61 protein-coding genes and 1 tRNA gene (2 of these 62 only partly in view) are annotated in these 57,671 nt (G+C 38.6%); 31 read left to right on the top strand and 31 right to left on the bottom strand.

The genetic code is table 11. The features are described from left to right. The 21 genes from I595_RS03295 to I595_RS03200 form a co-directional block, all read left to right on the top strand. Positions 1-1,262 carry the 3' portion of a helix-turn-helix domain-containing protein gene (locus I595_RS03295; RefSeq protein WP_054557945.1) on the top strand. 535 nt of this gene lie to the left of the window's left edge, so only the last 1,262 of its 1,797 coding nucleotides appear in the window; its start codon lies beyond the left edge, outside the window; it ends in the stop codon at positions 1,260-1,262. A gap of 174 nt (positions 1,263-1,436) precedes the next feature. Then, on the top strand, positions 1,437-1,922 hold the full coding sequence (locus I595_RS03290) for an RNA polymerase sigma factor (protein ID WP_054557944.1): 486 nt from the start codon (positions 1,437-1,439) through the stop codon (positions 1,920-1,922). A 7-nt stretch (positions 1,923-1,929) separates the two neighbouring features. After that, positions 1,930-2,526, top strand: coding sequence for a hypothetical protein (locus tag I595_RS03285; protein ID WP_054557943.1), 597 nt, complete (start codon positions 1,930-1,932; stop codon positions 2,524-2,526). 109 nt (positions 2,527-2,635) lie between these two features. Further along, positions 2,636-4,036 carry an alpha/beta hydrolase family protein gene (locus I595_RS03280; RefSeq protein WP_054557942.1) on the top strand — a complete coding sequence of 467 codons (1,401 nt, stop codon included), beginning with the start codon at positions 2,636-2,638 and terminating at the stop codon, positions 4,034-4,036. A 75-nt stretch (positions 4,037-4,111) separates the two neighbouring features. After that, positions 4,112-5,017, top strand: a complete 906-nt coding sequence (locus I595_RS03275) for a type 1 glutamine amidotransferase domain-containing protein (protein WP_054557941.1) — start codon at positions 4,112-4,114, stop codon at positions 5,015-5,017. A 73-nt stretch (positions 5,018-5,090) separates the two neighbouring features. Further along, entirely contained in the window at positions 5,091-6,650 is a 1,560-nt protein-coding gene (locus I595_RS03270; protein WP_083467470.1) for an amidohydrolase family protein, read from the top strand. A 62-nt stretch (positions 6,651-6,712) separates the two neighbouring features. Next, on the top strand, positions 6,713-7,237 hold the full coding sequence (locus I595_RS03265; RefSeq protein ID WP_054557939.1) for a GNAT family N-acetyltransferase: 525 nt from the start codon (positions 6,713-6,715) through the stop codon (positions 7,235-7,237). A gap of 383 nt (positions 7,238-7,620) precedes the next feature. Beyond that, a complete protein-coding gene (locus I595_RS03260; RefSeq protein ID WP_164674148.1) occupies positions 7,621-7,782 on the top strand; it encodes a glycine zipper domain-containing protein in 162 nt (53 codons plus the stop codon). A gap of 96 nt (positions 7,783-7,878) precedes the next feature. Then, positions 7,879-8,499, top strand: a complete 621-nt coding sequence (locus tag I595_RS03255) for a hypothetical protein (RefSeq protein ID WP_241240862.1) — start codon at positions 7,879-7,881, stop codon at positions 8,497-8,499. 65 nt (positions 8,500-8,564) lie between these two features. Beyond that, positions 8,565-9,242 (top strand): hypothetical protein, encoded by a 678-nt coding sequence (locus I595_RS03250; protein ID WP_054557936.1) that lies wholly within the window; start codon positions 8,565-8,567, stop codon positions 9,240-9,242. 62 nt (positions 9,243-9,304) lie between these two features. After that, positions 9,305-10,366: a tryptophan--tRNA ligase gene (trpS, locus tag I595_RS03245; RefSeq protein ID WP_054557935.1), complete on the top strand. Its 1,062-nt coding sequence runs from the start codon at positions 9,305-9,307 to the stop codon at positions 10,364-10,366. 226 nt (positions 10,367-10,592) lie between these two features. Continuing rightward, positions 10,593-11,162 (top strand): hypothetical protein, encoded by a 570-nt coding sequence (locus I595_RS03240; RefSeq protein WP_054557934.1) that lies wholly within the window; start codon positions 10,593-10,595, stop codon positions 11,160-11,162. Positions 11,163-11,190: 28 nt separating this feature from the next. Further along, positions 11,191-12,096 carry a TolB-like translocation protein gene (locus tag I595_RS03235; RefSeq protein ID WP_054557933.1) on the top strand — a complete coding sequence of 302 codons (906 nt, stop codon included), beginning with the start codon at positions 11,191-11,193 and terminating at the stop codon, positions 12,094-12,096. Positions 12,097-12,181: 85 nt separating this feature from the next. After that, complete coding sequence (locus I595_RS03230) at positions 12,182-13,114, top strand: NAD(P)-dependent alcohol dehydrogenase (protein WP_054557932.1); 933 nt, start codon at positions 12,182-12,184, stop codon at positions 13,112-13,114. A gap of 170 nt (positions 13,115-13,284) precedes the next feature. Next, positions 13,285-14,718, top strand: a complete 1,434-nt coding sequence (locus I595_RS03225; protein WP_054558033.1) for an amidohydrolase family protein — start codon at positions 13,285-13,287, stop codon at positions 14,716-14,718. 302 nt (positions 14,719-15,020) lie between these two features. Continuing rightward, positions 15,021-15,881: an alpha/beta fold hydrolase gene (locus tag I595_RS03220; protein ID WP_054557931.1), complete on the top strand. Its 861-nt coding sequence runs from the start codon at positions 15,021-15,023 to the stop codon at positions 15,879-15,881. A gap of 1 nt (position 15,882) precedes the next feature. After that, on the top strand, positions 15,883-16,833 hold the full coding sequence (locus I595_RS03215; protein ID WP_054557930.1) for an alpha/beta fold hydrolase: 951 nt from the start codon (positions 15,883-15,885) through the stop codon (positions 16,831-16,833). Positions 16,834-16,945: 112 nt separating this feature from the next. Next, positions 16,946-17,170, top strand: coding sequence for a hypothetical protein (locus I595_RS17615; protein WP_241240861.1), 225 nt, complete (start codon positions 16,946-16,948; stop codon positions 17,168-17,170). A gap of 129 nt (positions 17,171-17,299) precedes the next feature. Next, positions 17,300-18,070, top strand: a complete 771-nt coding sequence (locus I595_RS03210) for a type 1 glutamine amidotransferase domain-containing protein (protein ID WP_241240860.1) — start codon at positions 17,300-17,302, stop codon at positions 18,068-18,070. 1 nt (position 18,071) lies between these two features. Further along, entirely contained in the window at positions 18,072-18,983 is a 912-nt protein-coding gene (locus tag I595_RS03205; RefSeq protein WP_054557929.1) for a leucine-rich repeat domain-containing protein, read from the top strand. 201 nt (positions 18,984-19,184) lie between these two features. Continuing rightward, the gene (locus I595_RS03200; protein ID WP_054557928.1) at positions 19,185-19,541 is read left to right on the top strand and encodes a cupin domain-containing protein; all 357 of its coding nucleotides are present in this window, start codon (positions 19,185-19,187) and stop codon (positions 19,539-19,541) included. 508 nt (positions 19,542-20,049) lie between these two features. Here I595_RS03200 and I595_RS03195 read toward each other — a convergent pair. Beyond that, positions 20,050-20,123 (bottom strand) — tRNA-Met (locus I595_RS03195). A 133-nt stretch (positions 20,124-20,256) separates the two neighbouring features. On the opposite strand from I595_RS03195, the gene I595_RS03190 reads away from it, so the two are divergent. Beyond that, positions 20,257-20,640, top strand: a complete 384-nt coding sequence (locus I595_RS03190; RefSeq protein ID WP_054557927.1) for an START-like domain-containing protein — start codon at positions 20,257-20,259, stop codon at positions 20,638-20,640. A 54-nt stretch (positions 20,641-20,694) separates the two neighbouring features. Continuing rightward, a complete protein-coding gene (locus tag I595_RS03185) occupies positions 20,695-21,540 on the top strand; it encodes an aminotransferase class IV (protein WP_054557926.1) in 846 nt (281 codons plus the stop codon). A gap of 12 nt (positions 21,541-21,552) precedes the next feature. On the opposite strand, the gene I595_RS03180 is transcribed toward I595_RS03185, so the two are convergent. The 5 genes from I595_RS03180 to I595_RS03160 form a co-directional block, all read right to left on the bottom strand. Continuing rightward, the gene (locus I595_RS03180; RefSeq protein WP_054557925.1) at positions 21,553-22,101 is read right to left on the bottom strand and encodes a YqgE/AlgH family protein; all 549 of its coding nucleotides are present in this window, start codon (positions 22,099-22,101) and stop codon (positions 21,553-21,555) included. 127 nt (positions 22,102-22,228) lie between these two features. After that, positions 22,229-22,501: an HU family DNA-binding protein gene (locus I595_RS03175; protein WP_054557924.1), complete on the bottom strand. Its 273-nt coding sequence runs from the start codon at positions 22,499-22,501 to the stop codon at positions 22,229-22,231. Between the two features lie 159 nt (positions 22,502-22,660). After that, the gene (fmt, locus tag I595_RS03170) at positions 22,661-23,641 is read right to left on the bottom strand and encodes a methionyl-tRNA formyltransferase (protein ID WP_054557923.1); all 981 of its coding nucleotides are present in this window, start codon (positions 23,639-23,641) and stop codon (positions 22,661-22,663) included. Next, complete coding sequence (locus I595_RS03165) at positions 23,619-25,523, bottom strand: RecQ family ATP-dependent DNA helicase (RefSeq protein WP_054557922.1); 1,905 nt, start codon at positions 25,521-25,523, stop codon at positions 23,619-23,621. The genes fmt and I595_RS03165 overlap by 23 nt, the downstream gene beginning before the upstream one ends. Beyond that, complete coding sequence (locus tag I595_RS03160) at positions 25,520-26,089, bottom strand: AAA family ATPase (RefSeq protein ID WP_054557921.1); 570 nt, start codon at positions 26,087-26,089, stop codon at positions 25,520-25,522. Before I595_RS03160 ends, I595_RS03165 begins: the two co-directional genes overlap by 4 nt. A gap of 89 nt (positions 26,090-26,178) precedes the next feature. Between I595_RS03160 and I595_RS03155 the strand changes: the two genes are divergently transcribed. The 3 genes from I595_RS03155 to murA all read left to right on the top strand — a co-directional run bounded on the left by I595_RS03155 (position 26,179) and on the right by murA (position 28,617). Further along, positions 26,179-26,466: a DUF493 family protein gene (locus I595_RS03155; protein WP_054557920.1), complete on the top strand. Its 288-nt coding sequence runs from the start codon at positions 26,179-26,181 to the stop codon at positions 26,464-26,466. 166 nt (positions 26,467-26,632) lie between these two features. Continuing rightward, positions 26,633-27,292, top strand: coding sequence for a DUF4290 domain-containing protein (locus tag I595_RS03150; protein WP_054557919.1), 660 nt, complete (start codon positions 26,633-26,635; stop codon positions 27,290-27,292). Positions 27,293-27,309: 17 nt separating this feature from the next. Then, positions 27,310-28,617 carry a UDP-N-acetylglucosamine 1-carboxyvinyltransferase gene (gene murA / locus I595_RS03145; RefSeq protein ID WP_054557918.1) on the top strand — a complete coding sequence of 436 codons (1,308 nt, stop codon included), beginning with the start codon at positions 27,310-27,312 and terminating at the stop codon, positions 28,615-28,617. Here murA and I595_RS03140 read toward each other — a convergent pair. From I595_RS03140 to I595_RS03125, 4 genes are all read right to left on the bottom strand, one after another. Next, positions 28,598-29,026, bottom strand: coding sequence for a hypothetical protein (locus tag I595_RS03140; protein ID WP_054557917.1), 429 nt, complete (start codon positions 29,024-29,026; stop codon positions 28,598-28,600). The genes murA and I595_RS03140 overlap by 20 nt on opposite strands. Positions 29,027-29,031: 5 nt before the next feature. Further along, positions 29,032-29,457, bottom strand: a complete 426-nt coding sequence (locus I595_RS03135; RefSeq protein WP_054557916.1) for a BLUF domain-containing protein — start codon at positions 29,455-29,457, stop codon at positions 29,032-29,034. Between the two features lie 298 nt (positions 29,458-29,755). Then, positions 29,756-30,136: a DoxX family protein gene (locus I595_RS03130; protein ID WP_054557915.1), complete on the bottom strand. Its 381-nt coding sequence runs from the start codon at positions 30,134-30,136 to the stop codon at positions 29,756-29,758. Then, entirely contained in the window at positions 30,124-30,504 is a 381-nt protein-coding gene (locus tag I595_RS03125) for a hypothetical protein (RefSeq protein ID WP_054557914.1), read from the bottom strand. Before I595_RS03125 ends, I595_RS03130 begins: the two co-directional genes overlap by 13 nt. A 326-nt stretch (positions 30,505-30,830) precedes the next feature. On the opposite strand from I595_RS03125, the gene I595_RS03115 reads away from it, so the two are divergent. Beyond that, entirely contained in the window at positions 30,831-31,391 is a 561-nt protein-coding gene (locus I595_RS03115) for a hypothetical protein (RefSeq protein ID WP_157449632.1), read from the top strand. A gap of 392 nt (positions 31,392-31,783) precedes the next feature. Here I595_RS03115 and I595_RS03110 read toward each other — a convergent pair whose 3' ends face one another. The 8 genes from I595_RS03110 to I595_RS03075 form a co-directional block, all read right to left on the bottom strand. Then, entirely contained in the window at positions 31,784-32,911 is a 1,128-nt protein-coding gene (locus tag I595_RS03110) for a serine hydrolase domain-containing protein (protein ID WP_054557911.1), read from the bottom strand. A gap of 12 nt (positions 32,912-32,923) precedes the next feature. After that, positions 32,924-33,925, bottom strand: a complete 1,002-nt coding sequence (locus I595_RS03105) for a pirin family protein (protein WP_054557910.1) — start codon at positions 33,923-33,925, stop codon at positions 32,924-32,926. Positions 33,926-33,929: 4 nt separating this feature from the next. Continuing rightward, entirely contained in the window at positions 33,930-34,178 is a 249-nt protein-coding gene (locus tag I595_RS03100) for a Lacal_2735 family protein (RefSeq protein WP_083467469.1), read from the bottom strand. 6 nt (positions 34,179-34,184) lie between these two features. Further along, positions 34,185-35,612: an amidohydrolase gene (locus I595_RS03095; protein WP_054557909.1), complete on the bottom strand. Its 1,428-nt coding sequence runs from the start codon at positions 35,610-35,612 to the stop codon at positions 34,185-34,187. 89 nt (positions 35,613-35,701) lie between these two features. Next, positions 35,702-37,174, bottom strand: a complete 1,473-nt coding sequence (locus I595_RS03090) for a cryptochrome/deoxyribodipyrimidine photo-lyase family protein (RefSeq protein ID WP_054557908.1) — start codon at positions 37,172-37,174, stop codon at positions 35,702-35,704. Further along, positions 37,174-38,478 carry a cryptochrome/photolyase family protein gene (locus tag I595_RS03085; protein ID WP_054557907.1) on the bottom strand — a complete coding sequence of 435 codons (1,305 nt, stop codon included), beginning with the start codon at positions 38,476-38,478 and terminating at the stop codon, positions 37,174-37,176. The genes I595_RS03090 and I595_RS03085 overlap by 1 nt, the downstream gene beginning before the upstream one ends. 3 nt (positions 38,479-38,481) lie before the next feature. Continuing rightward, on the bottom strand, positions 38,482-39,174 hold the full coding sequence (locus tag I595_RS03080) for an SDR family NAD(P)-dependent oxidoreductase (RefSeq protein ID WP_054557906.1): 693 nt from the start codon (positions 39,172-39,174) through the stop codon (positions 38,482-38,484). Continuing rightward, entirely contained in the window at positions 39,174-39,674 is a 501-nt protein-coding gene (locus I595_RS03075; RefSeq protein WP_054557905.1) for an SRPBCC family protein, read from the bottom strand. The genes I595_RS03080 and I595_RS03075 overlap by 1 nt, the downstream gene beginning before the upstream one ends. A 176-nt stretch (positions 39,675-39,850) precedes the next feature. Between I595_RS03075 and I595_RS03070 the strand changes: the two genes are divergently transcribed. After that, a complete protein-coding gene (locus I595_RS03070; protein ID WP_157449631.1) occupies positions 39,851-40,996 on the top strand; it encodes a T9SS C-terminal target domain-containing protein in 1,146 nt (381 codons plus the stop codon). 94 nt (positions 40,997-41,090) lie between these two features. Continuing rightward, positions 41,091-41,936 (top strand): DUF2911 domain-containing protein, encoded by an 846-nt coding sequence (locus I595_RS03065; protein WP_054557903.1) that lies wholly within the window; start codon positions 41,091-41,093, stop codon positions 41,934-41,936. Positions 41,937-41,943: 7 nt separating this feature from the next. Here the strand turns inward: I595_RS03065 and I595_RS03060 are convergent, their stop codons facing one another. The 9 genes from I595_RS03060 to I595_RS03025 form a co-directional block, all read right to left on the bottom strand. After that, positions 41,944-42,414, bottom strand: coding sequence for a hypothetical protein (locus tag I595_RS03060; RefSeq protein WP_054557902.1), 471 nt, complete (start codon positions 42,412-42,414; stop codon positions 41,944-41,946). 243 nt (positions 42,415-42,657) lie between these two features. Further along, positions 42,658-44,391 carry a sodium:solute symporter family protein gene (locus I595_RS03055; protein WP_054557901.1) on the bottom strand — a complete coding sequence of 578 codons (1,734 nt, stop codon included), beginning with the start codon at positions 44,389-44,391 and terminating at the stop codon, positions 42,658-42,660. A 2-nt stretch (positions 44,392-44,393) separates the two neighbouring features. Next, the gene (locus tag I595_RS17700) at positions 44,394-44,522 is read right to left on the bottom strand and encodes a hypothetical protein (protein WP_262485526.1); all 129 of its coding nucleotides are present in this window, start codon (positions 44,520-44,522) and stop codon (positions 44,394-44,396) included. After that, positions 44,500-47,034, bottom strand: coding sequence for a PIG-L family deacetylase (locus tag I595_RS03050; protein WP_054557900.1), 2,535 nt, complete (start codon positions 47,032-47,034; stop codon positions 44,500-44,502). Before I595_RS03050 ends, I595_RS17700 begins: the two co-directional genes overlap by 23 nt. Before the next feature lie 99 nt (positions 47,035-47,133). Continuing rightward, positions 47,134-47,685 (bottom strand): mechanosensitive ion channel domain-containing protein, encoded by a 552-nt coding sequence (locus I595_RS03045; RefSeq protein WP_054557899.1) that lies wholly within the window; start codon positions 47,683-47,685, stop codon positions 47,134-47,136. After that, positions 47,682-48,626, bottom strand: coding sequence for a hypothetical protein (locus I595_RS03040; RefSeq protein WP_054557898.1), 945 nt, complete (start codon positions 48,624-48,626; stop codon positions 47,682-47,684). The genes I595_RS03045 and I595_RS03040 overlap by 4 nt, the downstream gene beginning before the upstream one ends. A gap of 25 nt (positions 48,627-48,651) precedes the next feature. Further along, entirely contained in the window at positions 48,652-49,257 is a 606-nt protein-coding gene (locus tag I595_RS03035; RefSeq protein ID WP_054557897.1) for a Maf family nucleotide pyrophosphatase, read from the bottom strand. Continuing rightward, positions 49,250-49,777, bottom strand: coding sequence for a KdsC family phosphatase (locus tag I595_RS03030; protein ID WP_054557896.1), 528 nt, complete (start codon positions 49,775-49,777; stop codon positions 49,250-49,252). The genes I595_RS03035 and I595_RS03030 overlap by 8 nt, the downstream gene beginning before the upstream one ends. Next, positions 49,761-50,522: a Rossmann-like and DUF2520 domain-containing protein gene (locus I595_RS03025; RefSeq protein ID WP_054557895.1), complete on the bottom strand. Its 762-nt coding sequence runs from the start codon at positions 50,520-50,522 to the stop codon at positions 49,761-49,763. The genes I595_RS03030 and I595_RS03025 overlap by 17 nt, the downstream gene beginning before the upstream one ends. A 131-nt stretch (positions 50,523-50,653) precedes the next feature. On the opposite strand from I595_RS03025, the gene I595_RS03020 reads away from it, so the two are divergent. Together I595_RS03020 and pgl are read left to right on the top strand one after the other, a co-directional pair. Continuing rightward, positions 50,654-53,818: a cytochrome c biogenesis protein gene (locus I595_RS03020; protein ID WP_054557894.1), complete on the top strand. Its 3,165-nt coding sequence runs from the start codon at positions 50,654-50,656 to the stop codon at positions 53,816-53,818. A 95-nt stretch (positions 53,819-53,913) separates the two neighbouring features. Then, entirely contained in the window at positions 53,914-54,624 is a 711-nt protein-coding gene (pgl, locus tag I595_RS03015; protein WP_054557893.1) for a 6-phosphogluconolactonase, read from the top strand. Here the strand turns inward: pgl and I595_RS03010 are convergent. The 4 genes from I595_RS03010 to I595_RS02995 all read right to left on the bottom strand — a co-directional run. Beyond that, positions 54,619-55,113 (bottom strand): acyl-CoA thioesterase, encoded by a 495-nt coding sequence (locus I595_RS03010; protein ID WP_054558031.1) that lies wholly within the window; start codon positions 55,111-55,113, stop codon positions 54,619-54,621. The genes pgl and I595_RS03010 overlap by 6 nt on opposite strands. A 49-nt stretch (positions 55,114-55,162) precedes the next feature. Continuing rightward, positions 55,163-55,531 carry a hypothetical protein gene (locus I595_RS03005; protein WP_054557892.1) on the bottom strand — a complete coding sequence of 123 codons (369 nt, stop codon included), beginning with the start codon at positions 55,529-55,531 and terminating at the stop codon, positions 55,163-55,165. A gap of 5 nt (positions 55,532-55,536) precedes the next feature. After that, entirely contained in the window at positions 55,537-56,883 is a 1,347-nt protein-coding gene (locus I595_RS03000; protein WP_054558030.1) for a DNA recombination protein RmuC, read from the bottom strand. Between the two features lie 102 nt (positions 56,884-56,985). Continuing rightward, positions 56,986-57,671 carry the 3' portion of an ABC transporter ATP-binding protein gene (locus tag I595_RS02995; protein WP_054557891.1) on the bottom strand. The gene runs 91 nt beyond the window's last position, so 686 of the gene's 777 nt are visible here — the last part of the coding sequence; its start codon lies off the right edge, out of view; it ends in the stop codon at positions 56,986-56,988.

The following is a 57,671-nucleotide window of genomic DNA, read 5'->3' as shown; positions in this document are numbered from 1 at the left end:
AAGTAATACATAAATCACCCAATTTTTCAAATCCCTATTTAGATATAAATCTAGCCTATGTTAATATGGGAACTATGGGGCTTTTGCCCGCATTTGAAGCATACGAGAAGGCCCAACCTTATTTGTTAAAGGCATTAGAGCTAGACCCAAACTCATCAAGGTCACAATTGAATTTGGCTTGGATAGAATGCTGGCAAAACTGGAATCTTAAGAAAGCTTACGAACATGCCAATAAGGCTTTGGAGATGCAACAAGCAGACGATATTTACTTAACCATTTCTAATTTTTTGACCGTAGAAGGAAAATTAGATGCGGCAAGTAATTATCTTGACAAAGCCTTACAGTTAGATCCTTATGCCGCTATAAATCATCATTACAAGGGTTTTTTATACTACTTGAAGGAAGATTATAAAACTGCGATACCTTATCTAAAAAAGGCATTAGATTTAGACCCTAAGTTACCCTTTCCACCAATTTATATAGGGATTTGTTTATTGATGTCAGGCAAACCAAATGAAGCTTTGACATATTTCGGTTCACTTGAAGGAGTTTCTGTGAAAGACCTCACCAAATTAGGAGGTGAAACCATGTGCTATGCAAAACTCAATGAAACGGAAAAGTGTAATGATGGATTAAAAGAATTAGAGACGTATTTAAATACTGATCTTGTAGATAAGGCATTTACGTTTTTGATATTAGTAAATGCCTTGTTAGGTAATAACGAAAAGGTAATTGATTTAATAACTCAAGCATACAATAATCGTTTGCCCGTAATTTTATTACTTAATCCATCACCAATTCTTAAACCTGTTAAAAATCACAAAAGGTTTAAAGACATCATGCTAAAAGCCATTCCAGATAATTTAAATTATAAACAGAAAAAGAAGTATAAACAGGCTTTACTAGATTCCAACGAAATCAAAAAGTACTGCAAGGAACTAGAGCAAATAATGATAGACTACAAACTGTATTTAAATCCAGACCTATCCTTAAAAGATTTAGCTTCTTACTTGGAACTTCCTGCCAATTATGTCTCGCAATTATTAAACTTGGGGTTTCAAAAAAACTTCTCTGAGTATATCAATACCTTTAGGGTTAACGAATTTAAAGAGCGCGTTCTTCTAGAAGAAAACAAAGGATTAACCATAATGGCTGTGGCATACGATAGTGGTTTTAATTCTAAAACCGTATTTAATACGTTTTTTAAAAAAATAGAAGGCACAACACCAAACACTTACCTAAAAAGTGTCCAAAAAAAGTAGTCTTATATTTCTTACTTTACTTTTATAAGCTCTCTATCGATATAATTTTAGTTAGTTTTTTAAAATAGTATATATTTGAAAAACAATGCCTTACGGATATTTTATAAAATTAAAACCACATTTTTTGTGATTTTTTAGACACTTCATAAACTAATAGAGTGTAATAATCTTTAAATGCATTCAAAAAAGAAATTCATTCAGGATATAAAAGAAAACGAAGGTATTATTTATAAAACTTCTAGAATTTATTCAAATAATACTGAAGATCAAAAGGACCTATACCAAGAAATTGTGTATCAACTCTGGAAATCTTACGATTCTTTTAAAGAGCATTCTAAAATAAGTACTTGGATGTATCGTATTGCACTAAATACCGCAATCAACAATTTGAAAAAAGAAAAAAGAAAAGGAACTCGAATATCCATTGACGATTTTCTTTTAAATAAAATAGACCATGTTGACACGGTTATGGAAGAACGGGTAACACTGTTATATGCGCATATAAAAAAACTCAGCATTGTAGAAAGAGGAATTATACTACTTTATTTGGAAGGTAAAAACTATGATGAAATTGCTACAATAACTGGTTTTACAAATACCAATATTGGTACACGTTTAGGTAGGATTAAAAGCAAATTAAAATCTCAAATTAAGAAATAATAGAATAATGGAACTAGAAGAAATGAAATCCCAATGGGTAGATATGAGTCACAAAGTTGACCAACAAAAAATATTGACAGATCAATTGATTATAGATTTAACCAAGGAACGTTTTAATACTAAAATGCGGGCTATATCTGTCCCAGAATCAATATCAGCACTCATGTGTTTTGCTGCTGTACTGTTTATTATTAGCAATTTTAATTCATTAGATGTATGGTACTTAAAGCTTTCAGGTGTATTTGCAATTATTGCTTGTTTGGTACTACCTGTGCTGTCTTTAAAATCAATTCAAAAAATGAAGTCTGTGCATATATCTAAAAGCACTTTTAAAGAAACTGTAGAAGCATATGCAAAAGGTAAATCAAAGTTTATGCAAATTCAAAAAATAAGTTTTTACACCAGCTTTTTAGTACTGGTAGCTTTGGTTATTGTATTTGGTAAAATCATAAAAGATATCGATGTATTTACAATGACAGAAAAGCTAAATTGGTTAGTCCCTTCTGGTATTGGGGTCTTGTTTATATTCTCACAATGGGTACTAAAAAAATACAAGAAGGCAACAGAGTCAGCAAATACCATATTGCAGGAACTAGAAGACTAGCCCTATCATAATCTAATAATCATAACTAGGTAACGTATTTATTTTAATTCTGAATGTTATTCGGATAGGAAAAATACGTTCAAATTCTAACACATTTAAACTTCATAAAATGAAAAAAATACACATCACATGCGCTATACTTATGTACTCGGTTTTGAGTTTTTCTCAAGACATTACAGGCATATGGAACGGAACAGCAAAATTAGGAGAAGACAAAGAAATCAGTTTTATTTTTAATATTAAAAACATTGAAAATGAATATGTTACGGAGTTTTCAATACCCAAGCAACGTGTTACTGCTCTAAAACCTCAAAAAACGACTTTTGAAAATGGTGTATTACTTATAGATGGTGCAAACTTAGGTGTAAAGTACGAAGGTAAATTCAATCAAACATTAAAACAGTTTGAAGGCACATTTACCGAAGGTGTGAATCAACTTCCTTTAAACTTGAAAAAAGGAAAGCTAAAATTGGAAGCTAAAAATAATAGACCTCAAGAACCTGTTAAACCGTATCCCTATAATGAAGAAGAAGTAGTTTTTGAGAATAAGGAAGCTAATGTATCACTTGTTGGAACATTAACCATACCTAAAAAATCTGGAAAATCTCCAGCTGTTATTTTAATAAGTGGTAGTGGTCCACAAGATAGAGACGAAACATTTGCAAATCACAAACCTTTTTGGATAATTGCAGATCATTTAACTCGCCAAGGTATTGCAGTTTTGCGTTTTGATGATCGTGGTGTAGGAAAATCGACAGGTAATTTTAGTAATGCTACTACAAAAGATTTTTCAACAGATGTAGTAAGTGCTGTAAAGTATCTAAAATCAAGAGCAGATATTGATGCTAATGATATCGGATTAATAGGTCATAGCGAAGGTGGTATTATTGCTCCTTTAGCAGCAAATCAAACAAAAGGCGTGTCTTTTATGGTTTTATTGGCTTCTACAGGAATTCCTGGGAGTGAAATATCATTAATGCAGTCTATATCAATGAGGCCTTTTCCTGTACCAAATGAAGCAGAATATGAACGAGCCATTAGAAAAGCAATTAAAATTGCGTCTTCAGACAACGAATTATCAATAATTAAAAAAGAATTGACAAATCATTACAACAAAACGATTGCTCCTATATTAGAACCATTAGTTGGTAATGATGCCAAAGTGAATGAAATTATTGAAGGTTTAATCGAAACAAGAACTACACCTTGGGTTCGCTATTTTTATAATTACAATCCTGCTACTGAAATCGAAAAATTAAAAATTCCTGTATTGTCCTTAAATGGTAGTAAAGATACCCAAGTAAAAGCCAAAATAAATCAAAATGGAATACGTCAAGCTTTGATTAAAGGAGGTAATCAAGATTATAAAATCATAGAATTAGAAAACTTAAACCACTTTTTTCAAGAGTGTGAAACTGGAAAGATGGACGAATATCAAAAGATAGAGCAAACGTTTTCCCCAATAGCATTAAAAGAAATTTCGAGTTGGATATTAGAGCATGTAAATTAATTCGTTCGGATTCATAAAACAGAATGGTTTAAGAATGGCTTAAACTTAGTTTTGTCTAATAATAAATTTTAAATCATGAGAAAATATATAACTGTAGTTCTGTTATTGTTTACAATGATAACTTTTGCACAGTCTGCTTCCAAAAATCAAAAGAATGTGCTCATAATTGTAAGTAGTTACGGTAAAGATAATGGTAAAACACGACCAGGATTTGAGTTTGAAGAGTTTGTAGATGCCTACAATATTTTTACTTCAAATAATAGTAAGGTTACCGTGGCTAGTCCTAAAGGTGGTAGTGTTGTGGCAGATAAATTTGACGCAACCAAAGAAAAAAATAATGCTTTTTTTACAAATAAGAATACAGCTTCCATACTTTCACAAACAGTAGCCACTTCACAGGTAGACGCAGATGACTATGATGCTATCTATATTATTGGTGGTAAGGGTGCAATGTTCGATGTTCCATATGACCCTTCATTACAAGATATAATACTAAATCTATACAATCGAAAAGGTACAGTTTTGGCTTCTGTTTGTCATGGTACTTCTGCCTTTATTAATGTGAAACACCAAAACAATTATATTTTAGATAATGAAAGGATTACAGGATTTTCTAATGAGGAAGAAAAAATTTTTAAGAGTAAATGGATAGATGAATTCCCATTTTTATTGGAAGATGCCGTAAAGTCTAGAGGTGCAAAATATCAAAAAAGTAGTTTTATGCTAGAAAACGTGGTCATTTCTGGCAAGTTTATAACAGGGCAGAATCCAGCTTCCACAAAAGTTTCGGCGGAAGCTGTGGTGAATGCTTTAGGAGTGAAGCCTGTGCAAAGAGCTAAGGATAGTAAAGAGAAGTTAGAAAAAGGGATGCGTTTAATCACTTTTGGTAAACCTTATTTTTTCAATGAAAACTTTCAGTTATTAGTAGCAAAAACACAGCTGAATCTTCAAAACACAGAACAAGCAAAAAAAAACACTTGAAGAGCTAATTGAAAAAAATCTTTTAAAAGAGGAAGCTACAACGTTACTTAATGGGATTACTAAAAGCTAAATAATGAAGAAAAAAGTTTTATTTTTTTTAAAAGTTAGTTGCGCATTAATTTCTATAGTAGTTATAGTTATGGCAACAGCTTATATATGGCCAACGAATACATTACAACCACCAAAATCTTTCGAAGAAACTATCATTAAAAATGTAAGTATTGTCGATGTTAAAACAGGTAAAATAGCTAAGCATCAGTTTGTTTTAATTGAGCACTCTCGTATTACAAAAATTGATAGTACAAATATCATAGTTTCCGATGATGCTTTAATAATCGATGGCACCGATAAATTCCTAATTCCAGGTTTATGGGATATGCATACCCATTCCGATCAACATTCAGAATGGTTGCATCATCCACTGTACATCGCAAATGGCATTACTGGGGTAAGAGATATGTCTGGTCAATTGAATGAAAAGGATAGTTATTGGGTGGGTAGTAAGGAACGTTTGCAATGGAATAAAGATTTAGAACTTAACACCAGGGTTACACCTAGATACGTATTACAAAGCAGTTACCAAATGGATGGTGTAAAAGCCATTCCTGAAGATGCACCAGACTTTTTTAAACTGCAAAATCCATCCCAAGTAGATTCATTGCTACAATTCTATAAAAATGAAAAGGTGGATTTTATTAAGGTGTACCAACAGCTACCAAAGGACACCTATAAAACATTAGCATTAAAAGCACCAGAATATGGGTTGCATCTAGCAGGTCATAAACCCATGTTTCTAAGTTTGGAAGATGCGGTTAACCTAGGACAAAGAAGTTTTGAACACGGACGAATATTCATGTACGAATGTTTCCCGGAAACGGATAGTTTAAAGCATTCAACGAATTGGAAAGCCTATTTTTCTAAATCAAAAGCAAAGATTGTACACCAGTTTGACAGTGTTCAAGCAAAAGCATTGATGCGTTTAATGCAGCAAAAAAAAGCTTATTGGACACCTACCTTACAGACCTTGAAGTTTGAGGCCAATGCGCATAAAAATGAGTTTACCAACAATGAAAATCTAAAATATGTAACCAACATTAGAAAGCGGTTATGGTGGAAATATGATACAGACCATAACAAAGAAAAAAATCTAGAAAGAAAAGGTGAAAATGTAAGTGAACAATTTTTTGAAGCTTCGAAAAATCAACTATCCATGGCACATAGAATGGGGGTGCCCATTATGGCAGGAACAGATGTTATGGACTCTTATGTGTTTGCCGGATTTAGTTTGCACGATGAATTATACGAATTGACTTCTGCTGGGTTGACCAACCTTGAAGCTTTACAAAGTGCAACTATGGTTCCAGCCACCTACTCAAATGCAATCGAGGATTATGGAACCATTGAAATAGGCAAAAAAGCAGACTTGGTTTTACTGGATAAAAATCCCTTACAGGATATAAATAATACAAAAAGCATCAATGGAGTACTGTTAAACGGTGTGTATTATGATGAAGAAAAACTCAGAGAACTAAAGGCGTTTACAGAAACGGCTGCTGGTAGTTTTCATATGAATGTAAAAACTTTTGTAAGCTTACTGAACAGTCCTTTAATACGCGTGCAGTTTGCCGATTAATACATGTGAAAACAGGAAATGAATCATTTATCGGAAACAAATAATTAATGTCCTTTTAGTTTATGATACAACTCAATTTAAATAATATTGATGATGACTACTTCGCTTCAGCTTGGGGGCTTTATGAAGAAGCCTTTCCAGTTTATGAGAGAAGAACATTGGAGGCACAATCATGTTTACTGGAAAACCCTATTTACAAGTTTGATGTATTCATTGAAAAGAATGTGTTCATCGGTTTCGTTATGTGGTGGGATTTTGAAGATTTTCAATACATAGATCACTTTGCCGTAACAAAATCTCTAAGAAGTAAAGGTTATGGAGCCAAAATATTGGAAGATTTTATAAAGGGAAATTCTAATCCCACTTTATTAGAGGTTGAATTACCAGATAGCTCAATCAATAATAGAAGAATTCGATTTTATGAGCGACTTGGGTTTAAGTTAAACTTACACGAATATAAGGTCCCATCAAGTATTGATGATCGTAAAATTGATTTATTGGTTATGACGTACCCTAACTCGATATCTAATGAAAGCTTCCAAAAGTTTGTTTCCAATAATCACCCTAAAATTTTTAAATCCTTTTAGGGGCTTGAAATTAGTTTTGATTTTTAAACTAGAACTTTTCTTTAAAGTTGACAATTAATTTTACCTCATAAATTATTAACAATAATAGACCGCTTGTTGTTTTCTTTGGTAATATTTAAAAATGCGTCATAATTTATAGTCTTGCCTCATAATTTATAGTACTGCGCTAAACTTATTAACTCTTGCTTCATAACTGTTTACTGTTGCTTCAAGGTTCATCGCATCTTTGTACCATCAAATCGGAACAGTTATTCTAAAAATTCAAAATCAATTAATTAGAATGCTGTTTGCTGATTAAAAGATTTGGTTCTGGTTTTTAAAGTAGAACTTTTTGGTTGCAAAGTCTATTTAATTTTATCAAAAATCTAATAATTATAACAAAAATGAAAATTGAAAAAAGTGGAAAGGGTCTAAAATTAGGAATAGGGATTATACTAGGTGCTATAGTTGGTTACTTGACCTCAAATATGCAATTGTGGTTTGTTTTAGGGATTGCCATAGGTTCAGCATTAGAATATGGTGCCAAAAAAAATCATAAAAAATAAAAATCACTCATTACACATTCCACTTTTTTTTAAGCATTAGCTATTAATGCTTGTAACATCAGAAACAAAAATCAAAAAATCAAAAAGCGAACAATCATGAAATCAATTAAAATGAAAACAATCAAAAAACAAATGGTATCAAGAATGGCTTGCGTAGCCTTTGCATTAGTATCAAGTATAACATACGCTCAAAACGCAAATCCAGAAACAACAACAACACAGCGAGATGGCTTTATTATTGAATTTTCAGTAGGTGGAGGTCTAATCAGTTTAGAAGATAGTGAAGGTATTCAAACGTTCGACACATCTCAAGGAACGTTTGTTTTACCAGATTTAAAGTTGGGCTATATGTTAAATGAAAAACTAGCCATTACTGCCGCAATGCCAGGAAATATTTATGAATTTCAGGATAATGACAGGCATTTCGGAGGTTTTATTCCATCGCTACAATATTGGGTAAAAGATCGTTGGTGGATTCACGGTGGAATTGGTTTAGCAATAGATTCGCCAGCATTATATGATATTAAAGACAATGTAAATGACGATTGGAATTTTGGTTGCGCTGTTATGGCAAGTACAGGTTACGAAATTTACAAAAAGAAAAACTTCGCACTTAATGTGCAGTCAAAACTAGTTTTGGGTCGTGCGTCTTTAGAAGGAGATGCACACAGAGATGCAGTAATCTTTAATATAGGGTTAGGCTTTAGCTGGTTATAAGCTTTAACATAAATAGTGAGTTATCCCCTATTCACAACCCTATTAAAAAGAAACTTTTTATAATTATGAATACAAAAACATTACAAAAACTTGGTGGATTTTGCTCAATTTCACTTGGATTAATCTACATCATAGCGTTTATAGTTTATGGTGGAATATTAGCGTATCCAAAGGCAGACGCAACGGATATTGAAAGAGTAAACTTCTTGTCTGAAAACTATGTAATGCTTTCAACAACAAACTTAATAAGTTATGTTTTATTTGGAATTTTACTTGCTGTATTAGTTGTTTCAATACACCAAAAAATAAAAGATAATTTGCCAAATTTTTCGATACTCGCTTCTGTTTTTGGAGTAATCTGGGTTGGCTTAGTTATAGCCAGTGGAATGATTGCAAATATTGGACTTAATTCTGTCATTAAAATTGGAATTGAGGAGCCACAAAAAGCTATATCAATCTGGACAAGTACTGGTATTGTTTCAGAAGGACTTGGTGGAGGAAATGAAATTGTTGGAGCAATTTGGGTATTACTTTTAAGTATAGCAGCTTTAAAATATTCGTTTTTCTCAAAACCATTGAACTTTTTAGGCCTACTTGTTGCGCTTGCAGGCATTCTAACCATTTTACCTTTCGTCGTATTCAAAGAAATTTTTGGGATTAGTCAGATTGTTTGGTTTGTATGGATTGGAATAGCAATGATTCGTAAACCACATAAATCGTTTGCTCACAAGGAATCAAGTTAATATGCGAACAAAAATTTTTAATTATTCCTAACTAATTGTTAGGTTTCATTCAAACAAGCTAAATGATAAATAAAAGTTTTGAAAAAGCAAAAGAGCAAAGTAAATTATTAGAAAATGATTTGTATAAGAATCCTCAAAAGTACCGCGTATTAACGGGAGATAGACCTACAGGTAATTTGCATCTTGGACACTATTTTGGCTCTATTATAAACCGATTAAAATTACAAAGCTTGGGAATTGAGACTTATATTTTAATTGCTGATTATCAAGTGTTGACAGATAGAAATGTTTTTAATGAAATTTCAAAATTCACCTATGAACTAACTTTGGACTATTTAGCCTGTGGATTAGACCCTGAAAATTATAAAACTCATATTTTTCCACATAGTCATATTCCTGAATTAAATCAACTAACTATTCCATTTCTGACATTAGTTTCCAGTTCAGAATTAAACAAAAATCCAACTGTTAAAGAAGAAATTACTGCTTCAGGACTGAGTAATATTAATGCAGGAATGTATATCTATCCAGTTCATCAAGCTGCTGACATTTTGTTTTGTAAAAGTAATGTGGTTCCTGTTGGAAAAGATCAATTACCTCATATAGAATTAACTCGGAAAATTGCAAAGCGCTTTAATACCAAATTCAATAAAAATATTTTTACAGAACCAGTTGCATTTTTTACTGATACCCCTACTATTCTTGGGTTAGACGGTATTCAAAAAATGAGTAAAAGTCGCAACAATTCAATTATGATAAAGTCAACAGCTGACGAAACAGCAAAACTAATAAAATCTGCCAAAACTGATTCAAGTCGTTACATATCTTACGACCCCGAAAACAGACCAGAGGTTTCCAACTTACTTAAGTTAGCTTCCTTATGTTCAGATAAAAGTCCAACAGATATTGCTGATAAAATTGGCGACCAAGGTTCAGGAAAACTTAAACAGCTAACAGAAGAAGCCATAAACACATATTTTGAGCCTATTAGAAAAAAAAGAATAGAGCTTGAAAAAAATAAAGATTATGTCAGGGATATTTTGCTTAAAGGTATAAGTAAAGCGAGAGAAACAGCTATTGGAACGTTGAGTGAAGTCACTGAGGCAATGAATATGAAAATATAATAGCACTACATCCAGCAAAGAACTGAAATCGGACTCGATTCAATCTTTTTATTTTGAAAGAATAGATTTGATTTTGAATGGAATCTCGAAGAACAAATAAAGCGAACGGAAGCATTTCAAAAAAACAAAATAACTAAAACCATTACTTAATTCTACTTTTTCAAGAAGGTAAACTTCATACAAATATCAATCAATCAATAATCATCATTAATCAAAAAACATCATCATGAAAAAAACTTTAATTACCTTGACTTTGTGCGGACTAACATTAATCGCCAAAGCTCAAAACACAAGTGTAGAAAAATCAACATTCGGATTACAAACTGGAGTTCTAGGAATCTGGGCATATAATGAAGCAAAACTATCAAATACCCTAGCACTGAGAACAGAGATTGGTTTTGATTTTGGTATTTGGGAATCTACGTATTATGATGATTATGATTCTCCATTTCTACTAACACCTGTAATAGTTGTGGAGCCAAGATTTTATTATAACCTCGAAAAACGTTCAAAAAACTCAAAAAGAATTGATGGGAATAGTGGCAACTTTATTGCTTTAAAAATGGGTTATCATCCAGATTGGTTTGTCTTATTCAATACTGACGATGCTCCTGTGGTAAGTGATTTTTCTATTATACCCACTTGGGGAATTAGAAGAAATTTAGGTAAACACTTTAATTATGAAGCAGGTCTTGGTGCAGGATTTAGTTACACATTTGCTAAACGTGCTGGTTATTTAAACAACAAAAGTGAAATGGAATTAAATATGCACTTGCGTATAGGATATAGGTTTTAGCAAAAACAATAATAATTTGAATATCAAAATGGAAAAGACCTTCATAACACTACTTATCGCTGGAATACTTTCTTTGCAATCTTGTGATGCAAAAAAACAAAAAACTAAAGATAATAATATACCAACCATTAAAAACCCATATCTGGGACAAAAACCACCAGGATTAAGACCTTTACCATTTGCTCCAGGTCTTGTGTCTACGGATTTGTATGAAGTCAATAGTGCATTCACCCCAGATATGAAAGCGTTTTATTTTATTAGAAGAGGAGAAGAAAATAAAAAATCAGCTTTTTACGAATACAAATACAGCGAAATTAATGGGGAATGGAAGAAATCTGAAATAGCATCTCCATGGATAGGAAGACCGGTAATATCCCCAGATGGACAAACCATGCATTTAGGTGACAGATATTTAAAAAGAACGGAATCTGGATGGTCAGAATTACAAAAACTAGAACCTCCAACTGTAAGTAATGATTCTATGTATATTATGCGCCTCTCATCATCTTCAAATGGGACGTACTATTTTGACACCTATAAAGAGAATGATTCAACGTTTCCAATTCGCTATTCGCGTTTAATTAACGGTAAACATGAAGAGCCCAAGGCCTTACCCAAAGCAATAAATAAAGGAACCTTTTTGAGCCATCCTTTTATAGCACCAGATGAATCGTATTTGTTATTTGATGCTCAAAGAGAAGATGGTTATGGAGATTCAGATATTTACATCAGTTTTAAACAAAAAGATGGTACTTGGGGTAATGGAATTAATTTGGGAGATAAAATAAACACCAACGCCTGGGAAGCTTCAGCAAGTATAACGCCAGATGGCAAGTACCTTTTCTTTAGTAGAAATGTTGGATCAGACGATTTTGAAAATGTAGATGTTTTTTGGGTAGATGCAAAAGTTATCTATGCTCTTAAAAAGGAATAATGAAAAGGAAAGGTTTGTTCCAATTTCAAAATGCGAACTTTTGTACCCCACATTTTAACCAACTTTGCTATCAACAAAAACAATTATGAAAGCAATAGAATGTCTAAAATATGGGGAGGTAGATAATCTGGTGCTAAGTCATGTAAAAAAACCATCACCAAAAGCTAATGAAGTACTAATAAAGATACATGCAACTTCAGTTACCACAAGCGATGTTCTAATTCGGAGAATGAATGAACCTTTCATTCCTAAACTTATACTCCAACTCATATTTGGTTTTGGCCGTCCAAGAAACCCTGTATTGGGGATGGTAACAGCTGGTATTGTTGAGCGTAAAGGTAAAGATGTAACATTGTTCGAAATTGGGGATGAGGTTTTTGCGTATGGTTCAATCTCGCCTACCAAACTTCGTTTTGGTTCTTATGCAGAATATATTTGTTTACCAGAAGATTGGAATCTAGCCCTAAAACCTGTAAATCTTAGTTTTGAGGAAGCTGCAGCGATACCTTATGGTGGCTTGCTTGCTACTCATTTATTAAAAAAGACGAGCATAAACAAGGGCGACAATGTTTTAATTTATGGAGCGTCAGGAAGTATAGGCACAATGGTCATTCAATTGGCGAAGCATTTGGGTGCTCATGTCACTAGTGTTTGTAGTGGTAGAAACTTCGAATTAGTAACTTCTTTAGGAAGTGATAAGGTGATTGACTACACGATAGAAAATGCTGAAAAACAATTGGAAAGGTATAAATATGTGATTGATGCCGTAGGCAACTCAAAATCATCGATACTAAAAGAAAAGAGCAAAAAAGTATTGGCTTTGAATGGCAAATACATATCCATAGATCATGGCACTCCATTAACACCAAAAGAAGCTTTTTTTAATTTAAAAAGGTTAGCAGAACAAGAGAAACTAAGACCTGTTATTGATAGAGTATATTCTTTAGAAAAAATGGCCGAAGCTCATAAATATGTGGAGATGGGTCATAAAAGAGGAAATGTGGTCATCACTATTTAGCTCGCTATGGATTTTCCCAATTTATAAATCATCAACTCGTGCTGAGCCCAGTCGAAGCATCAAAAAACGAACAGTGTATTTTTGTCAAATCAAAAGAAGGAAAAGAAAAAATATAACCACAACTACCACTTATTTCTGACTGATATAATCTGATGTTTAAATTTAACCAAATGAAAATAGTAAAACGACTTTTAAAAATTGTATTCGCTCTCATTGGCCTGCTTGTGCTAATAGGAATCATTACACTTTGGGTTGATTCATCAGGAACAAATTACCTTGAGATTAATAAGAATGAAACTGCATCTAATAATTCTTACCTGATAAAAAAAGTCAATGTCATCCCAATGAATCAGGACACTGTTTTAGTTGATAAAATGGTGTATATAAAAAAAGGAGTTATTGAAAAGATTGCAGACACTATTGAGGTCAAAGGGATTGAAATTATTAATGCAAAGAACAAATACCTAACACCAGGACTTATAGATATGCATGTGCATGTGTGGGATAGATATGAACTCGGACTCTACCTATCCAACGGTGTAACAGCAGTTAGAAATCTTTGGGGTATGCCAATGCATTTAAGAATTAAAGAAGATGTAATGGAAGAAAATATTTTTTCACCATCGTTTTTTACAACAGGACCAAAACTAACAGGCTCTGAATTCATTGGTGATGACAATTTAAATCTAAGTAATCCGAGTGAAGCTAAAGACAAGGTTGTAGAATATAAAGACAGAGGTTACGATTTCATCAAAACGTATTATGGATTGGATAAGGAAGTTTTTGATGCAGTGATTGAACAAGCCAAGATTTCTGAAATGGACATTGTTGCTCACCCTTCTCAAAAAGTACCATTTTCATATCATTTAAACCCACAAATCAAATCCATTGAACATGCTGAAGAAATTGTGCAGCAACCTTTGCAGTTTGATTTAGATACCCTTAAGCTTCAGGCTGTTATTGATTCTATTTCCGCGTCTAAACATACAAGTTATAGTCCTACACTTACGGTGTTTCATAATATTTATCAAATGATGATGGATGATGACATTTTAGATTCAGAATCATTGAAGTATATGAATCCACTCATTAAAATGGATGATAGCAAAAGACAATTTGAGCGTTGGTATAATGCCAAGCAAGAAGATCCTACGACCGTTGAGCGGATAAAAAAACAGCATGATTTTCACATGAACATCGTTAATAAACTGCATGAAGCTGGAGTACCTATAATTTGTGGCACTGATGGTGGTATTGGAGTTACGCTTCCAGGGTTTTCAATTCATACAGAACTGGCCTTTTACAAAGAAGCTGGCCTTTCTAATTATGAAGTGTTGAAAACAGCTACTGTCAATGCTTCTCGAACGCATTCAATGATGAATCAACTTGGAACTATTGAAGAGGGCAAGATTGCTAATTTGTTATTAGTGGATGAAAACCCGCTTTTTAAGTTGTCTTCGCTTAAAAAACCCACCTATGTTTTTGTGAAGGGGCGAAAATTGGACAGAGCGACTTTGGATTCTTTTAATGAAAAGGCAAAAAATCGAAAGAATTTAATAGCTACTGCTCTGAGGTATTTGGAAAACTTAATCATTGAAAAATAAACTACTGGTAAAAATGTATATGAAATCAGAAAAATTAAAATAAGATTTAATAGAAAGGCTTGTTTGCATCATAATTTATAGAACTGCGTCATAATTTTCAATCTATCATCAAACTTTATACATAAGGCTTCATAAGTGGTTAGAAGCATATTGCTTCTTGATAGATATTTGTAGAAACAAAAATTGAGCTATTAATAATAAAAATTAAAGTGTAACAAATACCTATCATCGCTCGTCATAACATTCAAAATACATCAATCATAATCATCAATCATAATCATCAATCAAAAAACGAACAGTACATGTTTTTCAAATCAAAAGAAGGAAAAGAAAAAATCTTATCCCTTTACAATCAAAAGTTGAATGAGCTGAATATTGAATATTCAGAAAAATTTATAGAAACAAAGTTTGGAGTCACTAATGTTATCATTACTGGCGACACTAAAAACCCTCCATTAGTACTGATTCACGGCACAGGAGGTTGTGCACCACAAATTTTAGATTCTTTCCCCAATCTAGCTTCAAAATATTGTGTCTATGCAGTAGATGTGTTAGCACAACCCAATAAAAGTGCAGAGAATCGATTAGACATGAAATCTTTAGATTATGGAAAATGGCTTATTGAAGTAATCATAAAACTAAGACTGAAAGACGTGACCCTGGTAGGCTTTTCCTTTGGAGGTTTCATTAGCTTAAAAGCACTAGTGTTTAATGAAACGACTATAAAACAGGTATTCTTAATTGCACCAGTCTATATTGTTAATGGTAATCCTCTTGTAGGTTTGTTTAAAATGTTCCTACCATTAAAAAAGTTTATAAAAACTAACAATCAAAAGCACATTAAAAAGGTAATGAACGTACTTTTTTCTGAATACGATGATTTTGCATTAGAGTTTATGTCTTCTACGTTTCAACACTGCAATATGGATTTTTCTCCTTTACCAATACTATCTAAAAATGATGCAAATAGAATAAAAACACCGATTACCATTTTTGCCTGTGAAAAGGATATCATGTTTCCCGGAAAAAAAATGATTAAAAGAGCAAAACGAATATTTTCTTCTATAGAAGAAGTTGTTTTGATTGAAGATGCTAAACACGTACCAAATTCAAAGGATTTTAAAAAAATAGAAGATTTAATTATTGATAAAAACAGGCACTGAAATGATACAAGAAATTAAATCTTTAAAATTTCCCAAATCCAATATAATTTCAATAAATGGAATTGAGTTAGAAGTATTTGAAGCGGGTAAAGAAAATATTGGCAATCCAATTGTACTCTGTCATGGCTTTCCCGAACATGCCTTTTCTTGGCGTTATCAAATACCAGCGCTTGCTAAAGCTGGTTATCATGTCATTGTTCCAAATCAAAGAGGATATGGCAATTCATCGCGCCCTAAAGAAGTAACGGCATATGATATAACCCATTTAACAGATGATTTAGTGGCCTTACTTGATTATTACAACTACAGAGATGCTGTTTTTGTGGGGCATGATTGGGGCGCAAATGTAGTTTGGAACCTTGCACTCTTGCATCCAGAGCGTGTCAATAAAATACTAAATCTTGCATTACCTTATCAAGAACGAGGTGAAAAACCATGGATTCAGTTTATGGAAGAGATTTTTGGTGAAGATTTCTATTTTGTTCATTTTAATAAAAAACCAGGAGTAGCAGATGCTGTGTTAGAGAATCATGCAGAAAACTTTCTTCGTAATTTATTTCGTAAGAATGTGCCTCTTGCACCACCAGAACCAGGAATGTTAATGATGAATCTTGCAAAAGCGGAAAAGCCTTTTGGTGAGCCTATTATGAACGACGTTGATTTGTCTGTATTTGTAACGGCCTTTAAAAATTCTGGGTTTAATGGCGCTATTAATTGGTATAGAAACCTTGACCGAAACTGGCACGTATTAGCAGATATAGACCCAATCATCAAACAGCCTACACTTATGATCTATGGTAATCTAGATATGATTCCAAAATTTGAAAGGCTACAGGATTTTGTTCCGAATCTGGATGTGATTTGTCTAGAGTGTGGCCATCACATTCAACAAGAGTTACCACATGAAACAAATGAATCGATTTTAAAATGGTTGGCAAAATTTAATGGTTAAAAAAGAAATGGAAACAAGAATGGTATTTTATAGAGAAGGAGCAGAATTTGTTTGAGACTATAGACAAGCCTTAATTTTTGAATCCATTTAATTAACAATACTAAAAATACGTATGAAACATTTTCTTTTATTCATCGGATTCCTAATGTTAAACGCTTCAGTTTTTGCACAAACGGAAGTATCTAAAATAGAAAACACGCTTTTAAATTATATAAATGGTACTTCTTACAATAAATCTGCACTTATTGAAAAAGCATTTTATACCAATGCAAACCTGTATTTAGAAAAAAGTAACAAAACACTTTGGACCGTTCCTGTCAAAGAATATGCAAGTTGATATAAAAATAAAAAAGAAGGAGAATTTACGGGAAGAATAGGTAACATTTTATCGATTGACAACTTTGAAGGTGTTGCTACTGCAAAAGCAGAAATTATTATCCCTAAGAGTGGTTTAAGATACATTGATTTGTTTCTTTTAAAAAAAATTGAAAACGAGTGGAAAATTATTAGCAAAACTGCTAGCAGTGAAAAAAGTAACCAAAATGGTGATAAAATATTATTTATAGTATCCAATGCCTCATTCCATGGAACATCTAAACTTCCAACGGGTAATAGCTTCTCTGAAATTGTTAATGCTTATGATACGTTTAAAAAGGAAGGGTTTACTGTGGACTTCGTTAGTCCATATGGAGGTAGTATTCCACTAGCTTATATTAATACATCTGACGCACTCCAAAAAAAACTGCTTTACAGTGAATACTTTATGTATGCTTTAAAACACACCAAAAAGCCTAAAGAAATTATTGCAAAAGATTATAAAGCGGTTCATTATATCGGAGGTGGAAGTGCAATGTATGATGTGCCTAAGAATAAAGAAATTCAAAAAATAACAATGACCATTTTTGAAGAATATAATGGTATTGTCTCTTCAGTATGTCATGGAACGGCTGGTATTGTTGATTTAAAAACAAAAGATGGGAAGTACTTGGTAAATAATAAAATAATTAGTGGATACCCAGAAGCTTATGAAAAAGAGGGTGCCGAATATTTTAAGCAATTCCCTTTTTTAATTCAAAAGACCATAGAAGAAAGAGGTGGAATATTTAAATATTCTCCTAGAAACTCGGTACATGTAGAGGTACAAGGAAATGTAATTACAGGTCAAAATTATTTATCATCTAAAGATGTAGCATTAAAAATAATCGAAAATTTAAATAATCGAGAAATCAGTCAATAAAATGAAAAAAGCCAACCAAATTTCACTAACATATTTTTGCATAATAGTATTGATGGGTAGTACAGTTTCATGCTCAAATGGTGATAATATTGCAGGTTTTAATCGTGCTTATGTAAGCATACCCGATTCAAGTTTTGAAGCGATACTTATAAAAACAGGTGTAGATTCTGATGGTATTATAAATCAGCAAATGCTAAGCAGTGATGCTGAAGGAATAGCTACCCTTGATTTAAGCAATCTAGATTATGGAGCTATTACTGATTTAACAGGAATAGAAGGCTTCACTAGTTTAAGGAAATTAATTGCCACCCAGCATGATATAGCACAAATTGATTTAAGTGATAATTTAAATTTGGATACGTTAAATCTTGCGGGTAATAAATTGTTAAGTATTGATATTAGCAACAACAGTAAACTAGTTTTACTTGATTTGACTGCTAATGAAATGAATTCAGTAGTTGGATTATCAGAATTAGGTGAATTAAAAGACTTGGATTTGTCTTGGAATTATTTTGAAACTTTTAGTATTTCTAGCGAGTCGTTAGAGGTTTTACATATGAGTAATAATGATTTGTATTCACTCGACATTAGTTCAGATCCAAATCTAAAAAACCTACTTTTAACATCAAATAAATTGCAAAGTTTAGAGGTGATTTCAAATAAAAAGTTAGAAACATTACTGGTTTCTGATAATGAGCTGCAAACTATTAATCTCTTAGAAAATAATGATTTAACGCATCTTTATATCACCAGTAATTCACTGGATAGGTTAAACGTGAGTTTTAATCAAAACCTTATTGATTTAAAAGTAGATAGAAATCCAAATCTGTCATGCATTAAAGTTCTTGATGGACAAAGTATACCACAGATTTCTAAATCAGATTATCAAGAGCTAAATGCTGATTGCAATTAAAAACGCCATAAAACTTTGAGATACAATCTATTTAATTTGCGGGCTTACTATAAAATGCAATAGAACAATATTTCATTATAGTAGACATAAGTAAAATTATTGGCACCCTATTTATTTCGGGATTTTACTATCTGATATTGAGCTTGTGGATATTCATGATAATCAAAGAATAGAGTACTATTATTATAATCAAATTTTGAGATGAATATAACCGAACAACTAAACACCATTAATGACTACTATGCTCCAAAAATAATTGGTGAAGTAAATGATGTTTTTATAAAACTGGTGAAAATACAGGGTAATAAAGTTCCTTGGCATCATCATAAAAATGAAGATGAATTATTTCTTATTATCAAAGGAGCGCTTCTGTTTGAAATAGAAAATCAAGAACCGTTTACCATGAAAAAGGGAGACTTGTTTATTGTGAAAAAGGGAATCAGTCATAAGGTAAGTTCTAAAAACGAATGCCATATAATGCTTATTGAAAATAAATCAACATTGCATACAGGAGAGGTTGTTAATGAAATTACTAAGCCTATTAAAAATCAAATCTAGTATGATAATGAACTATAAAAAAAGGTGTTTAAGTCTGCTATTGTTGTTGATTGTAGCATTCGCTTATACACAACCTAAAGAAGCAGATAAAATTAGGATTCTGTATAAATGATTGATATATAATTAATTATAATGAAAAGTTGCAATTCTGCCACCCCGACCGAGAAAATCCAATCATTAAAGGGTTGGATTTTTTTGGAATCATTGCCTTTTTGTGTTTAAGGAACCCATTTGATATCACTAATATCACATAAAGTGTTTACGTTTGGGTGACTATTTGGTACTAAAAAGACGCTTAACCCCTTCCTCATTTACAGAATAGTAAATAATAGTAAATTTAGATTTAGCTTAAATATTATAAACCCGACGGTTTTAGATTTTTAAAGTACAGAATAACAGTATTTTATATGATTTAATTAGTAACCGCATACGCTACCGTATACCGTGAGCTTCAAAAAAAAATCCGTTGATACTGAATGTAAATCATTCAATTTCAACGGATTAGTTGTAGCGAGAGAGGGACTTGAACCCTCGGCCTCCGGGTTATGAATCCGACGCTCTAACCAGCTGAGCTACCTCGCCAAGTTGCTCCTAAGCGGCTGCAAATATAAACGTATTTTTTTGCTGAATCAAAATTCACAAATAATTTATGTATTGGTATTAAATTTTTTATATTTCCAACTTGTATGCCATTAGTATTGGTTAATATTGAAACATGAGCGAGAAAATCAAATTTGAGATAGAGTATGTGATACAATCATCACCACAATTGCTCTATAACTACATATCTACCCCTTCCGGTCTTTCAGAATGGTTTGCGGACAACGTGAACTCCAGAGGGGAAATTTTTATTTTTATCTGGGATGGTGCAGAGGAGAGTGCCAAACTTCTTAAACGTAAGAGTGATGATTTTGTGAGGTTTGCCTGGGAGGAGAATGATGATGACACCTACTTTGAGATGAAAATCATTGTGGATGAAATCACCAAAGATGTTTCCTTGTTCATTAGCGACTTTGCGGAAGAAGATGAAGTAGATGAGGCAAAGATGCTTTGGAACAATCAAATATCAGACCTTAAACAAGTGTTGGGGTCCAAATAGATGTAAAGCATTGATAACGTATCTTTGGTCCCGTTAAAAATCGGGACTTTTTTTATGGTAAATTTTAATGGTAAACTGCTACAGGACAATGTTGATTTTTTAAATGCCAACAATAGGGCAGTGCAGTACGGAGATGGTCTTTTTGAAACCATCAGGGTGGTGCATGGTAAGGTTTTTTTTTGGGAAGAACACTACTTTAGACTCATGTCCAGTATGCGTATCCTACGGATGGAAATCCCTATGGATTTTACCATGGAGTTTTTGGAGTCTTCCATTTTAGATACTATTGAAAGCTCTGGATTAACGGAGCGCCCGGCCAAAGCCAAACTTTTAGTCTTCAGAAAACCCGGCGGACTTTACCGTCCGGCGCAAAATGAGATAGACTATGTTATTACCGTTGGTGGTTTGGAAAGTCCCTTCTATACTTTATCGGAGGAAGCTTATGAAGTGGAGCTGTTCAAAGATTATTACCTCAATGCGGATATGTTGTCCAATTTAAAGACTACCAATAAAATTCTAAATGTGGTAGCCTCCGTATTTGCAAAAGAGAATGGCTACCACAATTGCCTGTTGCTGAATGCCAAAAAGCAAGTGGTAGAAACTACAAACGGAAATTTATTTTTGGTCAAGGGTAAAACCATAAAAACGCCTCCGCTATCGGATGGTTGTTTAAATGGCATTGTCCGCAAGGAATTGCTGGCCATCCTTGAAAGTTTGGAGGGTATGGAGGTCATGGTAGATTCCATTTCACCATTTGAGCTTCAAAAGGCAGATGAGTTGTTTGTCACAAATACAGTTTCAGGGATAATTCCTATCACAAAGTATCGAAAAAAAACCTTTGGTGCGCAAACCAGTAAAAACCTAATTGGTAAATTAAATGCAAGGGCAAGGTTAGGCTAATGGGTCCAACAGCTAGTTCAGTGCTGGGTTTTCAGGGGCATTGGACCAAATAAGGTAATCACCGCCCAGTTCTATCATTTTTTCCCGCCAAAACGCAGTTGAGGATTTTTCTATAATCCCACTTTGATACTCGTTTTGGACCACAACCCATGAATTAGATGATAATTCTTGGTCTAACTGAAGGGAATCCCAACCAGAATATCCCAGAAAAAACCTAATATCTGCTTCTGTAATGGTCTGGCTATTGATCAACTCAATGGTTTTTTCAAAATCCCCACCCCAATAAATGCCATCGGAAATCTCTACGCTACCCTCAATAAGCTCAGGAACCTTGTGGATAAAATACAGGTTATCTTGCTCCACTGGCCCTCCGTTATAAACCTTAAAAGGAATTTTAATTTCAGTGACCAAATCACAGATATCATATTCTAGAGGTTTGTTCAGTATAAAGCCAACGGAACCTTCATCATTATGTTCCGCTAACAATACAACGGAACGATTAAAGGAAACATCACCTGTTAGGTTGGGCTCTGCAATTAAAAGTTTTCCTTTTTTTGGCATATCCTTTTGATGATTAATACTAAACTGTTCTTAAATGTAAGCTTTTATGGTTTCATTTCAAAAACTCCCTAAACAATAAAAGCACCTTAAAAAAGGTGCTTTTAATAATCATTACCATGTAGGGCAATTAGTTTACTGCATTACCTAGTTCGGTACCTGCTTTAAACTTAACAACATTTTTTGCTGCAATCTTAATGGTCTGGCCAGTTTGTGGATTTCTACCTTCTCTTGCGTTTCTTTTAGAAACAGACCAAGATCCGAAACCTACTAAGGAGACCCTGTTTCCTTTTTTAAGAGAACCTTCAACATTTCCTAAGAAAGATTCCAATGACTTTTTAGCTGCTGCCTTTGTGATGCCTGCATCAGCTGCCATTGCATCGATTAATTCTGTTTTGTTCATAATGGAATTAAATTAATTGTTGTTAATATTTTAATGCTGAACAAATTTATACGGATTTCGTCGCGAGGCAAGTAAAACCAAGGGAAAACGGCTGTTTTGTTGATAACTTGGGCAGTTTGTTGATAAAGGCAGCGCCAAAGCTATATTTTACGCAAGCCTTTACTGTGATTGGGTTGAGCGTACATAGGCACCTTCAGAAATACGATACCCGTTAAGCAAGTCTTTGACCATGGTACGCCGTTTGCCCGCAAGTTGAATTTCCAGTAATTCTATATACCCGTTTTTTACTGCAACCTTTAAGCTTTTGTCTTTTACGATTACTTTACCAATTTCATGTTCATGCGTGGCCGGTAACTTGGCGGCACTAAACAATTTAAAATGGATTTGGGAACTGCCCTGTATGAGCGTGGACCAGGCTGCGGGATAAGGACTCAGTCCCCGGATAAGGTTATGGATGTTCTCCATGGGCGCATGCCAATCTATGGCACAGGTATCCCTAAAGATTTTTGGTGCCTTTTTTAAACCTTTGGAATGTCTTTGCTCCGTTACGGAAACGCTGCCATTGTCAATCTGTCTTACCGTTTCTACTATGGTTTCCGCCCCAAGGGCCATCAATCTGTCGTGTAGGCTGCCTGCCGTTTCATCACTGGCAATAGGAGCTTTTTTTTGTAGGATAATGTTGCCGGTATCTATTTTTTCATCAATAAAAAAGGTGGTGACCCCAGTTTCTTTTTCCCCGTTGATGATGGCCCAATTGATTGGGGCCGCTCCCCGGTATTCCGGTAAGAGGGAGGCATGTAGGTTAAAGGTTCCGTGTTCGGGAATTTGCCAGACCACCTTGGGCAGCATTCTAAAAGCTACAACGATAAATAGATTGGCCCTTAACTTTTGTAGCTGATCTAAAAACCCGTCATCTTTTAGGTTGGTAGGTTGAAGTATCTGTAACTTTTTTGATTTTGCATAGGTTTTTATAGCGGATTCCTGAATTTTCCTTCCACGGCCAGCAGGTTTATCTGCTGCGGTGACTACCCCAACCACCTTATAATCGTGAGCTAATAGTGACTTTAGGCCTGCAACCGCAAAGTCTGGAGTGCCCATGTACACTATTCTTAACTCTTTATCTTTTACCAATGATGACATATTCGTTTTTATGGTTGATGGCGATGATTTCCTCCTCCAATAGCCCCTGTAATTCTGCAACTATTACTTGTGGCGGCTGTTTTATGAGTTCTGTGAGTATGCGGGAAGTCTTTGCCCCTGTTTTTAATTGCTGTAAAATTATGGCTTTTAGACCGGTTGATGTAGCGGTATTTTTACTTTTCCGTGTGCATACATCGCAGATACCACAACGGTGGTTGGTAGTTTCCCCAAAATAGTGCAGCAGGCTGCGGCTACGGCATTCTTTGGTATTCGCAAGGTAATCCAATACGGACTCCAGTTTTTTTACTTTCAATTGATGAAAGTTAGTTATGGTTTTCGCAAAAACATAAATACTCTTTTCATCTTCCCTGGGCACCAGAAAAGTTAAGCTGATATCATTGGTACTTGTTTCATAAGCAATTAGGGAATCATCGGAGAGTTTTTGCAAGGTCTGATGGATGTTGAGCTCCGGACAGCCTACTTTTTTTGCAAGTAAATACGTATCTATTTTGGTCTCAAAATCAAAAACACCGCCATAGGTGCGGAGTAGGACCAAAACAGTGGGTGCAATGGCCTTGTTTTTTTCCAGATAGCCAAATAACGTTTCTTTGGTGATGGTAAAATGCACAGTGGTGCGTTTGTGAAAGGTCTCGTTTAACTGCAACAGGCCTTGGCGGTCAAAGATTTGCAGGGTATTGTAGGTCAGTAAGGCATCTAGCCCATATCTGTGGCAGAATTTATTAAAATTTAGACTGTACATCTCCCCACTACCTTCTCCGTAGGCAATCTGTAAATAACTGGTAAGGTGGCGGTAGGTTTTCTTTAAAAACCCAATACTGGGCAAGGATGCCAAAAACCGTCTTTTAGTATGTTTTGTATCATGGTCGTTGGTCAGCAATATGGCTTTGGAAGGCGCCCCGTCCCTCCCAGCACGACCAGCCTCTTGAAAATAATGCTCTATACTATCCGGTATTTCAAAATGTACCACCAGTCTAACATTTGGCTTATCTATGCCCATACCAAAGGCGTTTGTGGCCACCATGACCAGAGTCCGTTCGGCAAGCCAGTCATTTAGACGTTCTTCTTTATCTTTTTTGGACATTCCACCATGGTAAGCAGCTGCGCTAATTCCCCTTGCATTTAAAAATGAAGCAAGCTCCAAGGTTTTTCTCCTGCTTTTTACATAAACAATGCCACTAACGGCCTCCGTTTTGAACAATTGGTGTAAGCCATAGTTTTTATCCTCTGTTTGTACTACGCTAAGTCCAATGTTTTTCCGCTCAAACGAATCTTTTACTAAAAGCAAAGATCTTAATCCTAAATTATCCTCTATTTCCTTGCTTACCTGGGGTGTTGCCGTTGCCGTTAAGGCCAACATAGGTATTTCTGGATGGATTTCCCGTAAAATAGCGCAGTTTAAATAAGCAGGCCTAAAATCATGCCCCCATTGGGAGATACAATGGGCTTCATCAATCGCAAAAAGGTTAACCTGCATCTGCCTAATTCTTTCTTGGATTACCGGCTGTTGCAGCCGTTCTGGTGAAAGGTAGAGAAACTTGTAGTTGCCATACATGCAATTGTCCAAAAGGTCATTTATTTCATGGGGTTTAATGCCTCCTGTCAGGGCAATGGCCTTGATGCCCTTGGACTTAAGTTCGGCCACTTGGTTTTGTATCAGTGCCACTAACGGAGATACCACAATGCAAATACCATCGGAGACCAAGCTCGGAATTTGGTAGCATAAGGATTTGCCGCCGCCCGTTGGCATCAGGGCCAACACGTCCTTACCTTCCAATACAGCATCAATGACTTCCTGTTGCGAGCCTCTAAAGGAGGAATGTCCCCAGTATTGTTGTAAAATCTCTTTTGGCCGTTTGGTCATGGATTACCAATCAAAGTGTTCAGAATAAATTCCACCCGCTTTTCAATAGTGGTTTTAGGGACCACTATCACTTGGTATCCCAAAGCCTGGTAGGTTTTGGTCAAATACGTATCTAATGCCTTGGCTTCTTCAAAGGTTTCCAATCGTTCATTGTCGTTCCTATAAATATCGGACCATGGTGGCATAACATACACTTTATCATAGGAATGTTTCTCACAAACCTCCCTAAACCAATGAGGATAGGATTGGCCAAAATAATCCATATAGGCCATAACATCTGGCATTCCACGATCATAAAAAAACAGGGATTGTTCCTTATACTCCTTTGCCTTATGGAAATCTTCCTTTCTAAGGGCTAATAAATTGGTGTTGAACAACATGGGGTCTTCCACAAAAAGCAAGGGGTTGGTCACTTGGTTCTTTTGGTTGTCCTCTGCCTTGGCGGCCGCTGTCATTTTTCGTATCACCTCATGAAAACAGAAAAAACCATCTGTTTCTAACTGGTCTATCACAGCCGTTTTTCCCGTGCCAGGTGCTCCAGTAATCACTATCCGTTTTTGCAGCATGTATTCTAGGAATATCCTGCAAAGTAATGAAATACCTACCGCTCTAAAAAATGAAATCTGAGCGTGTATCTTTGCAGAAAAACAGCAGGATGGATAAAAAACAATCAGATGTATTTTATAGTCGTTTAAAGGACCAACTTTTGGAACATAGTTCATGGCCATCAAACTATTTGTATAAATTTATTGTACCTACGGACAAGGATAAGATTGCAGAGATAAAGTCTATTTTTGATACCGCTGGTGCGGTCATAGAATCCAAGCAATCCAAAAAGGGCACCTATACCAGCGTTTCCATAACTGTAAGCATGTCGGACCCTGATGCGGTAATCGCAAAGTATAAGCAGGTTTCTCACATAGATGGGGTAATATCCTTATAGTTTTGTTTTAAGGTTCCCTGACGAACCTATGAAAGCATGGAATAGCTTGTTTTTATGGTTTTTTCACGTATTTTGAAACCCGAGTATCTGCATACTGGTATAATTTTAGTATTTTGCGGTCGTTAAACAACTACTTCTTGTTTACAGTAATCATAAACTTTCCAGATTGAATTTAGTAGAACATTTAGAGTACAATACAGAAAGACCACAACTTATTATCCCTGAATACGGGAGGCACTTCCAAAAAATGGTAGACCATGCGGTTTCCATTGAGGATAGGGAAGAACGCAATAAAGTGGCCCAGGCAATTATTAGTGTAATGGGCAATTTACAACCCCATTTACGGGACGTGCCAGATTTTCAGCATAAACTTTGGGATCAATTGTTTATCATGTCCGATTTTAAGTTGGATGTAGACTCTCCTTTCCCCATTACATCCAAGGAGGTATTGCGCCAACGGCCGGAACCATTGGAGTACCCCCAAAACTTTCCCAAGTATAGATTCTATGGGAACAACATTAAAAGAATGATCGATGTTGCCATTAAATGGGAAAAGGGTGATTTACGGGACGGTCTGGAATATGCCATTGCCAACCACATGAAAAAGTGTTACCTGAACTGGAACAAGGATACCGTTGAGGATAGCGCCATCTTTAAACACCTCAAGGAATTGAGTAACGGTGAAATTGATTTGGCACCGGATGGTGAATCCCTTACCGATAGTAATCAGTTTTTAAAGAATCGTATCCAAAAGGGTAACCGCACCGGTAACAATAACGGTAAAAAGAACAATCGCAACCAAAATCGTGGTAAGAAGCGATATTAATACCTGACCATTTTTTCATGGGAACATTTAGAATAGAGGGAGGCCATCAATTAACAGGTGAAATCACTCCACAAGGGGCAAAGAACGAAGCCCTGCAAATACTTTGTGCAGTTTTGTTAACGCCAGAAAAAGTGACCATTAACAACATCCCTGATATTGTTGATGTCAATAAATTGATTGATTTATTGGAAGATTTAGGGGTTAAAATCCAAAAAAAAGGCCCTGGTTCTTACACCTTTAAGGCAGATGATGTGAACCTGGATTACCTACAATCCGATCAGTTTAAACAGGATGGCCGTGGGTTAAGAGGTTCTATAATGCTGGTAGGGCCGCTATTGTCCCGTTTTGGCAAAGGGTATATCCCTAAGCCCGGCGGTGATAAAATAGGTCGCCGTAGGTTGGATACCCATTTTGAAGGTTTTATAAAACTAGGTGCAACATTTAGATACAATAGGGAAGAGTATTTCTATGGTGTGGAAGCCAAAAAATTGGTGGGTACGTATATGCTTTTGGATGAAGCTTCCGTAACCGGAACTGCCAATATTGTAATGGCCGCCGTGCTTGCAGAAGGGAAGACCACCATTTACAATGCAGCGTGTGAACCTTATTTGCAACAACTTTGCAAGATGCTCGTGCGTATGGGCGCAAAGATTTCGGGTATTGGCTCCAACCTTTTACACATAGAAGGGGTGGACAGCCTTGGTGGGACCGAGCATACAATGCTTCCTGATATGATTGAAATTGGCAGTTGGATCGGTCTGGCCGCAATGACCAAAAGCGAGCTTACCATTAAAAATGTGAGTTGGGACGATTTGGGGCAAATTCCCCTTGCCTTTGAAAAACTGGGCATTACCGTGGAACGGCAGAATGATGATATCCACATCCCAAGGCATGACAAAGGGTACCAAGTACAGAATTATATTGACGGCAGTATTTTAACCATTGCAGATGCGCCATGGCCAGGGCTCACACCAGACCTCCTCAGTATACTGTTGGTTGTGGCAACACAAGCAAAAGGCGAGGTGGTGATTCACCAAAAAATGTTTGAAAGCCGACTGTTCTTTGTGGATAAATTGCTGGATATGGGGGCGAAGATAATATTGTGCGATCCGCACCGTGCTACGGTCATTGGCCACAATTTTCAATCTACCCTTAAAGCAACGGTAATGACCTCACCGGATATTCGCGCCGGGGTGTCCTTGTTGATAGCGGCACTTTCGGCAAGAGGAACATCCACCATCCATAATATTGAACAGATTGATCGAGGCTATGAAAATATAGATGGACGGTTAAGGGCCATAGGAGCTAAGATAGACCGGGTATAAGTTGCCTTAAAAGTTCCAAAATAAAAGCTAAGGTCCATAAGGTGGTTCTCCACCAATTTTTAATCACCAATTGTTTTGTGATGGTCTTAATTACTTGGTCACCGCTGCCCTCTACTTTTCCGTGAAGTGGTACAAATATCCCAAAAGTGAGTGCCCATGCCCCAATAATCCCTAACATTTTTAACAACAAAAGCAAGGTATATTCTTGATAGATTAAGTATCCTGTGCAAATAAGCTGGCCAAAAAGCAAGGGCAAAACAATAAACGTTACCCGCAAGGTATAGGTGGTGTGCCACCGCTTTAAATTAGGGACTTGATAGTGGCCAAAACTTGGGTATATGACCAGTTGTACCAGCCAAATCAATACCAAAGTACCAAAATCGAACAATAGTGGGAGATGCGTAAGCAATGGGGTTAGTTTGAAAACAAAATTTCCTTGGCGTTAGAAAAGAATGGCAAGACCAGTCCATTTTTCACTGTAAAGACCTTAGAGTTGGTAACAAAAGAATCTATTTGCTGCATTTTTAAATGTGCAGACATTCCGTTTTGACCGTAATCATGAAAAGCCATACTCCACCTCTCAAATAAACGTTTTTCCCTCGCTTCTTCTTGGATAATAGTCACGTTATGGTGTCTAGCGTCTTTGGAAATTTTGTCAAAAAGCTGATGAACCTCTTGCTCCTCTCCTTCCAAAAGCTGTAAAAAACTAGAATTGTGGTATAAAAGACAGCCAGTAATTTGATGTTCGGAATTATACTCTTTTGCCTTGCTCAGCATGCTGTAGATTTCAGGTAAAATAAAGGCAGTATCGGCAACCGAACGGTAAACGAGCGAATGCATAAATTTAAAGTTGATTTTGTTTGTGACTAAATATAAATCAAATTTTGTTTAATGCTAAAAAAACGACAAAAGATATTTGAAATCCTATTGTCCTTTTAGAAAATCAATAATATTGGGCTTTTATAAAGGGTGTTTTTAAGACTCAAGTTTAATTGAAGTAGTAAAACTATTAAACAAATTATTTTTAAAACAGAGTGCCAAGCCATAAGACGTATACAACAATCTAGGTTTTAGGTACCCTGTTTATAGTTTACATCATACGGTTATGTAAGGTTTATGGAGGTGGCTTGGTTGGGATTTACTCGCGAACATACCAGACCCAAAATAGCAAAAGGGGATGTACTAATATCAATCTTGTCCAGCTTACCCAAGCTGCCGTACATAACCCTTGGGGAATACAACTGCCCAAAGAGATAAAATAGGTATGGGAGGGAATGAATAATAGCAGTAAAGCGATAAGGCCGTACGCAGCGAACAGTCTGTAGCGTTCCCATATCAAAAGGCATCCAAATAAGAATTCCAAGCTACCGGAAACACTATTTATGGCACCAGGAAATGGCAGGTAATCCGGAATTAAGGGGATATAGAATTCGGGTTGCAAAAAATGGTTGACACCAGCAATGACCATAAAGCCAGCCAAAATAGCCCTCAGGTATTTTTTTAGCGTCACAGTTTCCATTTTGTTTTCTGATGGACATTCCTGAGAATAAGGAAGAATGGCACCCACCAGATAAAATCATTGGTAATTAGCGTATAAATAAACTCAAAGGGTACGTCTCCATTGATGTAATTTAGAATAAAGCCTATGGGTCCAAACAGCTTTCCCAGAAAGCCAACAGCCACAATGGGCCAATGTTTTAACGGGTTATAAGATGCCCACCAATAGCCAAGACCGTAAACACCAATGACCATCCCCATTCCCTGCCAAACCATGGGATGGTTTAAGGGCTCCATGCCAACTAAATCAAAAAAGTGATTTGGGAATAAGACAACCCAAGCACCCCAAAGTATATTATAAATTGCCGCGAGCTGTAGTGTTGTTTTCATAATGGATGTCCACTTAATTCATTTAACTGCATCATATGTAAAATTAGTTTGTTTTGGGCTAACTGCTGGCCATTGCCTAAAAGGATTTATATTTTTTATAAATCTTCGTCAAAAACGGTATTTAACCTACAGCCTGATCAACTGTTCCTTTCCCTATGTGGAACAAATGACCTTAACCATGAATAATCATAACTTTTTTGATTACGTTGGCTAGGGTGAGGTAAAAAGAGGTTATTTTCCTTAGGTTTTGCAAAAGTTCCCTGTATTCCGTGCAAGTGTTGGTTATTTTGGATACTATCTTTATCCAAAACCAGAATTTTCACAAAATGAATACATTTAAAAAGATATTTTTATCCAGTACCTCCCTTTTTTGCTTACTCTTTATTTCTTGTGAAATAATACAAAAGGACACCGTCAAAAAAACAATAAATACCAAAGCAGGAACAGCGACGCAGATGCATGAAAGAAACGAGAAAGTTGACGATTCAGTTTTGATACAACTGCCTAAAAACGCTAACTACTACATGCAGAAAAACATGGTAACCGAAAACCAGTATCTTAGTTTTTATAATAGTAAATTATATTTCATTGGTACAACTGATGATTTTGATGAGGCTCGTGAAGGATACCTGCCGGGCTATTTTCATTCCATAGTAGAAGATTTAAAAATTGATTCTAAAGGATTTACATTTATGTTAGATGCTTCCAAGCTGGAATTTTATACGGTACAAGACGCTCCCGGTATCTCACCACAGGAAAACGAAATTTGGGATATTGTACCGCTCAAAGGGAAACGGACCTATAGGGCAACCATTATTGCTGATACCATTTACATTGAAACCAAAGATTTTGATACTCGAAAATTTATTAAAACAAACGCGGGTTAAAATTTGTCGCCTAAACCGATACACGAAGTAAAAACTATGGTTTTCTTGGGATTTTCCTATCACGTTTTCCTATCTGCAGCACTATTAGGGGCAAAGTTTTATATGCCTAAATTAACTCGGTTTTTATGCGATCACTTTATTATTTTCTCAAGCTATTTATGGCCATAAATGAGAAGCTGGCATGAGTGTGCGCTTTATTAAAATTTAGAATTAACCCGTTGTGCATTTTGAATGCTTTTTAGATTTAAAACCGTCAGTTCGAGTTTTTTCTGGAAGAAAAAGTATCGAGAACAAGGTTTAATGCTAAAATTCTGATTCTCGATACTTTTTTCCGATACTTTGTATCAAAAAATCATTCGAATTGACGAATTTTCATCAAAATGCACAATGGGTTAAAGTGGTTTTCCCGCAATTAAATTTTTAAAAAACTGGGACACCATCACCGTACCTTTTGATTCTGCCGTATCCACATTAGATAAAATAATTACAGTATAATGATCTTTTGTAAAATCCATTAGTTCTGTTTGCACCCCATACCAGCCTCCACTATGCCCTATAATGGTTTGGTTAAATCTAGTATCAACAGAAACAGCATACCCAAGCTGCGTATAATACCCCTGTATATGAGGTGTACACATTGCATTTAAAATTTCCTTTGAAAAAAAAGTATTGTTTCTTAGGTGTTTGGAAAATTCAAATAAATCCTTGGCAGTGGAATAATAAAAACCACCAGGTGATGCTTTGGATAAATACCCAGTATTGTGGGTAAATTCTTCATTGTCCCCAAACAAGCTGGTGTAGCCATCCGCTTTATTGGCTACCACCTTGTCAATGGGAAAAGCTTTGGTATTGGTCATTTCTGCTATCTGAAACACTTCTTCTTGCATATATTCGTCATAAGGCAGGCCGGTAACTGCCTCTATAATTAAACCCAATACCACAAATCCGCTGGCTCCATAGGCATACTTGCTGCCCGGAAAAAATTGCAAGGGGAGCTGTTCAAAAAGGGCAAGAAAATCTGCCGTGGTGTTCAGTTTAGATTTATCAAATGAGGTAAAAGCTTTGTCGACGTAAAAATTTCCGAGCCCACTGGTATGGGTAAGTAAATGATGTATGGTACATGAATTGCGTATGGTGTCATTGGCATATTGGGGAAGGTACATACCAACCGTATCATTTAGTTTTAATTTTCCCGTATCTACCAGCTTAAGGATGCCCACAGCGGTAAACATCTTGGTAATGGAGGCGAGATTGAATTTGGTTTCCGGTTTAATGCTTACGGCATGTTCAAAATTTGAAAATCCATAGGCGCGGTTTTGGATAACGGAGTCGTTATGGGCCACCAGTATGGTGCCGTTAAAGTTTTGTTGTTGTAGGGTATCTAAAAAGACAGAAATACGCCCATTATAGTGTTGGGGGTTCTGCCCTATGACCACAGCTACAAAGCCGAGCATCCCCAAAAATAACCATAGGGTTCTAAGGCTATATTGGTTGCTGTGAATGTGGTTTTTATATTTCATGTTAAACACATATCATTTAACCACAACGGTACCATCCGGATATTTTGCAAACCTTCCTTTTTCCTTTTGATGAACGTTATCTGGGTAGGGCCAAGGCCAACCTCCAAACTGGGTTAGTTTATACTCATCCATAGCTTGCTGGATTTCTAACTCCGTGTTCATGACAAAAGGCCCGTATTTTGCTACGGGTTCCTTTATGGGCCTACCCTGTAATAGGAGTATATGCGCTTCTGTTTCACCTGCCCTTATCTCGGTGTCCATCGCAGCATTCAAATCTATACCATGGTTGGGGACTATGGGCTCATCTGCTATCTCAATATGGGAACCTTCATAAAAATATAGGGTTCTATCTACTTCCATGTCTGTTTTTGGCAGCAGAAATTTACCATATGGCGCTATTTTGATATTCCAGATAGCCACGTTGTTTTTGGGTTGGGCCGCCCAGGAATTTGGGGCTGGGGCCACACCTTGGTAACCACCATAATTTCCAGCGATGATCTTAACCCTTGCTTGCCCCTTGGTCACAAGGGGAATATCCTCATGCCACAGCATCTTAAAATGGGGTTCCACAAATTTGGCTTGCTTGGGTAAGTTGAGCCAAATCTGGAATAGCTCCAAGGTGTTGTCTTTATGTTCATGTATCAATGGAAACATTTCTGAATGCTGCACGCCGCGGCCTGCCGTCATCCATTGCACATCACCTTCTCCAAACCTTCCCGCTGCACCCAACGAATCAGAATGGTCACAATAACCTTTATTGACCGCGGTAATGGTTTCGAAACCGCGATGTGGATGGCAGGGAAAACCGGGAATGGCACTGCCATGGTACATACGCCAACCCTCTTTCTTGGTGAAGTCATTGCCAAGGTTTCGCCCCTTTAACAGTGCTGCGTCTGGACCAAGTTGGCCGTTACCTTTTGGATAATGGTCCAAATGATAGACACAAAAAAGAAATGGGTCTTGGGTTTGCCAAGGAAAACCAAGTTCAAAAATTTGACGTATTGCCGCTTTCATGCGCTTACTTTCCGGTCAATTCTTCAATTTTTTTCTGAACTGCATCCGCTTCGGCATACTTTTTATCACCTTCACTGCGGTTCACCTTAGAAAGGTCAAAAGCCTCTTTCATCAGTTTTTGGTATTTTTCTTGTAGTTTTTCTACCTCTGTTTTCTTTTTAAATAATCCGAACATAGCAATTTGTTTTTGTTTTGGGTTAAATGGATGCGCCAAGACCTTGAAGAACAGCACAATGGAGTTCTTAGCAGGCATTATCCGTTAATTGTCTCCAATCGGTGGAGGGCCGTCAATCATTGGTTCATAGACTTCGTCCCCTTTTCTGGTCTTAAACTCTTTGGTAACCTCATCAATCAATTTTTGGTTTTCAAATAAGTCTACCATGGTCATAGCCATGGCCTTGGAGGCATATACCATACCTTTATGTCCTATGCTCATCCCACCACAGGCAACAACGGCCCAAGAGTGCCATGGCGTGTCTTTTGGTGCAACCGTGACCCCTAAATTTATATTGGGTACGTTCCAGCTCACATCGCCCACATCGGTTGAACCTCCTCCTGGGGTATCTAAGGTTTCCCTTAACGGATAGATATTGCTGTCCATTCCAATCTCTGGTTTTCCAGTGGCTTTTTGTATTGCCTTGCCAAAAATGGTTTCTTCCTCCGTATACGAGATAGGCCCCAGCAATTCTAAATTCTTCTGCATAATGGCTCCTCCCGTTCTATTGACCAAGGTTTCATAAATGCCTGAAACCAACGAAATTTTATAATCAACATTTGCCATGATCGCAGCACCTTCTGCCATGGCTTTCACCCGCTCGTAGGTAGGTAACATCACCTTTCTTTTTGGGTCTCTCACCCGTACCCATAATTTGGCATAGTCCGGAACCACATTAACCACCTGACCGCCATCTTGGATATGGTAATGTATCCTTGAACTTGGTAAAATATGCTCACGGTAGTAATTAATGCCCGTAGTATAAAGTTCAAGCGCGTCAGAGGCGCTTCTACCATTCCATGGGTCTGCGGAGGCATGGGCGGTCTGGCCATAGAACTCCACGATAAAATCTATAAGGGACAATCCACTCTGGACGTCCGCCTCTATACTGGAACCGGGGTGCCAACTGATGTTTACGTCAACATCGTCCCAAAGGCCCGCTTTTACCATCCAAACTTTGGCAAAATATTTTTCTTCCGCAGGGGTTCCCAAAAACTTTACCGTTCCCTTTATCTTACCTGCATCCATCAATTCCTTTATAGCTATGGCAGACCCTAAACTTGCCGTGCCGAACATATTATGTCCGCAGCCGTGGCCAGCAGCACCTGGCTTTAGGGGTTCTTTTACGGGCGTGGCCTTTTGGGAAATCCCTGGGAGTGCATCAAACTCTCCCAAAATACTGATGACGGGGCTACCGGAACCATAAGTTGCCGTAAAGGCCGTTGGTATATCTGCCACGCCCCGGGTTACCTTTAGGCCATTTTTTTCTGCATAATCTGCCAAAATTCTTGAAGATTCACTTTCGTTGAAAGCGGTTTCCGCCAATGCCCAAATAGAGTCACTTATTTTTATCAAGGCTTCTTTGTGTTTTTCAACAGAGGCAACAACGGCATTTTTGTTCTTGGTCATTTTTTGTGCACTTACCGTGAAGCCGATAAGGGCAAGGAGGAAGAAAAGGCATGTTTTTTTCATTTTATGTGCTTTTTGCGTTGGTATTATTCCTTAAATATAGCCAAACTTACACGATCGGGGAATACCGTTTTTTCTTGGTCGGATAATCCCTAATCATGCTGGTCCCAAACTGGCCTGCCTGGAAGGGTATGGGTATGTACAATTCTAATGCTTTCCGTTTTACTCAAAGGATTTTTTTTGTAGGCGTACAATGTATCACTTGCGTACTTTCTCATGGACGCTATGTCTACGATGGGCCCGGGATAGTCCCGCCCTAGTTCAAAATTGAGAAATGTTTTTTCCATGGCTGGTATCTTCCAAGGTTCATGGATGTATTTTAAAGGCAGTTTTTCCAGTTCTGGAACCCATTTTTTGATAAAAGTTCCTTCTGGGTCGTGCTCCTTACCATTTTTAATGGGATTATAGATTCGTATGGTATTGACACCTGTTTCCCCAGATTGCATATTCAACTGTGGAAAATGGATTCCCGGTTCAAAATCAAGGAAATTTTGGGCCAGATGTTCGGTACAATCCTGCCACGGCTGCCAGAGCAGATGGGTAAAAAAGGAGGCCAGCATGGCCCTAAGCCTAAAATTAACAAAGCCTGTTGTAAGCAAACAACGCATGGCCGCATCTACCAAGGGCAAACCCGTATTGCCTTGGCGCCAAGCTTTTTGCAGCGCTGGATTTTTTGGTTTTACAAGCTTATGGTAGCCCTTGTTGACACTTTTAAATTCCATGTCCCCTTCCATTTCAAATTTTTGGATGAAATGTGCCTGCCAGCGCATACGGGACAAAAATGAGCTTAAATTACGTTTGTTGACTTTGGCCTTATGCTGTGCGGCATATTGACAGACTTGACGTACAGACAGGTTTCCCCAAGCAATGTACGGAGACAATCTGCTACTGTACAAACGCGAAGTTGCAGGTTTTGAATAATAAGTATTATATCCTGTGATGCGTTCGGTCAAAAAGGAATTTAAATATTTAACCGCGTAGGCAGTTCCGCCGTGCTGCATATTTTTATTGGATGTCACCGCTAGGGATGGCCTGTTAAATTCAGGTTCAAAAAAGGTTTGGATTTCCTGTAATGGGATAAAGTTTCCATCTTTCATCTTGGGAACCCCAACAGGTTCGTTGATAAAGGCTACCCAGTTATCCTTCCATTTGCTACGGTTACTAAGGCCCCTAAACACCCCATTTTGGACGCTCTGCTTCCATTGTACCCCATTTGTCCTGCACCATTTGGCTACGGCTTTGTCTCGGTCGTAAGTGATTTTCATTCCGGTTTCTTGATAGGAAAGTAACAGCTTGATCGTACGGAGTTGATGAAGCTTCTTCCATACGGTAACCATCTCCTGGCCAACAATGAGTATTTTGGTGTTGTAGGGTGCCAATTGGCGCTGCATATCTGCCAAACTTTGTTTGATAAACCGGATGTGCCTTGGGCTATAATGGGAATCTGTGGTCCAAAGAGGCTCAAAATTGTACAGTAGAAGAATCTTTTGCCCAGAAGAAATGGCATGTATCAACGGCTCATGATCCAACAACCTTAGGTCCCTTTTTAACCAAACTACAACCATTAGGCCAGTGCTTTCTTGTAGGTGTCCAAACAGCGTTCGCGGGCCATTTTATGGTCTACCATTTTAGCGGGATAGGTGAGTTCCTGGAGCTCTGGAACCCATTTATGAATGTACTCTTTTTGTTTGTCAAACTTATCGATCTGGGTCATTGGGTTAAAAATCCTGAAGTAAGGAGCCGCATCAACACCACTGCCGGCGGCCCATTGCCAATTCCCAACGTTAGCACTCATATCATAGTCCAATAATTTTTCAGCAAAGTAAGCCTCACCCCAGCGCCAATCTATGAGCAGGTGCTTGCACAAAAAACTCGCCACCAACATCCGAACCCTGTTGTGCATATACCCGGTTGTGTTGAGCTCCCGCATACCAGCGTCTACCAAGGCGTAACCAGTTTGGCCATTTTTCCATTTCTCGAACTCGGCTTCGTTGTTTCGCCATTCAATACGGTCATATTTGGGTTTAAAGGCCCTTTCTCTAGTGTGTGGAAAATGCCAAAGGATTTGCATAAAAAATTCGCGCCAAATAAGTTCGCTCCAAAATACCTCATTCTTTTCTTGAATGGCCTTTTTAACCATTTTACGAACGGAAACGGTACCAAACCTAAGGTGTGGCCCCAATCTGGAGGTACCCTGCTCTTTGGCTGGAAAATTACGCGTAGCCTCATAATTTTGAATCAGTTCCCTGGTAACGCTGTAGTCTGGCACTTTAATTTCTGAAGGTTCAAACCCCATAGCCGCAAGGCTGGGTAACGTAAAAGTACCTTCTTGGTAAACATTTTTTAGATTGGGGTCGTGCATCACCAAATCCGTGGCCGGGTTAAATAACTCCTTCCACTTGTTTTTAAAAGGAGTGTAGACTACATAAGGATTACCATCGTTTTTGACGATATCGTTTTTTTCAAAGATGACTTGATCCTTAAATGTTTTAAAGGCAATTCCCTTGGAGTCCAGTAATTGCTGTATTTCCTTGTCCCGTTCCCTTGCGTACGGTTCATAATCATGATTGGTGTATACCGTGTCAATATCATACTGCGTGAGCAATTGCCCAAAAACGCTTTTTGGCCTCCCATGAAATCCTGCTATTCCGCACATATTCATGGTCTGTAGTTCTTGGCTCAGGTCACTAAGCTGTGTATGCAAAAAACTTACCCTTGCATCATTTTTGGGCAGTTTGTCCAAAATATCCTTATCAAATATAAAAATGGGAATTACGGGATGTTTTCCCTTTAGGGCGTGATATAGGCCCACGTTGTCGTCTAATCGCAAGTCCCGTCTAAACCAAAAAATGGAAACCGTTCTTGCCATCACTTAGGATACGTTTAAGGTAGACATTCCACCATCAACACCCATAATTTGCCCTGTGACCCAGCTGCTTTTATCACTTAGTAAAAAGACGGCCAAATTGGCGATGTCCTGTGCTTCACCAACGCGTTTCAGAGGGTGGCGGCTAGACATCATCTCTTTTTTCTTGTCATTGTTCAATAAACGACCTGCCAATGTGGTATCCACCAAGGAGGGAGCAATACAGTTTACGCGTACTTTTGGTGCATATTCTGCAGCCAACGACTTGGCAAAGCCCTCAATTGCTCCTTTGGCCGCGGCCACGCTGGTATGGAACGGCATACCGGTACCTACGGCGACCGTGCTAAAAAATACCATGCTAGACCCCTCGACCATTTTTGGGATGATGGTTTTCACCACATTCACCAAGGAGAAAAAATTTAGTTCCATCTCTTGTCTAAACACCTCCATGGAAAGCATTTTTAAAGGCTTTAGGTTGATGCTTCCTGGACAGTATGCAAAACCGTGCAGCTCTTCAGGTAGCAAGGCGGTGTCCAATTCGTCTGTTGTAGCATCAAAGGGAATATGCGTTACGTTCAATTGATGTAATTCTTCTTGTGTTCTGGAGGCAATGTATACCTCAAAGTCGTTTTGTAGGACTTTTGCCATTTCAAAACCAATGCCGTGAGACCCTCCAATCAAAAGGATATTTTTTTTCATTATGTAATGGATTTTATTTCTAAGGAATTTTTGTAGCCCGGCAGGTCACCAAAACGCTCGCTGAGTTTGGCTTCCCTAAATGCAAATATTTGATTCAATTGTTTTTTAACGATGAGTGGATGGGCCAATTGACCAAGAAGGCCAAATGGAATTTTGTAATCGATCACATCTTCCATTTCTACCCCTCCATCTATTTCGTTTATGAAATGTTTGTGGTGCCAAAGGGCATAAGGTCCAAACAGTTGAACGTCAACAAAATAGTTGCCATAATCTACATGGGTAATTTCCGACACCCATTTTGTGGTAAAACCTGGGAAAGGACTTACTTTATATTGGATGATCTGGCCGGGAAACATCGGTCTTTCCGCACCGGACAAAATATGGAACCCCATGTGTTCCGGTGTTATTTCCTTCAGGTTTTTTGGACTGCTCAGAAACTCCCACGCTTCTTTTTTGCCGATGGCCAATCCCTGTTTGGAGTTTAATTGGTATAACTGCATCTAGTCGTTTTAACAAAGATACTTGCAATAATGTTGAATAAAAAATTAAATAAGTTAAACAAAAATTAAGGGACTGCCCCAATATTCTGCTTAGCCGATAATTTGTGCCCCATACCCTATAATCCTCGGGAATAAGCCTAGGTTGTTGTAGTTTTACCCTATAAATTAAATATCCAGTGAGGCATGTATTGGTGATATTTTTTGGTTTGCACATGTTTTTGGGCCACTCACAAACAGAGGTTTTGGAAATTGGCACCCTGCCGCAGTCCCTAATGGAGACATCTGGGTTACTTGTTTACAACGGCAAATTAATTACCCATAATGATTCTGGTAACCTGCCAGAGTTGTATGAGCTGGATACCCTTACTCTGGCCATTACCAGAACGGTCCGCATCACAAATCATAGTAATAAGGACTGGGAAGACTTGGCGCAGGACGAGAGTTTTATTTATATAGGGGATTTTGGCAACAATAACGGTGATCGGCAAGATTTAAGGGTGCTGAGAATAGCAAAGGCAGATTATGATATCTCCGATGAGGTTAGCGCAGAGGAAATTGTATTCCTTTATGAGGACCAAACTTCTTTTGAGACCCAGCAAGACAGTGATTTTGATGCGGAAGCATTTTTTAGTTTAGGTGATGATCTCATTATCCTTACCAAGCAGTGGCAACAACAGGGTACCGTAGCTTATAAGATACCAAAGCTTCCTGGTGCCTTCCTAGCAGAGCGTTTGGATAGCTATCAGGTAGATGGCTTGGTCACAGGTGCCACGTTTAATGAGTCAACGAATACCTTATTTTTAGTAGGCTACTCACAATTTTTAGCCCCATTTTTTGTTCAGGTCACTGATGTGGGTTCCACCTCAATATTTTCAGGAATTCAGACAAAAACCAATCTAAACATTGGTTTTGCCCAAGTAGAGGCCATTGCACAAGATTCGGAGGGACAGTTTTATATCAGTTCGGAGCAGTTTACCAATCCACCTTTGGTCAATTCCTTGGCAAGGGTATTTAAATTCCCGTTGGACCGTGAGGTGGTAGAAGAGGGGGAGGAGAACCCTTTGCCTCCTGGGGAATTCCCCGAGGGTTTAATTGTCTATAAAAGCTTTGGGGCCCAACAGTTAAACTACAATCTAAACATAGACACGCCAATAACCGGGATGGGGGTGTTTACCAATAGCGGTAAACTAATCACCTATGTTCCCCTAGAAGATATCACCCAAACACCTTTGGACATTTCCTACTTGCAACAATCCTTGTATTTTCTAAGTTTCTTTTTGGTTGGGGATGGTATTATTTCCGCACCGTTTTTTAAGGATTAAATCCCGCCTATTGCTTTAAACATTTGTTAACATTTGTCATCGTGGTTTCTTGCTAGCTTTGCCATTGAACAAATTCTTAAACAACACATTGAAAATGAGAAAATTAACTTTGTTGGTTTGTGCCGTATTAGTGAGTATGGCAGGCCAAGCACAGCTTACAACGCCACAACCAAGTCCAGCAGCCAAAATCTGGCAGACCGTTGGCCTTACAGAGGTCATGGTAGATTATTCAAGACCTTCTATGCGAGGTCGTACAATATTTGGAGATTTAGTGCCCTTCGGAAAACTTTGGAGAACAGGAGCTAATGCCTACACTAAAATTTCATTTGACAAGGACGTCCAGATTGCAGGACAAGACGTAAAAGCCGGAACCTATTCTATTTTCACGAAGCCAAATGCCGCTAATTGGGAAGTATTCTTCTATACAGATACCCAAGGAGGCGGTGTGCCCAGCAATTGGGATGAAAGTAAAATCGTGGCTACAACTACCGTTCCTGTAATGAAGATGGAAATGCCCGTAGAGACCTTTACCATTACCATTGATGAGTTAACCAATTCCAGTGCGCATCTAGGTATTCTTTGGGAAAACACTTACGTCGCAGTTCCTTTTACGGTAGGTACTGACGCTGAGGTTACCAAAAATATCGATCGTGTTATGTCAGGGCCAGGTGCGGGAGATTATTACGCTGCTGCGGTGTATTACGCTGATGCTGGAAAAGACATCAACAAAGCCAAAGAATGGATGGATAAGGCCATGTCCATGACGGAATCACCAAGATATTGGCAATTAAGGCAGCAGTCTTTGATATTGGCAAAAGCTGGGGACAAAAAAGGAGCTATTGCCGCTGCCAAAAAGTCTTTGGCGGGTGCTACGGAGGCCGGTAATATGGACTATGTTAAAATGAACAACGATTCGTTAAAGGAGTGGGGCGCCAAGTAATTGGCATTTACTCTTTAAGATTGACCCCGGCCACTGTGCCGGGGTTTCTTTTTTGACGCAATCTGCAGTCAAAAAGCTTCCAAGGTTTTTCCTCTATTACCTTTGGGGCCTTAAAAGCTCCCTGCTGATACTCCTCTTGTAAAACAAGTTCTTTAAGGAGGCACTGGTTATTGGCCGATGTGCTAAAGGCAGATACCGTCCTATATCTTGACTCGACATGACCATGCTCATTAAAACTATTGGACCAGTCTGGGCTAGTGATGACCACTTTTGAAACCACAAATTGGTCTTGATGCCTATTGATGAGCTTCACGAAACTTGCACTCAAGGAATCGTTAAGAATTGCAGGTTTGGGAATAACGTCCACCTTATCAAAGGACGTAAGATTTTTTACCGCGGGTTTTGTTTTGGGTTTTTTGGAAACGGTTTCACAAGCTCCCAACAGAATTACCATAATTACCAAACAACATCTTACCATGTCTTTTTTTGGCTAAAGTAGCATGCTAAGCTGCATACGGAATCCCTGTAAACCGTGGTTTTAATATGTTAGACCCAATATCCCCTTTTTAGTGAACGTGGCATAGGCAAAAAACGAGCTAGGGCGTAGTTAAGGGAATGTGTGATAAAGTCATGTAATGTCTTTGTTTAGGGTAGTCCCAACAGCAGAATGGCAGCTCAATAAAAGCACCTGGCAAAAAAGTATAGCACTTGCTATGTTGTATTATACGTCTACTGGAGGATTTCGTAAGGTCCTATCAAAAGATTCCATGAACAGGGCAATGACAATGGCCAACAAACAGCCTATCAGGTTCAACCAAAGGTATCCCAGCTTTTCTTCACCACTGTCGTAGGGAAAAATCAAGGTAAAATAAAGAATCAGGATGATGATTTGTGTAATGATCGCTGCAATAAATACGGCATTCCCTTTTACATAGGTAAAGAAAAAAGCCAATAAAAAAATACCAAGCACATTTCCATAAAAAATGGAACCTATGATATTTACTAGTTGAATTAAATTATCAAAGAGGTTGGCCACGCAGGCAATGCCTATGGCTACTATTCCCCAAATAAGGGTAAACCATTTGGTGGCGCTTACATAATGCTTTTGGGTAAATTCCCCTTTCTTGTTTCTTTTGTACAAATCTAAAGCGGTAATAGTGCCCAATGCATTTAATTCGGACGCTGTGGAAGACATGGCTGCAGAAAGGATTACGGCCAGTAATAACCCAATAAGCCCCCGAGGCAGGTTGTTTAAGATAAAGTGGATAAAAACGTAATCTTTATCATTGGTCTCCACAATTTCATTGGCCTCGCTGATCAAGGCTTTTGCAGCTTCCCTGTTGATGCGTTCCTCTTTATTAACAGCAACCACATTTAATTTTGCCTGCTCAATTGCATTGTAATCTTTTAATTTTAAGGCTTCCGAATAATCGTTCTGTGCCATTCTTTTTTGTTGCTCCAATTTTTCGTGGCCCTTGACAAGAAGCTCATAGTCTTCTGCCAATTTGGAATCCATGACTGCTTCGGTAGCAGCAGGATTAAAATTTAAGGGGGCGGCGTTATACTGGTAAAAAACAAAGACCATTACACCTACCAATAAGATAAAAAACTGCATAGGTATTTTAAGAATACCGTTAAATATGAGGCCTAATTGACTTTCCCTAATGGAACGTCCAGATAAATAGCGTTGTACCTGGCTTTGATCAGTGCCAAAATAGGCCAATGCCAAGAAAAACCCACCGGTGATGCCACTCCAAAAGGTGTAGCGGTTTGTTGGGTCTAGCTCAAAGTTTAAAATATTCAGTTTATCATTGGCACCGGCAATCTTTAATGCCTCGCCAAATGTAATGTCCGTAGGCAGACTACCGAGGATAAAAAAGAAAGCAAAAAACATGCCTACCATGATTATGAACATTTGTTGCTTTTGGGTAACACTTACCGCCTTTGTACCTCCTGAAACGGTGTATATGATAACCAGAACGCCAATAATGATATTTAGGGTCCATAAGTTCCATCCCAAAATAGCGGATAGAATTATGGAAGGTGCAAAAATTGTGATGCCCGCTGCAAGTCCACGTTGAATTAAAAACAGGATGGCCGTTAGGGTCCTTGTCTTAAGGTCAAACCTATTTTCCAATAGTTCGTATGCCGTAAAGACCTTTTGTTTATGGTAGATGGGGATAAAGACCAAACAAATGACGATCATGGCCAGTGGGAGTCCAAAATAAAACTGGACAAAACCCATACCGTCATGAAAAGCTTGGCCAGGAGTGGACAAAAAGGTGATGGCACTTGCCTGGGTGGCCATGACCGACAAGCCTATGGTCCACCACTGTGCATCGCTCCCTCCTTTTACATAGTCATCCACATTGGCGCTACCTTTGGTTTTCCAAACCCCAAAGGCAACAATAAAAAATAAGGTGCCACCTAAAATAATCCAGTCTAATAGGGCCATGTTTAAATATTAGCTTTCATGATGTAGGCAAAAATTAAAATGTAGAGGGTGTTCAAGACAATGACCAAGGTGTATTCCTTTTTCCAAGTATATGGGGAACCTAATTTGTTATCCTTTGATATTTTCTTCATGCTCAATTTTTGCTTTGCCTAAAGATAGCATATTTGCGAAGAGTTTGTAAGCCCCGGATACCCCAGCGGGAAGTTCCCTAAAAAAACTCAGGCCAGTATAGATGTAGTTACCCTGCCCATAGGGTGCAATGAGTAAACTACCTTGCTTAGGGGACTCTCCCTCATCATTCATGGACAAGATTGGGGTAAAGTTGGCATCCCAGGCGTTGGGAAAGTAAAGCCCACGTTCTTGTACCCAACCCTCAAAATCCTTACTGCCTATCACATTTGGAAAATTCACGACCGGATGGTCCTTGGCAAGGATGGTGACCGTGGCCTCTTCATTGGTTACCCGGTCCCTTGACAGGGTGAGGGGGTAGGGTGCAATATTTTCGAACTGATTTCTCCATCGGTTAGCGGTATTATACTGCACGATCATATTACCACCGTTCTTAACGTACTCAAAAAGCAGGCTTTGTTTATATTTTAACTCCTCAATGACGTTATAAGCCCTAATCCCTAAAACAATCCCGTCATATTTGTCCAAACTTCCCGCCTCAATTTCTGAAACGTTAATGGTCTGTACGTTATAACCAATTTGTTGTAAGCTTTCTGGTACTTTATCCCCTGCACCTACAATGTACCCAATATTTTCCCCACTTTTTTGGATGTTTAGCCGCACTACTTTGGCCTTTGCAGGCAATAAAATAGATTGTTTTGGAATGTGGTCATAAGTGATTTCTATTAGTGCCTTATCAAAAAGTTTCCCTTCCGCGGTCAATTTTGGATATAAAAAACCCTCACTTTCACCGGAAGGAGGGGTCACCTCAAAATATACGGTCTGCGTTTCTCCTTTTTGGGAAATTGAAAAATTGATGGCCGCAGGATGCACCTCCCAGCCTTTTGGTATTTGCAATGCCGCCATGCCCGTAACGTCATTTTTGCCTGCATTGATGGCCAGTGCTACCTGTTTTGGTTCGCCGTTGGCAAAAATAAGTACATCGTCCACAAAGTTGGCCGTGACTTTGGGCAGCACTACAAAGGGTTCAAATAGCTCTCCTTTATCTGGTTTGGAATACTTATGGTAAACCGGCTTTTCAAAAGAAATATCGGTTCCATAGAAAGATAGTAAGAATGTTGCCGTAAATGCTTCAGGGGTTTCCGGTAATCCGATTAAATTTGTATCTTCTACCTCATACAGACCCAAACTACCGCTAGTATTTAACCAATAGGGATTGGTGTAAGGCGTGTCCTTTGGAATGGAAAACGATAACTTCAGGTTTTGTTTATCATTGTTCACCAAGCTTATTTTAGGCTGCAGCTTACTTTTGGAATTGGTGATGGCAATGCTCTTTAATGTGATATCCGCGGCACTTCTATTTAAAAGCTCAAAATCAATGTCCAAGGTTTCTCCTGGGGTTGCGGAAGCTTGGCTGGCATTTGCCTCCAAAAATAATCCGGAGCACGCTAAAATAATATCCTTGAGATGAGCCGATTTTCTATTTTTCCAGTGTTCGTCCTTAACCTGTTGCAGTAAGATGTAGGCGCTTACCAAATCTTTTACGTGGGCAGATGGGTCTTTAAAATTAAAGTTGGCCTCTATCTGGTGAAGAATATTCCCAATTTTCTTTCCGCCCTCTATTCTGGACCAGCTCGTATTAATGCCTTCAAAAAGGTTGGTGCTACCATTAAGCGGTTCTCCTTTTAGAAATTCCACATAATCATCCTGGCTGCCTCTGGTGGTTATCCTGCCAAAACCTTGACATAGATGTTGGCTGCTTGCCAATGAGGCAATTTCATTATTGGAGATACCTAATTCTGGATAAAAAACACCTACATCCAATTTGGTAAGATTACTTTTATCTGCCGCCTCAAATTTTTCCCTACTCCCATAAAACCACCAAGAGGTGTTAAAAAACAATCGTTTGGGTTGCCAGGTTTCTACGTTCACCAATTGTTCCGGATAGGAATTTGGGTCATTGGCCAAATCAAATGCCTCAAACCCAAGCATGGCAGATGCGGTGTGGTGCCCATGGGTAGACCCTGCGCTTCTATGGTCAAATCTATTGATGATGACATCCGGCTTTAATTGCCTAATCGCCCAGACCACATCTGCTAAAACCTTCTCCTTATCCCAAATGGTAAAGGTTTCTTTTGGATGTTTGGAAAATCCAAAATCGTTGGCCCTCGTAAACCTTTGCTGTCCGCCGTCTACCCTTCTGGCCGCCAACAATTCTTGTGTCCTTAACATACCCAAAAGTTCACGAAGTTCAGGGCCAATAAGGTTTTGGCCTCCATCCCCTCGGGTTAGGGATAAATAGGTGGTATTGGCTTTTACCTCATTGGATAGGTAGGCGATAAGTCTGGTGTTTTCATCATCTGGATGCGCAGCTACAAAAAGGGCAGAACCCAAAAAATTCAACTTTTTAATTTCGTGGTAAATCTCTGAGGCCCCTAACTGTTTTGGCTTTTGCGCTGTAGAGATGGTGCAGGCAAGGAGCAACAAGCATGCGAATGCACGTATATTCTGCATTTTAGGTGGTTTTTTAGTTAGTGATATAGTGCATGGCACTAGTACCAAAGATAACAAGATTCACCCCTAGCAAAACGGAATTAAACTTTGTTTAACAGCTTAAGCGTCTTGCTCTGCCGCTGACAAGGTTTCCGTTTGCTTTTCCACTAGTACAACCCCCTTTTGCAATAACAGATTATTGGGGTAGGTCAACAGCTCCCCATTGTCTTTTAGCAGATTGATATTAAAGGCCTGTATATCTAAAATCAAGGCTTCATCAGGAAAATCTTTGTCTTGTATACGGATTCGGTCACCAATTTTATACGGGAAATAGAAAAAAAGAATAATACCCGATGTTAAATTACTTAGAATGGACCAGGTGGCAAAGAGTGCCACCCCCAACACAGCAAAAATGGAGGAGACCACCAACGCAATATCACGGATATTTACCCCCCAAATAAAAACAAGGGCAATACCTAGGAGCATCGCCAGGCCAAAAGACAGGTATCTGCTGATTAATTTAGTTCTGGCCACATTGATCAAGGATCGAGATCCAATTCTTCTAATGGTTTTTAGTACAATAAACCGTAATAGCAAGAAAACCAATAGAACAACCACGGTTGCCCAAAGCTCATATTGGTGTTCCCTTAATGCCTCTGCTGCATTGTTCATAGACCAAGACTATCTCTTAAATGAAGGAATGCATTGGAGTTTTGACCCCAATACGGTGTTTTAAGGGATTTCATTTTTACGCCCCTGGAAATCATTTTTTTGTCTCTGGAATTATATGCCTCGGTCCAACTTTCAATGGAATGCGGAAAATCGGTACTAAAATTAATGGTCAATTTTCTGGAGTCATTGGTGTAAGCTACGGTATATGTGCTAATGTCCCCATTAACCTCTAATGTGGCTATGGCTTCCATGGCCTGCACATCTGCATGTTTTACCCTAAAATACTCCAATGAAGGGACCATGGTTATCGTTCCAGTAGGCAATCCTTTAGGATGTATCCTGATTTTGGTCCAGATTTCATTTTCAAGCCAGGCTTTATCCATGGAATATGTTTCATCCGCCTCGCCTTCAAAGTAGGAGTGTTGGATAAACTCAAATTTATCACGGTTATTGAGCTGGGCATAAACATGTCCGCACCATTCTTGAACCGATAAGCTACTCTTTAAGGCATGTTGGTTATCATGCACAGGGTAAAAAGTACTGCTCATGATGGAGTAGGGGTAAATACCGGTAAGGTAATTTTTTGTGGCATTAAGTTTCAGTACGGGAACGTTATCTTGGTGGTTACCATCCGCTTTAACCTGTTCCTCCGGCAAAAAAGGTTCCGTAACATAAATCAATACCGCGGTACCGTTACGCAATTCTCCGTAACGTTCTTGTTCTAAAGTGTAGGAGGTGATTTCTGCATCACCTGAATACCAATATTTTTTAAACTCTTGGCTCAAGTTCCGTTTTGGAGGGATATTCGCAACGTTTGCCGCGGTATGTAATGCCATCTCTTTGGATTCCAACTTTTTTGGTTGCTCTTTACAACTAAAAAGGTTGCCAAGGATAAAGAAGAAACAAAAGACTATGGATATGATGTTTATGTGACTTTTCATGTGATTTTTTTATAAAATTAGTCCATTATCCTTGGCTGACCATATCCATTAACGTTTTATAAACCTGATGGGTAGGTAGCCCGACCACTGTATTATAGGAGCCTTCTATCCGTTCGATGGCAACGGCGCCCAGCCAGTCTTGGATGCCATAGGCACCGGCTTTGTCATACGGTTGGTATTTATCTACGTAAAAGGATATTTCCGTCTCGCTGATGGGATTAAACTTTACCCATGTGGTGTCCCGGATTATTTTTTGAAGGTGATGGGTAGTAAAGCAGACCGATGTAATGACCTGATGCCAAGTACCCGATAGTTTTTGAAGCATTTTTATGGCTTCGGTTCTGTCTTGTGCTTTGGCCAAAGAGGCATTGTCATGCCAGACCACGGTATCCGAGGTGATTAAAATTTCGTTTCCTTCCAAACCATCAATTTGTGGGGCAGCTTTGAGAATAGCGAGATAATCGGCAATATCACCTCCTTTGAGATTCGGCGGGTATACCTCATCCACTTCCTTGATCCTGATGATAAAGTCTATCCCCAAGTCCCTAAAAAATTGTTGTCTCCTTGGGGAGCCAGATGCCAGGACCAATTGGTAGCCTGTTAATTTATCTGCCAGTGGATTTTTAATCATTTGCAGCACTAAAATTAGAATTCCAGTCGCCGCGCACTTTTAATACCTGCTCCAACACATCCCTAACGCAGCCTTCGCCCCCGTTTTTATGGCTAATGTAATCGCTCACCGCTTTTACCTCTGGCACGGCGTTTTGGGGACAGCAGGCCAAGGCAACATGTTGCATGGGAGGTATATCTGGGAGATCGTCACCCATATACAGCATCTGCCCGTGTGTAATGTTGTAAATATCCATATATTCCTCCAGGGCATCCATTTTATGGTGCGCCCCCAAGTAAATATCCGTCACCCCCAATCCCTTAAAACGCTGCCTAACCCCTTCGTTGGTTCCGCCAGAGATAATACAGACGCGATACCCTTTGTCCAATGCAGTTTTTAGGGCATAGCCATCCTTAACGTTCATCTTTCTAAGCATTTCACCTTTGGTATCTATAAGCACGGAACCATCTGTAAATACACCGTCCACGTCAAAAATAAAGGTGTCTATCTGGCTTAAAAATTCTTTATAACTCTTTTTCATAGGTTGATTTGATGGATTCGCTTAACAATTGATATATTTTTTTTTGTAGGGGTGCTTCCAAGATATCCAAATGTGTTTGTATCGTCTGGACATCCCGTCTGCGAGCCGGCCCCGTCTGTGCCTCTTTTGGGGATAATTGCTGTATTTTATCCACGGTTTCTTGAATTAATGGCTGTAGAAGGGAAAACGAAAGTCCTTTTTCCTCGCACAGTTGTTGCCCAATGTACAGCAAATGGTTGGTAAAATTATTTACCCAAATAGCGGCAAGATGTAACTGCCTTCTTTGAGCGGAATCTATGCGGTGAACTGCCCCAGAAAGCTTCCCCGCCAATTGGGCAAGTAGCCTAAGGTCATTGGGATGCCTTGCCTCTAAACAAATGGGGACCTCTGCAAATGGTATTTTTTTGTCCCTGGTAAACGTTTGTAAGGGATAAAATACCCCGGGCCGCGGATGATCAATTACTTCTAGGGATACCGCTCCAGAGGTATGTGCCACGACACCATCCAAACCGGCCAATTGTTGTGTAAGCGCTGTAATGGCCCCATCGCTTACGGCAACCAGGTATATCGCTGCGGCCGCTAGTTTACCAAGGTTGTCCGTAGTATCGCAAAAGGGCTCAAATGCCTGGAGCTTGGTCTTGTTTCTGCCATAAACCTGGAGCAATTCCACGCTATTATTGGAGCTCAAAACTTTGGCTAAATGAAAAGCCACATTCCCGGTGCCTAAAATCACTACTGAAAGCATACCCAAAAGTACAAACTTGATGTGAGTGTCATTTATAAATAATTAACAATTTTGTTCAATCTTTTCTTGCTGTCTAAGGCCATGGAAATCACTTTAAAGGCACTATTTTTGCAAGCCAAAGACCCACGCCTATGTTAGAGTTACTTAAAAAGTCCCTTTTCTCCACAAAGTTAATGGCCGTGCTCTTCTTGGTTTTTGCAGCCGCTATGGGAGTGGGCACCTTTGTTGAAAGTGCCTACAGTACCGATACCGCGAGAATTTATATTTACAATGCCAGATGGTTTGAAGTGATCATGGTATTCTTTGTCATAAATTTTGTGGGCAACATTTACAGGTACAAATTGTTGCAATGGAAAAAATGGCCGGTATTAACCTTACACTTATCTTGGATACTCATTATTGTTGGTGCATTTGTGACCAGATACATCAGTTATGAAGGCATGATGCCCATTAGGGAAGGGGCATCAGAAAATGTCTTTTATTCTGATAAGACCTACCTGACGGCTTATGTAGATGGGGATTTAAATGGACAGATGATGCGAAAGACCTTGCAGCATCCAATTTTGGTAACTCCGGAAGGCAAGCGAAGTAACCTGCCGTGGCAAGAGGATTTTAACGGACAACCGTTCACCATTGCCTATAAAGGTTTTATTAGGGGGGCAAAAGAAGGCTTGATTCCGGATGAAAATGGCAAGAACTATCTAAAAATAGTGGAGGCTGGAGACGGACAGCGGCATGAGCATTATTTGGAAGACGGCGAAGTGGCAAGCATTCATAATGTGCTGTTTGCACTAAATGCACAAACGGACGGCGCCATCAATATTTTTACCTCAGACAGTACCTACATGATTTCTACCCCATTTGAGGGCGATTTTATGCGTATGGCCGATCAGTTTAAAGGACAGGTTGCCAAGGACAGTTTACAACAATTGCAGTTGCGATCGCTGTACAACATGGCCAACATGCAATTTGTGATTCCGGAACCACTGATAAAAGGCAAGTATGGTGTAGTTAAGGTGCCGGAAGCGGAAATTACAAAACAAACCTTGGATGCCCTGGTGGTTTCCGTGACCTCTAATGGGGAGACCATTGAAAAGAGATTATTGGGCAGTAAGGGTACGGCTGAGTTCAGTGATAAGTTTCAAGTTGGAGGGTTGGATTTTGCATTGGCTTATGGTTCAAAAATTTACGAACTGCCTTTTCACATGAAACTTAATGATTTCATCGCCGAAAAATATCCAGGTACAGAGGCTAGCTACAAATCGTTCATGAGCAAGGTTACCGTTGAGGATGAGCAACCCTTTGACTACGATATTTTTATGAATCATGTGCTTGACCACAGGGGCTATCGTTTTTTTCAGGCTAGCTTTGACCCAGATGAGAAGGGTACCGTACTATCTGTAAACCATGACCAATGGGGGACCTGGATAACGTATGTTGGCTACTTTTTACTCTATGCAGGTTTAATGGGTATCATGTTCTTTGGAAAAACAAGGTTTAAAGAACTTGCCAAATCCCTTGGAAAAGTAAAAAAGAAAAAAGCGGCGTTAAGTTCCGGATTGCTTTTATTTGGCTTGTTAGGCTTGCAGGCCCAAGAGAATCATGAGCATGATAGTCGCTTGCCAACAAAGGCCCAAATAGATTCCGTATTGGCGTCCACAACGGTCAGCAAAGAACACTCAGATAAGTTTGGTGCCTTGGTCATACAAGACGAAGGCGGCAGGATGAAACCCATACACACCTTCTCTTCTGAGCTGTTGCGAAAATTAAGCGGTAAGAACGAATTTAAGGGAATGAACCCAGATCAAGTGTTCATCTCCATGATGTTAAATCCGCCCGCTTGGTACAATACCGAGTTCATATACTTGGGCAAAAAGGAAAATGACAGTATCCGGGAAATTGTGGGTGTGCCCGCCAAACAGAAATTTGTGAAGGCAACGGATTTCTTTGATGCCACAGGAATGTACAAGCTAAAGCCTTATATGGAGGAGGCTACGTCTACCAACAATCCCAATAATTTTCAGAAGGATTTTAAAAAGGTCAACGAACGTTTGGCACTTTTAAACTTGGCGTTGAGCGGTGGTATTGTTAAGATATTTCCCTTGTTAAATGATGAGAACAACAAATGGATTTCACCCCTGGAATTTAGGAGTGGGGACTTTCAGGTCTCAGATTCCCTTTACGCCAATTTCATGAACAATGGCCTTCCATATTATTTAAATACGGTACGTAAGGCCATAGTAACCAACGATTACACGGAAGCCGATAAATTATTGGAGGCCTTTAAACAGAACCAAAAGAACCATGGGTCGGAGGTACTCCCATCGGACAAAAAAATAGCCACTGAAATTATTTACAACAAGTTGGATATTTTTAACCGCTTATACCAATATTATGTTCTTGTTGGGGCCTTGTTGTTCTTTATTTTGGTATTCAAGATTTTTAAGGATCGGGAAATTTGGAGCGTGGGCAGTTACTTCTTAAAAGGGACCATTATCCTGATGTTTATCTGGCATACAGCGGGATTGATCTTACGTTGGTATATTTCTGGCCACGCTCCTTGGAGCGATGCTTATGAAAGTATCTTATACGTCTCCTGGGCCACCATGGCCATGGGCCTTGCCTTTGGGCGCAAGAGTGAGATGACCATTGCCGCCAGCGCCTTTGTCACTTCCATGTTATTATGGATAGCCCACCAGAGTTGGGTAGATCCTTCCATAGCCAATTTGCAACCCGTTCTGGATAGTTATTGGTTAATGATCCACGTTGCCGTAATTGTAGGGAGTTATGGTCCGCTTACCGTAGGGATGATTTTAGGGGTGGTCTGTCTTATTCTTATTTTATTGACCAATAAGAAGAATAAAAAGCGTATGGAACTCAACCTAAAAGAACTGACCATTATTAATGAACTTTCGTTGACGGTTGGCTTGATTATGTTGACCATAGGGAACTTCTTGGGCGGGCAATGGGCCAATGAAAGCTGGGGGCGTTATTGGGGCTGGGACCCTAAGGAAACTTGGGCATTGATATCCATTATGATCTACGCTTTTGTACTCCATATGCGCTTGGTACCCGGTATGAGAAGTAGTTGGTTGTTCAATTTTGCCAGTGTGGTAGCCTTTGCCAGCATTATGATGACCTATTTTGGGGTAAATTTCTACCTTGTTGGATTACACAGTTATGCCAGTGGTGATCAGGTAATTACTCCTTCATTTGTTTGGTATGCTGTATTAGGTGTTTTGGTGTTGGGCGGTTTGAGCCTATGGCGATACAAGGTGAACTATGCAAAAAAATGATTCTGGCCTATGTAATGGTAGGCTTTTCCATGTCTGTTCAAAGGTCATGATCGGATGATGGCATACCCATCTAACCATATTAAAATTAAAGAGAGATGAAAGTAAATATATATCCGGATAGGCAAGACGTTGCCCAAGAATTTGCTTCCTATTTTGCCCATGCGGTCAAGGGAAGGAAAGAATTTCATCTCGCGCTCTCTGGCGGAAGTACGCCAAAGCTCATTTTTGATGTGTTGGCCAAAGAGTACGGAGAAAAAATAGACTGGAGCACCATCCATTTCTATTGGGGAGATGAGCGTTGTGTGCCTCCTACCGATGAACAGAGCAATTATAAAATGACCATGGACCACTTGTTTTCCAAAATTGAGGTCCCTAGGGAAAACATCCATAGAATTCTGGGAGAGAATGATGCTAAAGGAGAGGCCATGCGCTATGCCAATCTGTTGGAAATTAATTTGGACCGCGTGGATGGCGTTCCCCAATTTGACATGGTTATCTTGGGTATGGGAGATGACGGGCACACCGCCTCCATTTTTCCCGATGAAATAAGCCTGTGGGAGGCTGCAGACCATTGTGTTGTGGCCAGACATCCGGAAACCGCTCAAAAAAGGATTAGTATCACCGGTACCGTAATCAACCGGGCCAAAGAGGTGGTGTTTTTGGTTACAGGCGGGGCAAAGGCGGAAAAAGCGCGCATCATCCAAAAGAAAGCGAAGGGATACGAGCGCTATCCAGCCAGTTTGGTACAGCCAAAATCCGGTAGACTAAGTTGGTTTATGGATAAGGCTGCCGCTTCCCAACTATAGTAGGTCCAGCTTAAGGTTTTCACCTTCCAAGAACTGCAGGTAATCTTGGGGTCGGAAATTATTGTTGTCATACTTAGAATCACGGTCAAAGGCAGATTGCTTACGTTCCTTACTTCTGGCAAAGCGTCGCATTTCATTTTTTGTGGTAATTAAAAGTCCCGGAATTGGGCTGTTCCCGCCATTTTCCGCTTTTGCCACCATAGTCAAATAAGAGGAGTTGCAGTGGGTCTTTTTCCCCGTGATGACATTTTCAGATTCTACCCGCACCCCAACGACCATAGAGGTTTTTCCCGTATAATTGATGGATGCCTTTAGGGTGAGTAAATCCCCTACCTCCACAGGATTTAGAAAATCTACACGGTTGACCGAAGCCGTAACGCAGTATCGCTGTGAATGTTTGGAGGCGCAAGCAAACGCTATTTGATCCATGAGGCTTAGGATATACCCTCCATGTACCTTGCCCCCAAAATTAGAGTGCGAAGGTTGCATTAATTCGGTGATGGAGACCCGTGATTCCTCTGGGGATTTAAATAGCTTTTTATCGGTTTCCAAAATGTGGAGATTTTTCTGGAGTTACTTCAATAATAAAATGTTTAGTGTCCCCAAGCCAAAAGAAGGTTCCATAACGTTCCTTGTACGTCACTTTTACGTACTGTCCTTGTAGCTTTTTGAGCTCTTGAATCACTTCCTTTTCTCCATCTTCAACAGAAAAATGAAATATCTGTGCCCCGGATATACCCTTACTGATCTCTCCTTCCCATGTTTTGGCCAAAACTCCTTTACGGCTAAATTTGATCAATTCCCCAGAACGGTAGCCCTCGCTGAAAGGGACATAATAAATAAAGGCAAAATACCCTGCCATTCCCAGCAGTGCCGCCGATAACAATAAAAATATAACCTTGCGCATTTATTCTATAATTTCAATTTAGGTTCTTCTATGGTATCCTGGGGCTCTGCCCGTTTTAAAATGGGTTCAGGAAGGGATTTTTTAGCTTTAGCCCCCATTTTTTTCAGTTTTTCAATACTGGTAACAATATTGCCGCGGCCTTCCACCAATTTGTTCATGGCGCCACGGTACTCTGTTTTTGCCTCGTCCATTTTTTTGCCAACCTTGGTGAGGTCTGTCACAAACCCTTCAAACTTATCGTATAAAGCTCCAGCTTGTCTTGCAATTTCAAGGGCATTCTTTTGTTGCTTTTCATTGTTCCACATGGTGTCTATGGTCCTTAACGTGGCCAAGAGCGTCGCAGGTGTGACAATAACGATGTTTTTTTCAAATGCCTTGTTGTAGAGGGAATTATCTTGGTTAATGGCAACGGCAAAGGCTGGTTCTATGGGAACGAAGAGCAATACAAAATCAGGGCTTTCCATTTCATACAAATCCTCGTATTTCTTGGCAGAAAGTTGTTCTACATGTTTTCTAAGGGAATTGATGTGATTTTTAAGGTGTTGTTCTTTGGTATCTTCATCTGCATTAACAAATCTTTCGTAATCCGTTAAAGAGACCTTGGAGTCCACTATCATTTTTTTGCCATCAGGTAAATTAATGATCACATCTGGGAGCACCCGTGAACCATCTTCCCGTTGAAAACTCTGTTGAACGTTATACTCCCTGTCCTTTTCCAATCCGGATTTTTCCAGAACACGTTCCAGCACCAGTTCCCCCCAATTTCCTTGCATTTTACTATCCCCTTTAAGGGCTTTGGTCAGGTTTTCCGCCTCTTGGGTAATTTTCAGGTTTTGGTTTTGTAGTTGGTGCAGTTGCTCTTTTAAGGCGGAATGTATGGTGATATTTTCCTTTTGGGTGTCTTCTACCTTTTTTTCAAAAAGTTGAATCTTTTCCTGTAAAGGACTTAATATCTGCTTGATGTTCTTTTGGTTCTGCTCGGTAAACTTGTTGCTTTTTTCATCCAATATTTTGTTGGCTAGGTTTTCAAATTCCTTGGTGAATTTTTCTTGTAATTTTTCTACCTCTGCTTTGGATTCCTCATTTTTTAACCGCAGGTTAGCCAATTCCGCTTCATATCGCACTAGTTGGTTGCTTTTTTGCTCCCGCTCCAAAATGAGCTGTTGTTTTTCCCCATCAACCTGTAATAACTTGGTGTTTAAATCTTTAATGGACGTATGTAGCTGTTGCTCACGTTCTGCCCAAACACTTTCGGTTGATTTTGTTTTTAGTTTTTGGATATAAATGCCCAAAAACGCACCAACTGCCATCGCCAACAGGGCAATCAATAAATAAATTAATTCAGGATTCATACGCTGTATTTCTTGGATAAAGATACTATGAAGTGTGGTAACACCATGGTGGGGCATGTAAAAACCATAATATGTTTTATTGGTTCCTTTTGGAATAGCAGTTTATTTTCTAATTCGGAAGGAACCCGATTGTGCATCAAATTGAATGGTTTCTGAGGGGAAAATGGCATCAAAAGCACCCTGGGCTATTAATTCATGGGGCTTTCCAAAAGGGTTGGACTTTCCATTAAGCACCAAAATCTTATCGCATAACTGAATGGCCAAATCTATTTCATGGGTGGTAAATACTATGGTCTTATGGTGGTTATCTGCCAACTCCTTTAAAAGTTTTAAAATCTGCACCTTGTGGTGTAAATCTAAATGGGAGGTGGGTTCGTCCAGCAAGATGGTAGGTGTATCCTGGGCCATGGCCCGCGCAATTAGCGCCCGTTGCAATTGCCCATCACTTAGTTCATGACATTTGCGTTCTTTTAATCCAGTTAATTCCAAGGCTGCCATACTAGCTTGGACGTGCTGTTTGTCCTTTTCCGTTAAGCTGCCGATCCAGTTGGTATATGGTTGCCTGCCCAGGCCAATCAGTTCTGCAACGGAGAGGTTTTTGCTGGCAAGGGGTTCCGTAAGCACCACACTTATTTTCCTGGCCAATGCTTCTGGTTTTAACGCTTCTATTTGTTCTGCATCTTGCCAAATTTCGCCACTGATTTTAGGTTGTAAATGACCCAAGGTTCTGAGCAAGGTGGACTTTCCGATACCATTGATACCCACAATGGCACATAGTTCCCCGGCTG

It is taken from the genome of Croceitalea dokdonensis DOKDO 023 (genome assembly GCF_001306415.1).
Taxonomy (GTDB): Bacteria; Bacteroidota; Bacteroidia; order Flavobacteriales; family Flavobacteriaceae; genus Croceitalea; species Croceitalea dokdonensis.
Note: the sequence above shows the minus strand (reverse complement) of the source record. Positions and strands in the feature narration are given on the sequence as shown.

What these genes read in the sequence shown, in the direction of transcription:
- I595_RS17700 (WP_262485526.1), bottom strand. Translation starts at nt 44,522, where the DNA reads ATGAAGAAAATATCAAAGGATAACAAATTAGGTTCCCCATATACTTGG.
- I595_RS03065 (WP_054557903.1), top strand. Translation starts at nt 41,091, where the DNA reads ATGAGAAAATTAACTTTGTTGGTTTGTGCCGTATTAGTGAGTATGGCA.
- I595_RS03030 (WP_054557896.1), bottom strand. Translation starts at nt 49,777, where the DNA reads ATGAAAAAGAGTTATAAAGAATTTTTAAGCCAGATAGACACCTTTATT.
- I595_RS03250 (WP_054557936.1), top strand. Translation starts at nt 8,565, where the DNA reads ATGAATACAAAAACATTACAAAAACTTGGTGGATTTTGCTCAATTTCA.
- I595_RS03235 (WP_054557933.1), top strand. Translation starts at nt 11,191, where the DNA reads ATGGAAAAGACCTTCATAACACTACTTATCGCTGGAATACTTTCTTTG.
- pgl (WP_054557893.1), top strand. Translation starts at nt 53,914, where the DNA reads ATGAAAGTAAATATATATCCGGATAGGCAAGACGTTGCCCAAGAATTT.
- I595_RS03165 (WP_054557922.1), bottom strand. Translation starts at nt 25,523, where the DNA reads ATGACCAAACGGCCAAAAGAGATTTTACAACAATACTGGGGACATTCC.
- trpS (WP_054557935.1), top strand. Translation starts at nt 9,305, where the DNA reads ATGATAAATAAAAGTTTTGAAAAAGCAAAAGAGCAAAGTAAATTATTA.
- I595_RS03090 (WP_054557908.1), bottom strand. Translation starts at nt 37,174, where the DNA reads ATGGTTGTAGTTTGGTTAAAAAGGGACCTAAGGTTGTTGGATCATGAG.
- I595_RS03115 (WP_157449632.1), top strand. Translation starts at nt 30,831, where the DNA reads ATGAATACATTTAAAAAGATATTTTTATCCAGTACCTCCCTTTTTTGC.
- I595_RS03190 (WP_054557927.1), top strand. Translation starts at nt 20,257, where the DNA reads ATGAGCGAGAAAATCAAATTTGAGATAGAGTATGTGATACAATCATCA.
- I595_RS03275 (WP_054557941.1), top strand. Translation starts at nt 4,112, where the DNA reads ATGAGAAAATATATAACTGTAGTTCTGTTATTGTTTACAATGATAACT.
- I595_RS03010 (WP_054558031.1), bottom strand. Translation starts at nt 55,113, where the DNA reads ATGCAACCTTCGCACTCTAATTTTGGGGGCAAGGTACATGGAGGGTAT.
- I595_RS03105 (WP_054557910.1), bottom strand. Translation starts at nt 33,925, where the DNA reads ATGAAAGCGGCAATACGTCAAATTTTTGAACTTGGTTTTCCTTGGCAA.
- I595_RS03035 (WP_054557897.1), bottom strand. Translation starts at nt 49,257, where the DNA reads ATGATTAAAAATCCACTGGCAGATAAATTAACAGGCTACCAATTGGTC.
- I595_RS03040 (WP_054557898.1), bottom strand. Translation starts at nt 48,626, where the DNA reads ATGAAAAGTCACATAAACATCATATCCATAGTCTTTTGTTTCTTCTTT.
- I595_RS03175 (WP_054557924.1), bottom strand. Translation starts at nt 22,501, where the DNA reads ATGAACAAAACAGAATTAATCGATGCAATGGCAGCTGATGCAGGCATC.
- I595_RS03180 (WP_054557925.1), bottom strand. Translation starts at nt 22,101, where the DNA reads ATGCCAAAAAAAGGAAAACTTTTAATTGCAGAGCCCAACCTAACAGGT.
- I595_RS03160 (WP_054557921.1), bottom strand. Translation starts at nt 26,089, where the DNA reads ATGCTGCAAAAACGGATAGTGATTACTGGAGCACCTGGCACGGGAAAA.
- I595_RS03240 (WP_054557934.1), top strand. Translation starts at nt 10,593, where the DNA reads ATGAAAAAAACTTTAATTACCTTGACTTTGTGCGGACTAACATTAATC.
- I595_RS03200 (WP_054557928.1), top strand. Translation starts at nt 19,185, where the DNA reads ATGAATATAACCGAACAACTAAACACCATTAATGACTACTATGCTCCA.
- I595_RS03055 (WP_054557901.1), bottom strand. Translation starts at nt 44,391, where the DNA reads ATGGCCCTATTAGACTGGATTATTTTAGGTGGCACCTTATTTTTTATT.
- I595_RS03050 (WP_054557900.1), bottom strand. Translation starts at nt 47,034, where the DNA reads ATGCAGAATATACGTGCATTCGCATGCTTGTTGCTCCTTGCCTGCACC.
- I595_RS03020 (WP_054557894.1), top strand. Translation starts at nt 50,654, where the DNA reads ATGTTAGAGTTACTTAAAAAGTCCCTTTTCTCCACAAAGTTAATGGCC.
- I595_RS03025 (WP_054557895.1), bottom strand. Translation starts at nt 50,522, where the DNA reads ATGCTTTCAGTAGTGATTTTAGGCACCGGGAATGTGGCTTTTCATTTA.
- I595_RS03060 (WP_054557902.1), bottom strand. Translation starts at nt 42,414, where the DNA reads ATGGTAAGATGTTGTTTGGTAATTATGGTAATTCTGTTGGGAGCTTGT.
- I595_RS03265 (WP_054557939.1), top strand. Translation starts at nt 6,713, where the DNA reads ATGATACAACTCAATTTAAATAATATTGATGATGACTACTTCGCTTCA.
- I595_RS03230 (WP_054557932.1), top strand. Translation starts at nt 12,182, where the DNA reads ATGAAAGCAATAGAATGTCTAAAATATGGGGAGGTAGATAATCTGGTG.
- I595_RS03095 (WP_054557909.1), bottom strand. Translation starts at nt 35,612, where the DNA reads ATGAAAAAAACATGCCTTTTCTTCCTCCTTGCCCTTATCGGCTTCACG.
- I595_RS03100 (WP_083467469.1), bottom strand. Translation starts at nt 34,178, where the DNA reads ATGCCTGCTAAGAACTCCATTGTGCTGTTCTTCAAGGTCTTGGCGCAT.
- I595_RS03270 (WP_083467470.1), top strand. Translation starts at nt 5,091, where the DNA reads ATGAAGAAAAAAGTTTTATTTTTTTTAAAAGTTAGTTGCGCATTAATT.
- I595_RS03260 (WP_164674148.1), top strand. Translation starts at nt 7,621, where the DNA reads ATGAAAATTGAAAAAAGTGGAAAGGGTCTAAAATTAGGAATAGGGATT.
- fmt (WP_054557923.1), bottom strand. Translation starts at nt 23,641, where the DNA reads ATGTCATCATTGGTAAAAGATAAAGAGTTAAGAATAGTGTACATGGGC.
- I595_RS03125 (WP_054557914.1), bottom strand. Translation starts at nt 30,504, where the DNA reads ATGAAAACAACACTACAGCTCGCGGCAATTTATAATATACTTTGGGGT.
- I595_RS03080 (WP_054557906.1), bottom strand. Translation starts at nt 39,174, where the DNA reads ATGAAAAAAAATATCCTTTTGATTGGAGGGTCTCACGGCATTGGTTTT.
- I595_RS17615 (WP_241240861.1), top strand. Translation starts at nt 16,946, where the DNA reads ATGAAACATTTTCTTTTATTCATCGGATTCCTAATGTTAAACGCTTCA.
- I595_RS03110 (WP_054557911.1), bottom strand. Translation starts at nt 32,911, where the DNA reads ATGAAATATAAAAACCACATTCACAGCAACCAATATAGCCTTAGAACC.
- I595_RS03085 (WP_054557907.1), bottom strand. Translation starts at nt 38,478, where the DNA reads ATGGCAAGAACGGTTTCCATTTTTTGGTTTAGACGGGACTTGCGATTA.
- I595_RS03285 (WP_054557943.1), top strand. Translation starts at nt 1,930, where the DNA reads ATGGAACTAGAAGAAATGAAATCCCAATGGGTAGATATGAGTCACAAA.
- I595_RS03205 (WP_054557929.1), top strand. Translation starts at nt 18,072, where the DNA reads ATGAAAAAAGCCAACCAAATTTCACTAACATATTTTTGCATAATAGTA.
- I595_RS03215 (WP_054557930.1), top strand. Translation starts at nt 15,883, where the DNA reads ATGATACAAGAAATTAAATCTTTAAAATTTCCCAAATCCAATATAATT.
- I595_RS03130 (WP_054557915.1), bottom strand. Translation starts at nt 30,136, where the DNA reads ATGGAAACTGTGACGCTAAAAAAATACCTGAGGGCTATTTTGGCTGGC.
- I595_RS03225 (WP_054558033.1), top strand. Translation starts at nt 13,285, where the DNA reads ATGAAAATAGTAAAACGACTTTTAAAAATTGTATTCGCTCTCATTGGC.
- I595_RS03290 (WP_054557944.1), top strand. Translation starts at nt 1,437, where the DNA reads ATGCATTCAAAAAAGAAATTCATTCAGGATATAAAAGAAAACGAAGGT.
- I595_RS03075 (WP_054557905.1), bottom strand. Translation starts at nt 39,674, where the DNA reads ATGCAGTTATACCAATTAAACTCCAAACAGGGATTGGCCATCGGCAAA.
- I595_RS03005 (WP_054557892.1), bottom strand. Translation starts at nt 55,531, where the DNA reads ATGCGCAAGGTTATATTTTTATTGTTATCGGCGGCACTGCTGGGAATG.
- I595_RS03280 (WP_054557942.1), top strand. Translation starts at nt 2,636, where the DNA reads ATGAAAAAAATACACATCACATGCGCTATACTTATGTACTCGGTTTTG.
- I595_RS03135 (WP_054557916.1), bottom strand. Translation starts at nt 29,457, where the DNA reads ATGCATTCGCTCGTTTACCGTTCGGTTGCCGATACTGCCTTTATTTTA.
- I595_RS03155 (WP_054557920.1), top strand. Translation starts at nt 26,179, where the DNA reads ATGGATAAAAAACAATCAGATGTATTTTATAGTCGTTTAAAGGACCAA.
- I595_RS03255 (WP_241240862.1), top strand. Translation starts at nt 7,879, where the DNA reads ATGAAATCAATTAAAATGAAAACAATCAAAAAACAAATGGTATCAAGA.
- I595_RS03220 (WP_054557931.1), top strand. Translation starts at nt 15,021, where the DNA reads ATGTTTTTCAAATCAAAAGAAGGAAAAGAAAAAATCTTATCCCTTTAC.
- I595_RS03045 (WP_054557899.1), bottom strand. Translation starts at nt 47,685, where the DNA reads ATGAACAATGCAGCAGAGGCATTAAGGGAACACCAATATGAGCTTTGG.
- murA (WP_054557918.1), top strand. Translation starts at nt 27,310, where the DNA reads ATGGGAACATTTAGAATAGAGGGAGGCCATCAATTAACAGGTGAAATC.
- I595_RS03185 (WP_054557926.1), top strand. Translation starts at nt 20,695, where the DNA reads ATGGTAAATTTTAATGGTAAACTGCTACAGGACAATGTTGATTTTTTA.
- I595_RS03000 (WP_054558030.1), bottom strand. Translation starts at nt 56,883, where the DNA reads ATGAATCCTGAATTAATTTATTTATTGATTGCCCTGTTGGCGATGGCA.